Origin of the sequence: Xenorhabdus griffiniae (assembly GCF_037265215.1) — a bacterium.
GTDB lineage: Bacteria > Pseudomonadota > Gammaproteobacteria > Enterobacterales > Enterobacteriaceae > Xenorhabdus > Xenorhabdus griffiniae.
On the sequence record NZ_CP147737.1, the window covers coordinates 2841911 to 2899581 of the forward strand.

Below are 57671 nucleotides of genomic sequence, written 5' to 3' on the forward strand. Positions count from 1 at the left end.
CTGCCAGGGCAGGCGCCAGAATGCCATTAAAAAAGTAGATGATCCCAAAACCAACCAATAAAATAATTGATAATGCAACAACTTGCGGATCTGCGAAACGACGACGATACCATTGCATGATCATATCCAACATAATTACAACTCCTTTGCGATAATACTTAATGAGCATTTTTCACTAAAATTTATTATGATTAATCGTTTTAAGGTACTCTTTTATCATAAAAGTATTCATGAAATTGATAGCTAAAATGGAGCACACTATTTTATGAGAATCGCTTTATGAGAAAAACACCCAGAAAATCTTTGATAACTATCTTTATCAGCCTATTGTTATTAGGAGGTCCTCCTGTATTCTCTGCACCCGCTGAAGATTCACTCCCTGATATCGGCACTACAGCGGGAGCGACTCTTAGCATCAATCAGGAAATGGCTATGGGTGATTTATATATGCGCTCGATAAGAGCCCAGGCTCCTCTGATTTATGATCCACTACTAACTCAATACATTAATCAGTTAGGCCAAAAATTAGTCACCCATGCCGATTCAGTCAAAACGCCTTTTCATTTCTATCTGGTAGACAACCCCAATATTAATGCCCTTGCATTTTTCGGTGGTAATGTCGTTCTTCATTCGGGCCTGTTTCGCTATAGCAATAATGAAAGTGAACTAGCCTCTGTCATGGCTCATGAGATTTCCCATGTTACCCAACGACATTTAGCACGATGGATAGAAGAACAAAAACGTACCAGCCCACTGGCATGGACCAGTACACTCGGCTCTATTTTGCTTATGATAGCCAATCCACAAGCTGGCATGGCCGCCCTCAGCGGCACACTGGCAGGCGTCCAACAAGGCATGATCAGTTTTACCCAATCCAATGAGCAAGAAGCTGATCGAATTGGAATGCAAACGCTCAGTCGTGCGGGATTTGATCCACACGGTATGCCTGATTTTATGCAAGTGCTGGTAGATCAATCGCGCTATAGCTCCAAGCTACCGGAAATGCTATATACTCACCCATTACCTGCCAGCCGTCTGGCTGACGCCCGTAATCGGGCCAATCAATATTCCACTAAAGCCGTTCCAGAATCCCAGGATTTTCTGTTCGCCCGTGTCCGTATTCTCACCATGTATTCAACTGATCAACGTCCCTACATTGATCAATGGCTAAAAAAATATAGCCAGGGTACCGCCAAAGAGCAGCTGGCTGCTGCCTATGGACGCGCTCTTTTGCTTTCTGGTGATAAGAAGTATACCGAAGCCAAAGCAATACTCTCTCCATTGCTAGATAAGCAACCGGATAACATTTGGTTTATTGATACAATGACGGATATTGATATCGGGCAAAAACAGTCTGCCAACGCCATCGCTCGCTTGCAGGATGCACTCAAGAGACTGAAAAATAATCCAATATTACAGATTAACCTCGCAAATGCCTATTTTATGGATAAAAAGTATTCTCAGGCATCACAACTTTTGTTTCGTTATACTTTCAATCATCCTGACGATCTTAATGGCTGGATACTATTAAGAAAAACTGCCGGAGCGCAAGGGAAACACAATGATGAACTAGCCGCCTATGCGGAAATCATGGCATTGCAAGGTGATTTCTCCTCCGCTATAGAACAACTTAGCAAAGCCAGTGGGTTGGCTAAATTGGGTAGTTATGAACAAGAGCGATATGATGCCCGTATTGATCAATTACGCCAACTGCAACAAAGTTATGACCAATATAAAAAATGAGGGATTTTTACATGCAAAATCTTGACTCACGAAAAGTGACTTTTTACCACAATCCCCGCTGCTCAAAGAGCCGTGAAACCCTTATGCTAATTGAAGAACTCGGTATTACACCGGAAATCATTCACTATCTTGATACTCCACCCACAGCAAAACAGTTGGCTGTACTATTACAACAGCTCGGTTTCAAAGATGCCCGTCAATTAATGCGTACTAAAGAAGATCTCTACAAGGCATTGAACCTGGACGATGCCACATTATCCCAAGATGCATTGCTCCAGGCGATGGCTGAAAATCCCAAATTGATAGAACGTCCAATTGTTGTTGTCGGTGATAAGGCCCGTTTGGGACGTCCTCCTGAGCAGGTTAAAGAAATTCTGCTGTAACAATGTCTTAATAAAAACGTTTTTTAATAAAAAAGTGATAGGAATATACGCATCTTGACGTTAGATAGGTATATATTCTCTATCACTTTTTTATTCTAATCTCATTTTCTTACTGTTTTATTCACTCAAAGCTCAAGGATATCCTTAACAAACGGGATCGTTAGTTTGCGTTGTGCCACAATGGAAGCCCGATCAAGCTCATCCAATGTCCTGAACAATGTTTGCATTTCCCTGTCAAGCCGCTTTAACACAAAACGCCCCACATCCTCAGGTAATTCAAAACCCCGTAATTTTGCCCGCAGTTGCAATGCCTGAATTTTCTCATCATCCGACAGAGGCTGTAATTTGTAAATTTGCCCCCAATCCAAACGAGATGCCAAATCCGGCAGTGTCAGGTTAATTTGCCGTGGAGGACGATCACCTGTGATTAAAAGACAGGTTCGGCCAATTTCTACAATGCGGTTGTAAAGATTGAAAATCGCCATCTCCCATTCCTGATCACCAGCAATACATTCAATATTATCGATGCATACTAATGATAAATGTTCCATACCATCAAGCACTTCAGGGACAAAATAGGCGCGCTTATCCAGTGGTACATACCCTACAGCTTCTCCCTGTTGGGACAATTCGGCACAGGCTGCGTGAAGCAAATGGCTCTTACCCCCGCCATCGCGGGACCAGAAATAGATATAACTGCCGTGTGACTGACTTATAGCCAATTTTATTGCAGCTAATAAGGAGGTATTCTCACCTGCAAAGAAACTGGCAAAAGTTTCATCATCGGGCAAATATAATGGTAGTGAAAGCTGCGACGGTGTATTCAGAAGCACCTCAAACAGAATGGATAACGAACAGTGCTAAGTCTACCACAAAAAGCCGCTATAAATGAAACGAATGCTTTGTTTAAAACAAGAGATTATCATCAAAGCATATTTCCCCATAAAATGGACAGTTTACGACCAGTAACAAAACCATTTCTTTCGCAAGCCAGAAATAACCGAGAGTAAAAATTCTTATATTTGACAATTCCATACTATTAATAGCCCAATATTGCCAATAATAAAAATTGCTGTATTGCTAAAGATGTTAACTTATCCCTCGCAACTTATTTTCAATAAAGTTTAATGACAGAGATTATTTGTAAAGGAAAAAATTATCATTATATACCGTTCCAACTTCAAGTTACGGCTTGTAAATCAATGTGATTGTTTATATCTCCCCGCTTCGCGGGGAGATATAAGAAGCATCTTGAAAGGCAATTGGTATATACGCATTTAAACTTTAAGTTGCAATTTACAACACGATATGAAACCTGATTTTTCCTCACTTCGTGAGGAGAAATCACACGCATCTTATTAAGGTTGGATGGGTATAAATGATAGGGAAAATAATTTTTAACATAGAAAGGGCTTTAGAAAAAACCCTTTCCAATAAATTTCATTAATGTCTTTTATTCTGCCACTTCACTCTTTTTATCATTTCTGATTGATTCCACAGAAGCGTTAATATACGGTTCTTCTGGCCGGATAAAGCTGATAAGTTTAAAAAACAGGCTTAAGCCAATCCCCACAACAGTTGCAAGCGCCATTCCTTTCAATTCTGCAGCACCAATCTGAATTTTTGCTCCGCTGACACCAATAATCAAAATAATGGAAGTCAGGATCAAGTTCTGTGCCTTACTGTAATCCACTTTCGAATCAATCAAAACTCGAATACCTGATGCACCAATCACACCATACAGTAACAGGGAAACACCGCCCATCACTGGAATTGGGATCATTTGGATTGCTGCCGCCAATTTACCAACGCAGGAAAGCAAGATTGCCATTACCGCAGCGCCACCAATCACCCATGTGCTGTACACACGCGTAAGCGCCATAACACCAATATTTTCGCCATAAGTCGTGTTAGGTGTTGCACCAAAGAAACCCGAAATCATCGTTGAAAAACCATTGGCAAACATTGAACGATGCAGCCCTGGATTTTTTAATAAATCTTTCTGCACGATATTTGCTGTTACCACTAAGTGCCCAACATGCTCTGCAATCACCACCAGCGCCGCAGGTAAAATTGTTATAATGGCAAACCATTCAAAACGCGGAGTATAGAACGTCGGCAATGCAAACCACGGCGCTTCGCGTACTGGGGTTAAATCTACAATACCCATAAAAAATGACAGCGCATATCCAGCCAAGACACCAATCAGAATCGGAATAATCGCCATAAAGCCACGGAATATCACCGATCCCAAGATAGTCACACCCAGCGTAACCATGGATATGGTCAGGTTAGTCATATTAATTTCAGTACCTGCCGCTGGACGCAACCCCGCCATATCAGCAGCAACACCTGCCAGCTCCAGGCCGATCACGGCAACAATCGCGCCCATCGCTGCCGGAGGAAACATCACATTAATCCATCCCCTTCCTGCAACTTTGACAAGCAAGGCCACCAAACAAAACAACAAACCACAGACAATAAATCCGCCTAATGCCAATTCATATCCCAAAGGCAGTAACAACAATACAGGCGAAATAAAAGCAAAGCTGGAGCCTAAATAAGCGGGGATCTTTCCTTTACAAATGAATAAATACAGTAATGTACCAATGCCATTGAACAACAAAATTGTCGCCGGATTAACTTTAAATAAAATGGGAACCAAAACGGTTGCACCAAACATGGCAAATAGATGTTGCAAACTTAAAGGAATAGTTTGTGCCAAAGGAGGTCTTTCTTCTACTCCAATAGTTCGACGAGTCATTATTGATATCCTCTTATATCATCTTGCTAGAAACCAAAAAAAACCGGCTTTTCAGCCGGCTATCAATGTTATTTAGTGCCAAATATTTTATCACCGGCATCCCCTAAACCAGGGACGATATACCCATGCTCATTGAGATAGTTATCAATCGAAGCGGTGTACAGTTCAACATCAGGGTGAGCTTTCTCCAGTGCAGCAATCCCTTCTGGCGCAGCAACCAAAACTAATACCTTAATGACAGGGCATCCCGCTTTTTTCAATAAGTCAATGGTCGCGATCATAGAGCCGCCGGTTGCCAACATTGGATCGACAACCAATGCCATGCGTTCATTAATATCGGAGACTAATTTCTGAAAATAAGGCACTGGCTCAAGTGTTTCTTCATCACGATAGACGCCAACAACACTGATTCGTGCACTAGGAATATTTTCCAATACACCATCCATCATGCCTAAGCCCGCACGCAGGATCGGTACTACTGTAATCTTTTTCCCTTTAATCTGATCTATCTCTACCGGACCACACCATCCGTCAATGGTGACTTTCTCGACTTCCAAATCAGCAGTTGCTTCATATGTCAGAAGACTCCCCACCTCTGAAGCCAGTTCGCGGAAGCGTTTGGTGCTTATATCATGATCTCGCATCAGGCCAAGTTTATGTTTAACTAGCGGGTGTTTAACCTCAACGATTTTCATGGGTTTCTCCTAATAGCCTGCGATAAAAAAATCGCGGGATTATAACTCCTTTTCCGTATCAAACCACTACCAATCTATTAATTTTTATCACGAACGCATGATTTTCTTCGATCCCGATCTCACAGGAAACCGATATAAAGCTATCGCAAACGTTTGCTTAGGCTGTTAGAATTGTCGCCGTTCTGTTTTATTTATAAAAATGCAACCGCCTGGGAGCTACGCAGTGACCAACAAAACCTCTCTTAGCTATAAAGATGCTGGTGTCGATATTGATGCCGGTAATGCCTTAGTCAATCGTATCAAAGGTGTCGTAAAACAGACCCGTCGCCCCGAAGTGATGGGAGGATTAGGTGGTTTCGGTGCTTTATGTGCCCTGCCACAGAAATATCGTGAACCGGTACTGGTTTCCGGTACAGATGGCGTTGGAACCAAACTGCGTCTGGCCATGGACTTAAAGCGCCATGACACTATCGGCATTGATTTGGTTGCTATGTGTGTCAATGATCTGGTTGTACAAGGCGCCGAACCTCTTTTCTTCCTTGATTACTATGCTACCGGCAAACTGGATGTCGACACCGCCGCCAGTGTTATCACCGGTATAGCAGAAGGCTGCAAACAAGCAGGCTGTGCATTGGTTGGTGGTGAAACGGCAGAAATGCCCGGCATGTATCACGGTGAAGATTATGATGTCGCGGGTTTTTGCGTCGGTGTTGTTGAAAAATCGGAAATTATTGACGGCAGTCAGGTTCAGACCGGTGATGCCCTGATTGCACTTGCATCCAGCGGACCACATTCCAATGGTTATTCTTTGATCCGTAAAATTCTTGAGGTCAGTCAGGCAGATCCTGAGACTACCGAACTTGAGGGAAAACCACTCGCCGATCACTTACTTGCCCCAACCCAAATTTACGTCAAATCCATTCTGGAGCTGATTGAGAAAGTTGATGTTCATGCGATTGCACATCTGACTGGCGGCGGCTTCTGGGAAAATATTCCGCGTGTTCTGCCAGAAAACATGCAGGCCAGAATCAATGCTAACAGTTGGCAATGGCCGGCGATTTTTACCTGGTTACAGCAAGCCGGCAATGTCAGCGAGCATGAAATGTACCGCACATTTAACTGTGGAGTCGGTATGATAATTGCCCTTCCTCAGTCTCAGGCAGAACAAGCCATTGCGTATCTGACCGCCTCAGGCGAAAATGCATGGCAAATCGGTACAATTACTGAACTAAATGCCGATGAGCAACCTGTCGTTATTACAAAATAAACATTTTGTCTGATTGCTTTCAAGCTACAGCCCATAAAGCTGTAGCTTGAAAAATGAAGCACAGATTAATCAATGAATTTCTTCAGTGAAAACCCTTTATGAAAAAAATTGTCGTTTTAATCTCCGGCAATGGCAGCAACCTTCAATCCATCATAGATGCCTGCCAGCAACACCGAATTAATGGATATATTGCTGCGGTTTTCAGTAATAATGCCGATGCCTATGGCCTGCAACGTGCTGAACAAGCAGATATTCCGGCCCATTTTATCAATCCAAAAGCTTATGCAGATCGTACAAGTTATGATATCGCCCTACTCAAAGCCATTGACCAATATGAACCCGATTTAGTGGTCTTAGCGGGTTACATGAGGATCTTATCGCCCGAATTTGTCCAACATTATTATGGGCGACTGCTCAATATTCATCCTTCCCTCTTGCCTAAATACCCAGGCCTGCATACCCATCGGAAAGCCATTGAAAATGGTGATAACGAACATGGCACTTCCGTCCATTTTGTTACTGAAGAATTAGATGGTGGCCCGATTATTTTACAGGCCAAGGTGCCAATTTTTGCGGGAGATAAAGAAGAAGACGTTATCGGGCGTGTACAAACTCAGGAACACCATATTTATCCTTTGGTTATCAGCTGGTTTTTGGATCAACGTCTGATTATGGAAGGTAATAACGCAATGATGGATGGCAAGATTCTGCCGCCACAAGGTTACGCATCAGAATAAGTTCACCCGCTGACTTCAACTTACAGCTCTGTGTTAACAGATTTTGTTATAATCTTTTTTAACTGCTATATTCCAATAACACTTTGCTGTAAGTTGCTATTTTAGATTGATTTATCTTGCAATTATTATTTATTCGAACATTATTCAATATCAAATATATTTATACGCATTAAACTTCAAGTTGCAATTTACAACACGCTATGAAACATGATTTCTCCCCCGCTTCGCGGGGATAAATCACACGCATCTTGAAGTTAAACCCTATCGATTTCACTACAAAACACTGAGGTATCCAATGTCCAGTGGTTCGGAAAATCCATCGGTAAATTTACGTCCTCTTGAACGGGAAGATCTTCCTTTTGTTCATCAAATCGATAATAACGCCAGTGTCATGCGCTACTGGTTTGAAGAGCCTTATGAGGCCTTTGTCGAATTATGCGACCTCTACGACAAGCATATTCATGACCAAAGCGAGCGCCGTTTTATTATCGAAAGCCTGAACTCCAAAGTCGGTTTGGTGGAACTGGTCGAGATTGATTATGTCCACCGGCGCGCAGAATTCCAGATTATCATCGCTCCCGCTTATCAAGGACAAGGTTACGCGGCAGTAGCCGTCAAACTTGTGATGGAATACGCTTTTGCTGTCTTAAATCTTTACAAGCTGTATCTGATTGTTGATAAAGAGAATGTGAAAGCAATTCATATATACAATAAATTGGGATTCTATACTGAAGGGGAATTAATCGATGAATTTTTCGTCAACGGCTCTTATCATACCGCTATCAGGATGTGTACTTTCCAGCACCACTATTTCGCCAGGAAAACCCATGAAGCCCAAATCAGCACATCGACTCGTTAAACGCCAACCATTAAACTAAATGGGAAAACCCAATGGAGTAGAAAGGAGTAGTAATGTCCCACGATCGTCTTTATAACGAGAAAGAACTCAGTTGGCTCTCTTTCAACGAACGTGTACTTCAGGAAGCGGCTGATAAAAGTAACCCGCTGATTGAAAGAATGAGGTTTTTAGGGATCTACTCCAACAACTTAGATGAGTTTTATAAAGTGCGCTTTGCTGATGTAAAGCGGCGTATTCTTATCAGTGAAGAGCGAGGTTCAGCCACTGCTGCCCGCCAATTGTTGAAAAAGATCCAGACTAAGGTTGCCAAAATCGATCAAGAGTTCGATGCTCTCTATAACGATTTGCTGCTGGAAATGGCACGTAACCAGATTTTCTTGATCAATGAACGCCAGATATCCCCGAATCAACAGATCTGGTTACGGCAATATTTTCGCCAACATTTGCGGCCACACATCACGCCAATCGTCATCAATCCAGAAACTAATTTAGTTGAGTTTCTCAAAGATGATTACACCTATCTGGCTGTTGAAATTATCCACGGGCAAGAAACACAATATGCTTTGTTGGAAATTCCATCAGACAAAGTTCCGCGTTTCGTCAACCTGCCTCCAGAGATGCCAAAAAAACGCAAGTCAATGATATTACTTGATAATATTTTGCGTTACACACTGGATGAAATTTTCAAAGGGTTCTTCGATTACGATACCTTAAACGTCTATTCGATGAAAATGACCCGTGATTCCGAATATGATCTGGCAACAGAGATGGAATCTAGCTTGCTGGAACTCATGTCTTCCACGCTGAAACAGCGACTGACGGCGGAACCTGTACGGTTTGTTTATCAGCGTGATATGCCTGATGAAATGGTGGAACTACTGCGGAGCAAGCTGGGATTATCCAATGATGACTCAGTGATTGCCGGTGGCCGTTATCATAACTTTAAAGATTTCATCAAATTTCCCAATGAAGGCAATCGGAATCTGCAAAATAAGCCTATGCCGCGGCTGCGCCATACCTGGTTCGACCATTTCCGCAACGGGTTCGACGCGATCCGTGAAAGAGATGTGCTGCTTTATTACCCTTATCACACATTCGAACATGTGCTGGAATTGCTACGTCAGGCTTCTTTCGATCCCAGTGTGCTTTCGATTAAGATTAATATCTACCGTGTCGCAAAAGACTCACGCATTATTGATGCCATGATCCACGCCGCCTACAACGGCAAGAAAGTCACTGTCGTAGTAGAATTACAGGCACGTTTTGACGAAGCAGCTAATATTCACTGGGCAAAACGTCTCACTGAAGCCGGTGTACACGTTATTTTCTCCGCACCTGGCCTGAAAATTCACGCAAAACTCTTCATCATTTCGCGTCTGGAAGGGGAAGAAATTATCCGTTATGCCCATATTGGTACGGGAAATTTCAACGAAAAAACAGCGCGGCTCTATACCGATTATTCTCTGCTGACCGCCAAACCTGAAGTCACCAATGAAGTTCGCCGCGTGTTTAACTTTATTGAAAACCCTTATCGCCCCGTCACATTTGATAATTTAATGGTATCGCCCCAAAATTCGCGGGCGATGCTCAATCAATTGATTACCCAAGAAATCGAAAATGCACAGGCCGGTGAACTGGCAGGCATCACGCTGAAAATCAATAACCTGGTGGATAAGGAGTTAGTGAACCGTCTGTATGATGCCTCTGAAGCGGGCGTCAAGATCCGCATTCTGGTTCGAGGTATGTGCTCTTTGGTTCCTAATCAACCTAGATTTAGTGAAAACATTCAAGTCACCAGCATTGTGGATCGTTTTCTGGAACATGATCGTGTTTATGTTTTCACCAACAAAGGCAACGAAAAAATTTTCCTTTCTTCAGCCGATTGGATGACACGTAACATTGACTATCGCATTGAGGTGGCGGTTTGTCTGCTCGACCCCAGGCTAAAACAACAAGTTATGGATATCCTTGAACTGCAATTCAGTGATACCGTCAAAGCACGATATATTGATAAGGAATTGAGCAATCGCTATGTTCCGCGAGGAAATAAGCGTAAAATCCGCGCTCAGCTTGCTGTTTATGATTATTTGAAAAACCTTGAACAACCGGAACCAAGAGCCTGATCTATGCCATTGAAACACGATACCCCAATGCCCAAACCGCAAGAAATTGCCACGATTGATTTGGGTTCCAATAGCTTTCACATGGTCATCGCCCGTATTGTAAACGGTGCATTGCAGGTTATCGGGCGTTTAAAGAAACGGGTTTATCTTGCCGATGGTTTAAACAGTAAAAATGAGTTAAGCGAAGAAGCCATCAACCGTGGCCTGAAATGTCTGGCTCTGTTTGCTGAACGGTTGCAAGGTTTTTCCGCAGGTAATGTCTGTTTGGTGGGAACACATAGTTTACGTGAAGCAACCAACGTACAAGAATTTCTGCAACAAGCAAAAGAAGTGATCCCCTATCCCATTGAAATTATTTCTGGTCACGAAGAAGCTCGCCTGATTTTCATGGGAGTTGAGCATACACAGCCGGAAAAAGGTCGGAAACTGGTGATTGATATTGGTGGCGGCTCGACGGAATTGGTCATTGGTGAAGATTTTGAACCCCTGTTGATTGAAAGTCGCCGTATGGGGTGTGTCAGTTTTTCCCGCCAGTTCTTTCCCAACGGTATCATTAATGAGCATAATTTTCGCAAAGCACGACTCCAGGCAGCGCAAAAATTGGAAAACCTCGTCTGGCAATTTCGGACAACAGGCTGGGATTTTGCTTTAGGTGCGTCAGGGACGATCAAGGCAATACATGAACTGTTGGTTGAACTGGGTGAGAAAGATGGCCTGATTACCCCAGAGCGCCTAAACATGCTGGTGAAACGTGTCCTGAAATACAAAAATTTCAATGCGCTGGAATTGCCGGGATTATCCAATGACCGTAAACAAACGTTTGTGCCTGGGTTGTCAATCTTGTGCGGTATTTTTGATGCTTTGCATATTCAGGAATTACGCTTGTCTCATGGCGCATTGCGGGAAGGTGTACTGTATGAAATGGAAGATCGTTTCCGCCATCAAGATATTCGCCAACGCACAGCCAAAAGCCTTGCCGAACACTATAATATCGATCGAGAACAAGCAACCCGCGTTTGGAGCACCGCCAAAAATCTTTATGACCAATGGTCAGAACAAAATCCCAAACGCGTCCATCCTCAACTGGAATCTATTCTACTGTGGGCAGCCATGCTGCATGAAGTCGGTTTAAGCATCAATCTGAGTGGATTGCAACGGCATTCAGCTTATATTCTGCAAAATACCGATCTACCCGGATTTACTCAAGAGCAGCAATTGTTGCTGGCAACACTGGTACGCTACCACCGTAAAGCGGTTAAAATACATGAACACCCTCGCTTCTATCTGTTTAAGAAAAAACAGTATCTTCCTATGCTTAAGATATTGCGCTTGGCAACCTTGTTGAATAACCAACGCCAGGCTACCACGACACCGGAGACACTTAGGCTGAAAACGGATCATAGCCATTGGATGCTCTACTTACCCAAAAACTATCTAAAACAAAATGCGCTTGTGTTGCTCGATTTGGAGCAAGAGCAAAGTTACTGGAATGACGTAGCTGGCTGGCACTTACACATTGAAGAGGAATCGACTTAACGATATCGCGTTATGAAAAAGAAAAAGAAAACTGTTCAAATTATAAAATTGGTACTGTTTATCAGCTTCTTTATTTTCTTTGGACGCTTTATCTATTCATTTATGGCAGCATTGGCGCATCATCAGCAAACCCAGCAGCAATTGGTGACGCCCCTACATGGTTCGAAAACAGAATATAATAACCAATAGCTGTCAAATTTATGGCGATATTATTGCAATCGCCGATTGTTAGCCCTATTTTCTGCCTTAAAGGTTTACTATGTCACAACCGACCTTTACACCTGATAATTCAACTATTGCCAGCCAGTATTCCCAAAAACTGGCACATATTCGTCAACGCCTGCTTTCTCTGTTTAACCACGATAAGCTATTTGTTGATACATTATTAGATCAGGCTGATGAACATTCAGCAATCAGTGACGAACAATTATTGGAGAAAATAGAGGAAGTCAGTGCGCTGCTGACCAGACTGCATACCGCTGATATTGCCGACATTCTGGAAGCTTTACCTTATGATGAACGTCTCGCGTTATGGCGCTTGATCGACAATAGCCAGCGCGGTGAGGTTTTGGTAGAAGCCTCTATTCCTGTTTGGGATAACCTGATCAAGGATATGACCGACGTTGAGCTGTTACGTGCTATCGGTAAACTGCACGTAGATGAACAAGCCTATATCGCAGAACATCTTCCCCGTGATACCACTCGACGTTTATTGACCTATTTAGAGCCGGGCCAACGCAATCGTATCCGAGAAGTATTGCAGTATCACAAAGACAGCATCGGCCAGATGATGGATTTCGAGTTCGTGACAGTGCGAAGCAACGTTACACTTGGCACCGTTCAGCGCTTTTTACGTTCCCGAGACACCATTCCTGAAACAACAGATAAGATCTTTGTTATTGACCGCAAAAATCGCCTACAGGGAGAGTTGCCTCTCACCACTTTGCTGACCAACGTACCGGATAAATTAGTTTCAGAAGTTATGAATACAGATACCGTGACTTTCTCACCGGAGCAAAAAGGTGAAGATGCCGCCAGTGCATTTGAACGTTATGACCTGATTTCTGCCGCTGTAGTCGACAATAACGGACGTTTAATGGGACGTCTGACTGTTGAAGATATTGTTGATACCTTGAGTGAAGAAACGGATACCAATATTCGCCGCATGGGGGGCTTAAGCCGCGAAGAAGATGTTTTTGCGCCGGTTGGTCAGGCCGTCAAAACCCGCTGGACATGGCTTGCCATCAATTTGTGCACCGCATTTGTGGCATCACGCGTTATTGGGCTCTTTGAGCATACTATTTCTCAGCTTGTTGCTCTTGCAACCTTAATGCCTATCGTCGCAGGCATTGGCGGCAATACCGGTAACCAGACCATCACCATGATCGTCCGTGCACTCGCGCTGCATCAAATCCAGACGGGGAGTTTTTCTTATCTGCTATTAAGGGAACTTGGTGTTGCCTTTATAAACGGCATTATCTGGGGAGGGATCATGGGCGTCATCACTTATCTGCTCTATGGTGACCTTGCTATGGGGGGGGTCATGACAATGGCGATGATATTGAATCTACTGATGGCCGCACTGATGGGCGTCTTGATTCCGTTTATTATGATGAAATTGGGAAGAGATCCCGCCATCGGCTCCAGTGTCATGATCACTGCCATTACTGATACAGGCGGTTTCTTTATCTTTTTGGGACTGGCAACGCTATTTTTGGTTTAATTAAGTTTACATAAACGCCGATCATTGCATCGGCGTTTTTTTAATTATTAATACATCCTGTCGTCCCAAACACTATATACCAATCTTGCATTCAGATAATAAATGCGACATCACCCAATAGGCAGGGAGGGCGCTACTCTGTCAATGTTCAACCCACTGTTAGGATATTTTTCTTCCCTGTACTTTATTGGACACCCCATCACAAATACCATGAAAAATCACTACCAGAAACATTATCTTTTTGACATAACCTCCACATTTTCTTCATTATTGACGAATTCCGGTTGGTTACACTAATAATATACTCTTGCATCTAACTTCGCATAAGATGTTGCATGATTGGTTATCGCCATAACACTAAGAGAATGTCGAGCAAATGAATAATAAAAGCCGTTCCTACTTTTTCCGACTCGCTGCGGTACTCGCCGTGATCATCGGGGCCGTTTTCTTTGCGTGGAAATACTTCAACGTATCTTCATCAACAAGTGATTCTCAGAATGCAGAATCAAAACCTAATCCCTTTCAACCACCAGTACAAGTAGCGACGGCCGAAATCAAATCGATACCTCATTACCTAGGAGGATTAGGAACGGTCCTGGCGGCCAATACCGTTACTGTCACCAGCCAGGTAGAAGGTCAGTTAATCGCCCTGCATTTTAATGAAGGTCAATACGTCAAAAAAGGGGATTTGCTGGCAGAAATCGATCCTCGCACCTTCCAAGTCAAACTGGCAAGAGCGCAGGGGCAATATGCCAAAGATCAAGCAACATTAGCTAACACTAAACAAGATTTGCTCCGTTTTCAGCAATTGGCGAAAAGTAAACTGATCTCTCAGCAAGAGCTGGATAAACAAATCTCTTTGGTTCGTCAGAGTGAAGCCAGCTTACAGGCCGACCAAGCAGATATCGACGAAGCCAAACTGCAATTGGCATATAGCCGTATTACCGCCCCGATTTCCGGTCGCGTCGGATTAAAACGCATTGATATCGGCAATCACGTATCTGGTGGAGGAGCAACGCCAATCGTCGTTATTACGCAAGTCGATCCTATTGATGTCGTGTTTTCCCTGCCTGAAAACGATATTGGTGCTGTGTTAAAGGCGCAAAAAAATCACAAAAATGTGGTTGTCATTGCATGGGATCGCAATAATCAGCAGCAATTGGCACAAGGAAAACTTATCAGTATCGATAATCAAATTGATGTTACGACTGGCACGATCAAGATGAAGGCCCAATTCAATAATCAAGATAATGTGTTGTTTCCTAATCAATTCGTCAATATTCAGATGAAAGTCAATACCCTGGACGATGTCGTTGTGATCCCTACGGCTGGTTTACAGATGGGAAATAGCGGTAATTTCGTCTGGAAAGTGGATAAAGAGAACAAAGTCAGTAAGCATAAAGTCATTGCTGGCCTGCAAGATAATCAATTGGTGGTCATCAACAGTGGGCTGTCAGCAGGTGAGCGTGTCGTCACTGATGGTATTGATAACTTGACCGAAGGCGCCAAAGTTGAAATTGTCAAACCTTTGACAATCGAAGCCCTTAATGCGGATCAAAATAAGAAAAAATCAGAGCAATCAAACGGTAAGATGGAGAATTCCTAATGCAATCTGATTCTCCAATGACCGGCGGAGGGCCATCCCGCCTGTTTATCCTGCGCCCTGTTGCCACAACACTGTTTATGATTGCTATCTTGCTGACCGGGATAATGGGTTACCGGATGCTACCAGTCTCTGCATTGCCACAAGTGGATTATCCCACTATTCAGGTGGTAACACTGTATCCTGGTGCCAATCCAGATGTGATGACATCCGCTGTCACTGCACCACTGGAACGCCAGTTTGGTCAAATGTCCGGCTTAAAACAAATGTCATCCAGAAGTTCCGGCGGAGCTTCTGTTATCACGTTGGTATTTCAGCTCTCACTACCCTTAGACGTGGCAGAGCAAGATGTACAGGCGGCGATCAATTCAGCCAGTAATCTATTGCCCGATGATCTGCCCTATCCCCCCATTTACAGCAAAGTCAATCCGGCTGATCCGCCTATATTGACGCTGGCCGTAACCTCTGATGCCCTGCCGATGAGTCAGGTACAAGATATGGTGGAAACGCGCATATCCCAGCGTATTTCTCAGGTCAGTGGTGTCGGTTTGGTGACGTTGGCGGGCGGGCAACGCCCCGCTGTGCGCGTGAAATTGAACGCACAAGCTTTGGCGGCACAAGGATTAGACAGCGATGTTATCCGTTCTGCTATCATGAAAGCCAATGTGAATTCGGCAAAAGGCAGTTTTGACGGCCCCACTCGCTCTATTACCATATCCTCCAATGACCAGATGAAATCTATCGATGATTATCGCAATTTAATCGTGGCCTATAAAAATGATGCGCCGATCCGCTTGCGTGATGTCGCCACCATTGAACAGGGCGTGGAAAATAGCAAATTGGGCGCATGGGCGAATGAAAAACCCGCCATCGTCATCAATGTCCAGCGCCAGCCTGGGGCTAATGTTATTGAAACTACGGATAATATCCGCATCATGTTGCCAGAATTGATCAACAGCCTGCCCAAATCTGTCAATGTGGAAATGCTGACAGATCGTACGGTTTCGATCCGTCATTCCGTCAAAGATGTGCAATTTGAATTGTTGCTGGCTATTGCGCTGGTCGTCATGGTGATCTACCTGTTTTTGCGCAATGTAACGGCAACCTTGATCCCAAGTATTGCCGTACCGCTTTCGCTGGTGGGTACATTTGCTGTGATGTATTTTTGCGGCTTTTCCGTCAATAACCTCACCTTAATGGCATTAACTATCGCAACCGGCTTTGTGGTGGATGATGCTATTGTGGTGATAGAAAATATTTCCCGTTACATTGAACGGGGAGAAAAACCGCTGGCGGCAGCGCTAAAAGGCGCGGGTGAAATTGGTTTTACGATTATTTCCCTGACTTTCTCATTAATCGCCGTTTTGATCCCTCTGCTATTTATGGGGGATATCGTCGGTCGGCTATTCAGGGAATTCGCCATTACCCTCGCCGTCGCGATTTTAATTTCTGCCGTTGTCTCACTGACGCTAACGCCGATGATGTGTGCAAGGATGCTGAAACCCGAAGCTGATATTAAACACAATCGCTTCGAGCAAGCGTGCGAACGCTTCTTTGAACGCATAATTGCCGTGTATGCTGTCCTCCTGAAACGGGTGTTGAATCATCCCTGGATAACACTTGGTGTTGCATTCGGTACGTTAGCCCTGACTGCCCTACTTTATATCATGATCCCTAAAGGGTTCTTTCCCTTGCAAGACAATGGCCTGATCCAAGGCACACTGGAAGCACCACAATCCATTTCGTTCAATGCAATGGCAGATAAACAGCGGCAAGTTACGGCTCTGCTATTAAAAGATCCTGCTGTAGACAATGTCACCACCTTTATTGGTATCGATGGTAGCAATCCAACATTGAATAATGCACGTCTTCAAATCACGTTGAAACCACTCAAGGAGCGTGACGACCGGATTGACGAGGTGATCCCACGCCTGCAAGCGCGAATTGCTAAAGTTCCCGACGTCAAGTTATACCTGCAACCCACTCAGGATTTGACCATTGATACCCAGCTATCGCGCACGCAATACCAATTTACGTTGCAAGCCACTTCGCTTGATGAACTCGCAGTCTGGGTTCCAAAATTGCAACATGCCCTAAAACAACGTTCAGAATTGGTGGATATCGGTAACAATTGGCAAAATCAGGGGTTAGTAGCCTACCTCAATGTGAATAGGGATATGGCCAGCCGTTTTGGGATCTCTATGGCCGCCGTCGACAATGCTTTGTATAACGCTTTTGGCCAACGCCTGATTTCAACTATTTACACTCAGTCAAATCAATATCGCGTTATCCTTGAGCAAGATACGAAGAATTCATCGGGGCTGGAAGCAATAAACAATCTTTATCTGACCGGTAATGATGGCAAAATGGTACCTCTCAATACCATTGCCACAGTTGAACAACGGTTAGGGAATTTGTCTATTGACCATCTGCAACAATTTCCTGCGGCCACTTTTTCATTCAACGTAGCGAAAGATTCATCCCTTGAACAAGCGGTCAATGCCGTCAAAGAGGCAGAACAAGCAATCCAAATGCCAAAAGATATCATTACGCAATTTCAGGGAGCGACACTGGCGTTCCAGGATGCACTCAGTAATACCCTTTGGCTGATTTTAGCGGCTGTCGTCGCCATGTATATCGTGCTCGGTATTTTGTACGAAAGCTTTATTCACCCTGTCACTATCTTGTCAACCTTACCTACTGCGGGGGTTGGCGCATTGTTAGCTTTAATGGCTGGCGGGTACGAACTGGATATTATTGCCATCATTGGCATCATTCTCTTAATTGGCATTGTGAAGAAAAACGCCATCATGATGATCGATTTTGCTCTGGCCGCAGAGCGGGAGAAAGGGATGACTCCTTATGAAGCTATTTATCAGGCCTGTCTGTTACGTTTCAGGCCAATTTTGATGACAACAATGGCAGCACTGCTGGGCGCATTGCCATTGATGTTGAGCACCGGTATTGGTGCAGAGCTGCGCCGTCCGTTAGGCGTCAGTATGGTGGGAGGTCTGATTATGAGCCAAATCCTAACCTTATTCACAACGCCTGTTATTTATCTGTTGTTTGATCAGTTAGCACACTACCGTCGCAATAAAAACAATAAGAAAGATAAACAAATAAGGCTAGATAAATCCTCAGTTAATCATCAGGAGCCGCTGTGAAATTCTTCGCCCTATTTATCCAGCGACCAGTTGCCACCACATTACTGAGTTTAGCCATCACTCTATGTGGGGCACTCAGTTTTATCCTGCTGCCTATATCGCCGTTGCCACAAGTTGATTTTCCCGTGATAACAGTTCAGGCTTTCATGCCCGGCGCGTCACCAGAAACGATGGCGTCCTCCGTAACGACGCCTCTGGAAGGCGCATTAGGCCGGATAGCGGGGGTAAAAGAGATGTCTTCTGCCAGCTCGTTGGGAAGTTCTTCTATTTACCTGGAATTTGATCTCAATCGGGATATCAATGGCGCAGCACGGGATGTCCAGGCCGCGATCAATGCCGCTCAAAGCTTGTTACCTTCCGGTATGCCAGACAAGCCAAGGTATCATAAAGCTAATCTATCAGACGCCCCAATCATGATCTTAACTCTCACCTCAGATAATTATAGTGAGGGGCAACTGTATGATCTTGCGTCTACCCGATTGGCGCAAAAGCTTTCTCAAATAGAAGGTGTCAGCAAAGTCAGTGTCGGTGGTAGTTCATTACCGGCTATACGTGTTGAGCTAAACCCTAATGCGCTCTTCAACCAAGGTATTTCTCTCAACGATGTCAGTAATGCCATCAATAATGCTAATGTTCGGCTGCCGACAGGCCATGTTGATACCAATAACCAGATCTGGCAGCTACGCACCAATGATGAATTGAAAACACCTGACAGTTACCGTTCGATTATTGTCCATTATAATAATGGAGCACCTGTCAGGTTGCAGGATGTTGCAAATGTTAAGCGCTCTGTCGAGGATATCCGCGCCGCAGGCATGTCTGGGAATAAGTCTGCAATTGTGCTTATTATCCGCCGCGAAGCGAGTGCAAATATCATCTCAACCGTGCAACGCATTCGTGATCAGCTCCCTGCCCTGCAAGCCTCCTTGCCTGCTAATATTCAGCTCAACGTTGCTCAGGATCGTTCACCAACTATTCAGGCTTCCCTGCACGAAGTAAAACGCGCATTAGCCATTGCCGTCGCTTTAGTGATTCTGGTCGTATTCCTGTTTTTACGTTCCGGCCGAGCTACGCTGATCCCGGCAATTGCCGTTCCGGTATCGCTCATTGGTACTTTTACCGCCATGTATTTATGTGGTTTCAGCCTCAACAATCTTTCGTTGATGGCATTAACTATTGCCACCGGATTTGTTGTCGATGATGCCATTGTGGTATTGGAGAATATTTCCCGTCATTTAAATGCGGGCTTAACCCCCATGCAGGCGGCTCTCAAGGGAAGCAGAGAAGTTGGGTTTACTGTGCTGGCTATGAGCCTGTCACTGATTGCGGTATTTATTCCCCTTGTATTGATCGATGAATTACTTGGCAGGCTATTCCGGGATTTTGCTGTTACCCTGGCAACTGCCATTGGGATTTCTTTGTTCGTTTCACTGACCTTAACCCCGATGATGTGTGCCCATCTGCTCAAATCCACACCTAAAAATGCTCAGAAGCAAACACGGGGATTCGGTAAGGTTTTGTTGAGCATTCAACAAGGCTATGCCCGCTCATTAAAATGGATACTCAACCATACTCGCTGGGTATTGTTGACATTGGTTGGCATTATCGCGCTGAATATCTGGCTCTATATCAGTATTCCGAAAACGTTTTTCCCGCAACAAGATACCGGAAAAATGTTGGGGTTTGTGGTTGCTGACCAAAGCATTTCATTTCAGGCCATGCGGGAAAAAATGAAACGCTTTATGCAAGTTGTCGATGATGATCCAACCGTGGATAATGTCGTAGGTTTTACCGGTGGTGACAGCATCAATATGGGCTTTATGTTTGTTTCACTGAAGCCATTGAAAGAGCGTAGTGAAAGCATCCAACAAGTTATTACCCGCTTAAGAAGTAAACTGACCAATGAAGCGGGAGCACGTCTCTATTTAGTTCCTGTTCAGGACCTGAGAAGCGGAGGACGAGGCGGTAAATCGACTTACCAGTTTAATTTACTGTCAGATGATTTTGACGCATTGCGCAAATGGAGTCCTATCGTCAAGAAAGCATTGGAAAAATTGCCTCAATTGGTGGATGTCAACGGCGATGAAGACGAAGAAGCTAAAGGCGCTGAAATAGCGATTACTTATGATCGTGATGTGATGGCTCGTTTAGGCATCAATGTTGCTGAGGCAAATAATTTACTCAACAATGCTTTTGGTCAGAGACAGGTTTCCACGATTTACGCCCCTTTGAATCAATATAAAGTGGTCATGGAAGTGGCACCGCAATATAACCAAGATCCCAGTGCATTGGAGAAGATGTTTGTCATTAATAGCAAAGGAGAACGCATTCCCCTTTCCTACTTTGCTCAATGGCGCCCTGCCAATGCACCATTGGATGTTTATCACCAGGAACTTTCGGCTTCTTCTACCATTGCCTTTGATGTAGCGCCAGGCTATACGCTGTCTGATGCAATCAGTGCAATAGAAAAAACAATAACAGAACTGGGTGTTCCTTCAGCAGTACGTAGCTCTTTTGCCGGCACAGCACAGGATTTTCAAGAGAGTGAACGTTCGCAATTATTGGTGATCCTGGCGGCTATAGTCGCTGTTTATCTGGTGCTTGGTGTACTCTATGAGAATTATATTCATCCTCTGACAATCCTTTCTACCCTGCCTTCTGCGGGTATAGGTGCTTTGCTGGCTCTGGAACTGTTCAATACCCCCTTTAGCCTAATCGCCATGATTGGGATTATGCTGTTGGTGGGTATTGTTAAGAAAAATGCCATTATCATGGTGGATTTTGCCCTTGAAGCTCAACGAAACAGCAAGCTCAGTGCTCAGGAAGCGATTTTTCAGGCCAGTTTATTGCGATTCCGTCCGATTATGATGACGACGCTTTCTGCCCTGTTTGGTGCTTTACCTTTGGTATTGAGCAATGGGGATGGTGCAGAATTACGTTTCCCACTGGGGATCACGATTGTAGGTGGTCTGGTGGTAAGCCAGCTTCTCACGTTGTATACCACTCCGGTTGTATATCTGTTTTTTGACCGATTACGTGAAAAATGGCGCCTTCGCAAAACAATACCCTCTCAGAGAGTTGACGCCAACTAGTTGAGCTAGAATGAAATTCAGGATAAGAATAGGTATCAGCAGTAAACTTTTTCTGGCCATTTTTGCCACTTGTATGCTGGTATTGATCACAATGCACTGGGGCATTTACCTCAGCTTTCAGCACGGTTTTATGGGCTATATTAAACAAAATAGCCAAAATCGGGCGAATACGCTGGCACAAGCATTGACAGAACAATACCAGCAATATGGCAATTGGCATTTTCTGACTGAAAATGATCGCGCGATATTTCAAATTATCCGCACGATTGAACAGAATGACAACCCGCATCAGAAAACCAAACCTCACGGGTGGCGTCCCCAATTTTGGGTTGTGGATACTCACATGCATCGTTTAGTCGGGCATTCTAATGATATTCCGGTAGAAAGTTATCGCGAGCCGATCACCTATAAAAACAATATTGTCGGTTGGGTAATTGTCAGTGCCTCAGATAAAATTACCCGTCAGGCTGATATTAGCTTCGCTCACCAGCAGCAACTTACCAGTTGGGCTATTGTCGGTTTTTCCACCTTACTGGCATTAATCGCCACTTTTCTTCTCTCACGTGGCCTTTTAAGACCAGTTAAGCGGTTAGTGGAAGGGACACATAAACTCGCGGCAGGCGATTTCAGTATTCGTGTCGTTCCATCCAGTGAAGATGAAATCGGTAAACTGGCAATGGATTTTAACCAACTTGCCAGCACGCTGGAAAAAAATGAACAGATGCGCCGTGATTACATGGCTGATATTTCCCATGAACTGCGTACTCCACTTTCTGTTCTGCGCGGTGAACTGGAAGCTTTACAAGATGGTGTACGGAAACTAACGCCGGAAACTATCTGTTCCTTGCTTGCTGAAGTCACTACCCTGACAAAACTGGTAGACGATCTGCATTTATTATCCCTTTCTAATCGCGGTTCGCTGGCGTATAGAAAAGAATCTGTTAATGTCAGTGAATTACTGCAAATCTCCGTAGCGAATTATCATGGCCGTTTTGCGGATAAGCAAATCACGTTGGCATTGAATGTAAAGGAAAATATAACCCTGCTTGCTGATCCAAATCGGCTAACACAGTTATTTCATAATTTGCTGGAAAATAGCCTGCGTTACACCAATGAGCATGGAAAGGTCATTATTTGCGGATATTCCAACCAGCAAAAATGGATATTGGATATACAAGACAGTGCACCTGGATTGACTGTCGAACAATGCCAGCAGGTTTTTGAACGTTTTTATCGTTGTGAATCTTCCCGTAACCGCGCAAGCGGAGGTTCAGGGCTTGGGCTGGCAATTTGCTATAACATTGTTGAAGCCCATACTGGGATAATACGTGCGGAAAGCTCACCTTTAGGTGGTGTTAAAATTCACGTAGAATTACCATTGATTAAATCGTCTGAACTTGAAACACAATGAGTACACAACTGACACAATATACTGTTCTCATCGTTGAAGATGAACCAAAGTTAGGGCAACTGCTGGTTGATTATCTGCAATCCGCAGATTACCAAACCCAATGGCTCAAGCGTGGTGATGAAGTCATCGCTCATGTGCAAAAATACCATCCTCATATTATCTTGCTTGATCTTATGTTGCCCGGTCTTGATGGATTATCGATCTGTCGGGAATTACGTAAATTTTCAGATATCCCGATTGTCATGATGACTGCCAAAACGGAAGAAATTGACCGACTGCTCGGTTTAGAAATTGGGGCTGACGATTATATTTGTAAACCTTATAGCCCGCGGGAAATGGTAGCCAGGGTCAAGACAATCTTACGCCGTTGTTACCGTCCGAAGGAGATCATCAGTGAGCAAGGCGCACTGACTATTGATGAAAAACACTTTCAGGCGCGTTATCTTGAACAGGCGCTTGAATTAACACCGGTTGAATTCCGTCTGCTCAAAATTATGTCCGGCCAACCAGGGCGGGTTTTTTCCCGTGATCAACTATTGAATAACCTTTATGACGATCATCGCATTGTGAATGACCGTACGATTGATAGCCACATTAAAAACTTGCGCAGAAAACTGGAGCAACTGGATGGGGATAAATCTTTTATCCGTTCCATTTATGGATTGGGTTATCGTTGGGAAGCTGAAATCTGTCGTTTGATATGAGATACAGTAACCGCTCAATTAAGCCGTGCAGTTTACATGTGTTGCTGATGTTCACATTCCACGGTAACAGATCGTGCAGGGGGATCACCTGATTGACGTTTGGGGCGTTCCGTAAAAAGGTAGAAATGATTATCAAATCGATTAGTGGAACGAGTGCGCCAGACTTATAGAAAACAGTATTATTATTACAGTTAGCACTACTGTCTGCATTAATAGAAAAATATCAGAAAGCCGTCAACCAAATCGCCTGTTTCTCTCCTGTAGCCTAGCGCCATATCCAATTATCAGGAAACTATTTTTTTGGAAATCAAGGCGGTTTATTGAATCTATATCGTATGCTGGAACATGTTGAGCCACTGGTCAATTCTGAAGCTGAAGAAGTTGGGGGAGTGAACTTTTCTAGGGAATCTGCGTCCCCCCAATTACCCTTACGTTGAGAGTCTTATCGAATTAACATCTTGTAGTATTGAGTATAAACTTTTACGCAGCCATTCTAGGGCGTGTTGACGTTTACCGTTTATCATTTACTCAACCCACATGGGTAGCCATATCATGACAAATGCCAGCGCCAACATGCTGGCATAATTTCGGGCTAATTTATCGTATCTTGTCGCAATAGCTCGAAAATGTTTTATTCTGGCAAACGCATTTTCGACCAAATGCCGATAACGGTATAAAACATCATCAATATTCTTATCTGATTTTCGGCTGTTTTTTCGATAAGGAATCACTGTTTTCGAACCTCGTTTTTCAACGAATCTTCTGAACACGTTACTCTCGTAATCGGATGTGGGTGAATGTGCAACTAAACTTTCCGCATGGACAATGTCATGTGTTTTGCCCCCTGACAGCTCAAAATGCACGGGCAGCCCGTAACTGTCTACAGCCAAATGAATTTTTGTAGAACGCCCACCCCGACTCTTGCCAATGGCTTCATCTTCCGGTGATACGGCTCCTGAACTGTGTTGATGAGCACGCACAATACTGCCATTAATGAATAACCACTCGGTATCCGTATTCTCAGATAACAATTTGAATAATAGCGCAAAAACCCCTTTTTTTGACCAGGCATTGAAACGCTTAAAAAGGGTATTCCATTTTCCGAATTCCTCGGGTAAATCCCGCCACGGACATCCCGTTCTCATTCGATAAAGTATCCCTTCGAAAGTTAGGTAATGTTCTTCTTTGTAGTAAATGCATCCATGTTGTTGCATCAATACAGCTAGCGTATTCCATAAAGATTTTGATAACATTGTTCTTGGCATGATGAGCTGGAGTAATGGTTTTTTCGCGAAGACAATGATACCAGATCATCATGCTGTTCAAATTCCCCTTTCAAAACGTCAACACGCCCTAGTATTAATTTGTAAATTAGGAAAACTAGACTGACATCGCCGCAAGCGGCGGGGAATCAGACCCGGAGAGATTGAAATCGTCTGAAAACAGGTCAAATACCACGGGCGGAGTTTTATCACCTAGACTCAGGATACAATGGAGAATGAGCTAAATGTTTTATTTGAAGGCTATGGCGAACAATTTGCAATTAATTTTTCTTGATCTCTTAATTGTGATTTTAAATATTATTTAATTATTTACAAATGTGATGTTTTTCTAGATAAAATATTTAGAACATGGTTGGTTTAATAATGCTTTTATATAATGACATTTAATTATATATAAGTGTGATTCTTTTACAGGGCAAATATTAATGATTCGGTTGATGTGATTATTATTTTATATTATTCATACTTGATTTTATTTGTTTGAACACACTCTAACTTTCAAATATAATTGAAATTATCCATTCAGGAATTGCGGTATTTTATTTATTATAAAGTAAATCATAAATATAAACCCTGTCATTCCTGTGATATTTCGATAAAGAGTCAAAACCTTCTATTGACCATCACTATAGAATATGGTTTTCAGTAAAAAATAAATTTTATACTTTGAAAGGGTAATATAATGGCTAACATGACAACAGTTCCTGCTGATGGTAAAAATATTATCAAAGGGCAACCCTTCAGTGTGATTGTTTCAATAAATGGTGAAGCTAATATTCAAAATACTGTGGAGGTCAGTGCTGTTCTCCCACCCGGAGTGAAATTACTCAAGACATTCCCCGGCAAAGTTGATAAAAAAAGATATTCTCAACAACTGATATTTCAGGCCGACGAAAGCAGCGACGCTCACAAAATCAGTTTTACCTCAAACTCACCGAGCAAAGTACATACGGATGTAACCTATCATCCTGTCGATAATCCAGACTTGAATCCCGATACTTGTGTACTGAGAGGAGCTGCGGCTTATTTGTATGACTCTAAGCCTGTTGGATTAACGGGTTCTGGCCCAGGGAAGGACAACCCATTCATTTCAGCATCAATCAATCCAATGTTAAATCAGGGAGGGGGAGCAATTTCAAACTATGATATTCCGCTTCGTACAACAGCTCCGCTGCGAATATACACAGAGGACATGGATGAAATTTTCCCTTATGATATTGACTGGGATAATAAGTTTTATTACTACCTGATTCAAAAAACATCAAGCGCAGCGGTGAACCTAAAAATATATGCTACTCAGAATGTACATAAGTTCGTTACGCTTGATACGATATTCAATGATGAGAAATACAGTCAAAGGCAAATCATATTTATTACGACTGTTTCGACTGATGTATCCGACAGCCTGGAGCCACCAAACATTGAAGAAACATATTTTTCTTCTACTTTAACAAGGCCGGAGCAACAAGTGGATGAGTTTACGTTCATGGTTCCGAGCTACGAGGGAGCTCAAATCGGCGATTTTATCATTGGGTTTGTAACGGACGATAAAAAAGACACTTTTAAGAAGGTGCTCTTCGTTGGGCAGCTAACAACTGAAGAAAGCGGATCTTATAGGTTGAAAGCCGATTACAACGACCTGTATTCGGGTGATAATCATATCAGCTATGTTACGCTTAACCAAACAGGTATGCCAGTAAGATCCAAGCTTAATTACATATATTATGATAATGGCGGTATTAACGGTCCAAGTTCCTTTGATGGACACCGGACTCTGGTTGCCCCAGAAGTATATGACCAGTACGGTCAATATATTGGCAGATTCGACCCAATTAATATCTACAGTATCGGTACAAAAGGGCTTGAGGTTTGGTTGCTATCCGATCCCACTAATCCAGATCATACCATCGCCGTAGGTGATCAGATCACGATTACAGCCTATATCTCACACTGCGTTGATACTTTCTCACCAGCACGTCCCTTACCGATTGTCGTGGTTGAAAATCACCCTGTGAAATCGACAGAAATAACAAATGGTTATTATAAGGTTCCCATCACACCCGATAAACTGATGGGGTATGACAGAGCCGATGGTTATGACGTAGGAGTGCTCATGATAGACTACAGCCGTCTTGCTCAGAAGCAGAAATCGAAAATTTTCACTAGGAGTTTTGGTACAGTCGAACCTCACTAACCTGAATGTGTGACAACTAATAGTGACTGTTATTGGCTGTTACCTTACAGAGTTAATATCCGTTATTGAACACACCTAGAGAATGTGATTTCAAATTAAGAATAAACATAATATTTTGAAAGGATAATATAATGGCTAACATGACAACAGTTCCTGCTGATGGTAAAAATATTATCAAAGGGCAACCCTTCAGTGTGGTTGTTTCAATAAATGGTGAAAATAATATTCAGAGTACGGTGGAGATCAGTGCTGTTCTCCCACCCGGAGTGACATTACTCAAGACATTCCCCGGCAAAGTTGATGGACAAATATTTTCTCAACAACTGATATTTCAAGCCGACGAAAGCAGTGATACTCACAAAATCAGTTTTACCTCAAATTCACCAAACGGAGCACATACGGATGTAACCTATCATCCTGTTGATAATCCAGACCTGAACCCCGATACTTGTGTACTGAGAGGAACTGCGGCTTATTTGTATGACTCTAAACCTGTTGGATTAACGGGTCCCGCCCCAGGGAAGGACAACCCATTCGTTTCAGCATCAATCAATCCGATATTAAAGAAGGGGGGGCAAATCTCAAACTATGATATTCCCCTTCGTACAACAGCTCCGCTGCGAATATTCACAGAGGACATGGATGAAATTTATCCTTATGATATTGACCGGGATAATAAGTTTTATTACTACCTGATTCAGAAAACATCAAGTGCAGCGGTGAACCTAAAAATATATGCTACTCAGAATGTACATAAGTTCGTTACGCTTGATACGATATTCAATGATGAGGAATACAATCAAAAACAAACCATATTTATTACGACCGTTCCGACTGATGTATCCAGCAGCCTGGAGCCACCGAGCATTGAAGAAACACTCTTGTCTTCTACTTTAACAAGGCCGGATCAAGCGGATGAGTTTACGGTCATGGTTCCGAGCTATAAGACAGCCCAAATTGGTGATTTTATCATCGGGTTTGTGACGGACGATAAAAAAGACATTTTTAAGACAGAACTTTTCGCTGGGCAGATAACAAGTGAAGAAAACGGATATTATAAATTTAAGGCTGCTTACAGCGACCTGTATTCGGGTGATAATCATCTTTGCTATGTTGCGCTTGACCAAACAGGTATGCCAGTAAGATCCAAGTTTAATTACATCAATTATGATAACGGTGGTATTAATGGCCCGAGTTCTAATGATAAACACAGAACTTTGGTTGAACCAAAGGTGTACGATCAAGACAACCAATTTATTGGTCTATATGATCCAATTAATATCGATAGCATCGGTCAGAAAGGCCTTGAAATCAGATTGCCATCTGACCCTAACGATTACGAGCATACTATCGCCGCCGGTGATAAGATAACAATTACCACCTATATTTCACATTGCATTGATACTCTACCGGAGAAAAATCGTCCGATGCCGATTTCTGTTCTTAAAAATTATATTGTTCAAAAGAGTGAAATATCCAATGGCTATTTTAAGTTTCAGCTAACTGCCGACAAGTTAATTGGGTATGCTGTTGCAGATGATTACGATGTAGGGTTAATCACAATTGTCTATAGCCGCCTTGCTCCGGCCCAAAAATCGAAACTTTACACTAGAAGTTTTGGTACTGTTGCACTTTAACCAGAATAATGGAAAGTTATAATATGTCAGTAAATAATATAATAATGGATGAAGTGCTCATCCCTCCAAGTTTACCACAAAGCCGTAATAATACTATTGACGAATCAGAACTAGATCAAAATATACTAGTGGTTATAGTAAATAGACATAAAAAATTTCGTGTTGGATATAAAATCATTGTTTATTTGACTTCAGATATATTCTCAAAACCATATTTCATCACAGATGAAAATATCGATGATTTAACATATCAGATAACTATTCCTTTTTCTAAGATCCCTCTCGGAAATTATAATGTTTTCTACACTATTACTGATTTATTAAATATGCAGCTGAAATCTGGTAGCACCCCTGTCTCAATTAAGGACTCGGCTTCTCCGCAGACATCTCTTGAAGCTATTCTAATGATAACTGGATATGAACCAGTCGGTTATGAATATGAAATTCTAACAATTCAGGTTTACGATAAACAAAAGAATGAATTAATTAAAAATACTGATTTTCAGTATAAACTAATTCAACCCGTTAATATCATTGACGTTCCTGAAATTGGTTCAAATCCTGATACTAGATACTCAATGACTACAAACGAATATGGAGAATTTAAAATAAATCTAAAAGGTCAAAAATTTGGGCATTGTATTATACAGGTGACAATTAATAATCTTGTTGGTAACATAAATCATACTATGGGAGAGCTTTAACTATGGCAATGCAGACACTTTTATTTCCAGCGGTAGGTAATGGTACACGTGTGTCGATTTTCTTTCAAAGAGTATCTCAATATTATTATTTCGTACAGTTAAAAGAGAGTTCTACTGGAAGGCCTTTTTTCACTTGGAATTATCAGTCTCCTGACTATGGAATTGCTAGTTCATTTGCTTATGATGGAGCACCTGGAGATCTAATATGTACAGTAGATTGCCCACAAAGTCCCCGTCTTGATAATACATGGGCTGAAAACATAATAACACCTAATCCGGAAAGTCCAACTTATGGAACAGTCTATAATGTTGCCTTTAATGATTATAGTGGTCCAACTCAATTCTCTAACTTTTTCATTTCTCTGGCAAGCTGGCTGCCAGTCTCGCCTATAGTTCCCGTCCCACCTATACCTATCTGATAGTGATTACCGTGGAATAATTTTCCACGGTTTCATTCTTATTGCATATTTTTATATTACCACGTCATCCTTAGCCCAATTTTCGCACTCAGTTCATAGCTGTCAAAATTATTCAGGCTGGTGTTGACGGAAGTCTGACCATAGATGAAAGAATTTCCATCATTCCAATTGTAGGAACCCCCGATACCTGTCTCAGCCCAAGTGCGGTCATTCCCCCCGTGAAAGGCAACATTTGCAACATCAACCGCATCATTACGCCCCAGCAGCTCTTGGCGAAGATTGAACAGGCCGTAAAGATTAGCGGCTTTTTCAGCCTTGCCCTGATCTTCGCTCCACTTTTGGCTGTAGTCTATCGTCGCACCTATGCGCAATTTCACGTTCCTACTTTGATCAAAGCGGACTTTGGCTCCAAATGTATCATAGAAGTCATTCATATTGATGGCAGAATACACAAGCTGTACTTGCGGAGTCAGCGACCATTTTGGGGTCAAATCAAACCGTTGCCCTGCTTCCAGACCCAATGCATAGCCCAGAGCGGACTTATTATTCCCCAGTTGCCGACTGGCCGTCTTTGAATCCAAGTCATTTTCAAAGTAGGTAAGCTGCGTTAAGCCATCCAGATAAAACCCATTATTGCCATACCATGTACCTGTCACACCTATCGTGTAACCATTCGCACGGATTTTACCTTCACCATGCACGGAGTCCACGTTTGCATTAATATTCGAATATTGCAGGAAACCACCACCAACCACTGAGCCGTGGTCATTTTCATACAAGCGGCCGTCTATGCCGATTTGAGCACGAGCCATGTTATAGGTGATATCGCCAGCTCCAGATGTGGTGATACGGGGTGATAATCTGCCGTAAGAAGCTGCCATCCGTCCCCATGTGCCACTGGGCAATGATGGGTTTGTGCTATCATCTGCGCTATCCTCGTCAGCAGTGGTTCTGAAGCTATTCACACCCCGCAGTTTGTCCTCACGCCCGCCAACTCGTCCATGCAAAGACTCAGGCATATTCAGGGTCTGTAAAACTCGTCCATAAGCCTCGTAAACGCTAACGCCAGCATGATAGAGTTGTTGTGGCTTTGGTAGAGGATCTGGGTTGGGTTTTTGACTGGTCAGCGACGAGCGCAGATACCAATTTCCATCCAAATTATCAATACCATTCTTATGAAGCCGGTAAGCATAGGCACCGATCACAACGGCTTGCTCTCCCTTATAACTATAATCACCAACCAAACTGAAAATGCCATCCGACGTGCCTTTCACATCAACAACCTTGATGCCTTCAGTCGTCGGTGCCCCCGCGCCGCCGACATTTTTGATAACGAGATGAGTTGTGCCAGATGTATTACCGTTCACCACCAGTCTGTCAGTCTTTGAGTTATCTCCTTCCAACACGGTCGATAAACTCACTATACCGTTATTACCGCTATAGTTACCTGCGATCACCAGTGTACGCCCTACGGCTTTGTCATCTCCACCAGCCAAGACTGTGCCACTGTTATTCAAAGCGAAAATAGTCGTATTAAATCCGCCCATATCAAGCTTACCATGTTGCCCGATTGTATAAGACGAATCTGCACTGAAAGCCCTTTCCGATCCTTGGCGAAGCGTCCCTTTCTGTACTTCCGTCGTGCCTGTATAGTTGTTAATGCCGGTCAGAAGGGTTGTACCGTTACCCGCCTGCACCATTTGCCCTTGCCCTTTTAGGGAACCGGAAAATGCCATTTGATCAGCACGGTTGAAAACCAGTTTCGTACCGACCCCACTTTCGACCAATCCGGTAAGGGTTCCGCTGCTATGTCCATCACCGATTTGCAAAATGCCATGACGAATTACTGTACCACCAGAATGGATATTCGTGCCGGTAAGCGCCAGCGTCCCTTTACCCTTTTGAATAAGTTTGCCTTCGCCGGTGATATTGCCGCCAAATGTCACAGCATCTGCGCGGTCAAAAGCCAGCGTCCCTTTACTGCCTGTGACCACATCACCGGAAATACTGCCCTGGGTGCCGCCATCACCTATCTGGAGGACACCCTGCGTCACTGTCGTGCCGCCTGAATGAGCATTCGTGCCGGTAAGCGCCAGCGTCCCTTTACCGTTTTGAATAAGTTTGCCTTCGCCAGTAATATTGCCGCCAAATGTCACAGCATCTGCGCGGTCAAAAGCCAGCGTCCCTTTACTGCCTGTGACCACATCACCGGAAATACTGCCCTGGGTACCACCGTCCCCTATCTGGAGGACACCCCGCGTCACTGTCGTGCCGCCGGTATACTTATTCTCACCTTTCAAAACCAACGTCCCGTCATCCGTTGTCTCAAGTGTAGCCGACCCTGTCAGGGTTGATTCAATCGTGGCAACCCTACCAGCAGTTGACTTATTACCCGTTCCAACACGAATTTTGGCGCTGCCTGTTTTATCATTCTCTAAGATCAGAGAACCGCCAGTGATTTTATAGCCATCGGCGCTAAACTGCATACCATTTACAGTGACATTGCCGCCGCTATTATCTACCTGCACAGTCCCTGCGGTCCCTGAGAAAATGGCAAACTGGTCAGTGCCTTTCCAACTGGCATTGGAATTGCCTGTTTTTGACGTCCAGTTATCATTTCCACCTATCTGCCAAATACCATCACCACCATCAATGGCATTATTGTTGTGTTTACTGATGTCACCACCATCCCAATAGTTCAGGATCATGCCGCCAGTATTGATGAGATGGACTTCATGGTTTCTATTTGTACCGAGAGAGAATGAGTCCGGTTTTCCGCCAGTGAACGTCATTCCGTTATCGATTAAGGTGCCGCCATAGTGAAATATATCGTATTCACCTGCTGCTAATCCGCCAAGATCCGTGACATTAAGTGTTCCTGCCAATGTCAGATCACCATGAACATCAAATAATGCCGGCGCGGAGACATCCTTTGCCCCAAGCGAAATATCCACATTTGCGCCGCTATTGAGAATAAGATCTTTGCTAAATGTCAGAGTATCACCTTGTTTGCCTGTAAGGTGACCGCCGCTTTCAATCGTTGTTTTACCCCCAACTATGCCTGTGCCATTAACAGTCCCTCCATTTTTAACATTGAAAGTCGAAGTTGTTGTGCCTAGCTGTCCATCAACGATAAGAGTTCCCTTTTCAACATGCGTTGATCCTGTAAAAGCCGAGGAATCTGAACTGAGCCTCGTTACGCCAGCGCCAATTTTATCAATATGACCACTTCCAGAAATAACACCCTCAAAGTTGCTTGTTCCACTCAGATTGAGTGCCAGAGTGCCTTTGTTTAAGATATCGCTTTTGGTCAGGTTTCCGGTCGTTCCACCATGACCGAGCTGTAACGTTGCGCCATTGCCAATGCTAGTCTGGCCCGAGTAGTTGCTGTCACTGGTTATGATAGCTTTGCCGCCGGCGATCTCCAAAGTGCCTGTCCCGCTTATCTCACCATCGAGTGTCACCACACTGTTCTTCGTACCGGCAACGACAACCGCGCCTTTGTTGTCGATTCCGGCGAGCGAGAGTTTGCCTATAGTGTTGTCATCACCAAACCGCAGTTTGCCTGATGTCACTGTGATTGGTTTACCCGTAGTCACATTACCGGTCAAAGTCAAATCACCGGTGCCCTGTTGGTGAAGGAAACCGGCGCCTTCAATATCAGCGGCAAAGAGGATGGGATTTGTTCGATCGAAGGCCAGTACACCGCTCTGCCCGATTGTCACTTTGGAAGTATTATCAAGGCTTCCCGCTGTTCCTTTATCACCAAGTTGCAAAGTACCCGATTCGATTTTTGTCTCACCGGTATAAGTATTCGTCTCTGTCAAAATAGTTGTGCCACTACCCACTTGGTGAACTGAACCTGCTCCACTAATAATGTGGTTATAGGTCACTTTATTGTTTCGGTTGAAATAAAGGCTTCCTGCATTATCCACGTTACTGGTGATGCTTCCCGTGTTATGTCCGTCACCCAAACGTAACGTGCTGCCGGATAATATATTGACCGTACCAATATTCATGTCATGGGTATAGGTAAGATCCAGATTTCCTGTTGTAGCACCTTTTGCCCCGATGGTGACCACTGAATTTTTCGCCCCGGACACATTGCCCTTTAGGGTTACATTTGGACCAGACATATAAAGGCGGGCACTGCCAAGCTCGACATTGCCATCAATTGCGCCTGAATTATGAATATCGTTAGTAATAGTGCCATTATTCTTTATAGAGAATTGGTCTCCCTTTATTACACCTCCGTCCAAATTCGTGATGGTATCAACAACGCCTTTATCGTCGATATGAATTCCATTCTTCTTTCCGTATAACAAGGAAGCATTGGTAATTTGTTTAATTTTAGACGGCCTGATCTGGGGATTAACATCCAATTCAGCCCTGCCCTGCCCAGTGACCTGAATTGCGTCCTGGTCAGCCGTGATCCCTTTACTCCCGGAGTTATTATTCAGATTTTCTAGGTATCCCCCACCTCGAATCAGAACGCCGTGATAGAGGCCAGTTACTGTCCCATCATTATTGAAAGTGCCAACATTACTGCCATCATTGATATCAAACGTTGCGAGATTAGATAGAATGTTATTTTTCTGAGATTTCAGTATCCCATAATTATCAAGTGTCTTAAGTGTTGCAGTATAAACAGATATTCCATCAATAGATGGCGTACAATGCGACATTCCTTTACATAATGATCCTTTCTCCCGATTTTTGATGGTATCTATGAATCCATATTTACCATCATCAGATGGGCCAGTCGCAGATTGTATTTGTATTGCATTCAATGAGCTAGAGTCATTGCTGGCATTAATTGAACCATCATTATCTAACGTGTTTATTTGACCAGAAACCCAAACGGCTCCGGACTCGTCTCCACTTATTGTTCCGTGATTGAGTAGCTTTTCAACAGAACCAGTGTAAGTTACTGTGACTCCACTAGATCCCTGCAAAGTTCCATTATTCTCAATGTAATCAACTAAAGTTTTTGATGCCAGATTACTGTTATCGCCGACATTAACTGCACTGTATTTTAGACCGTAAGGATCAGATTCATTTACTGGCCCTTTAGGGGCATTAATCGATGCACCTTTATTGATAATAAGATTATCACCACTTGACAGATTACAGGGTTCTGTCTCAGCATCGGAAATTGAAGGACCACATGATGATGCAACCGCTATTGCATTAACGTTCATTCCAGAAATAAATAAAACCACTCTAAGGGCTATTCGGAATACAATGCGTTCGTATATCTTCATAAGAGGGACACCTAAATAATCTAATTTTCATTTAAGTAAGAGTGCTAAATTGTCTGAGGTACTAATCAAAGTGTTTGTTAGCGAAAACAAAATAGTGAAGCTCTTTTGAATACTAATACTTTAGAATAACTTTACTATTTCGTCGATTACTCCTGTCAAGAATTGAAATATTTCTATATGGGGTTCTAAGCTGGAATCGCCGAAAATTCCGTCAGCCGAAATTTAGCGTTGCTATGAGCGCATCAAGGTCAATAATTTTCCCTTCGTTCTGGAAGGTATAATACCCATTCAGCAAAATGTGTTGCCAGGCAACAGGGAACAGCTGGGTTATTAATGCCCGCGTCTTGATGCTGTCTGATACCTCCGGTTTATTCAGTAATCGGGATAAAATCGCAGAGTTATAGTAGATGATTGCGTTAGCAATCAATCACCCACACTGATTACTGATTTCCGTTTCGATGTCGGTTCGTCCGGTAAGTTCCTTTTTGCCACCGACCTGTGCGATGGCTGAACGGAGTTGGAGTTGATGATAAGACTCAACCTGGTTCTGTGAGCGGTGTACGTTCCGTTCTAACTGAGGATCAGCAGGTAGGCAATTGAGAATAGAGTTTCAAGAATGGATTTTGAGAATCACGATGCCTTGATGATGGGTTATACGAAAAAACCTCTTTATGATTCTTAAAAACCCTTTTGACCAAGCATTGAAACGCTTGTAGAGTAGGCCTCAAGTTTGATGTCATCTCCCCAGCGGCCCCTCGTCAAACCGTGCGTGCGGTTTTCCCGCACACGGCTTTCCGACTGTCTTCTTCCTGCTGCATTACGACGTTACAAGGCGAGCATACCGACTGACTTCGTTTCCGTTTATCGACAGACTATACAACTTAAATAACCCGTGATACTTGTAGAACCAGCTCGGCGGATGGTCCCTCCATCCTTTAGTTCGCTTCTTGTGCTTCTTCCTCAACATAATACAGAGTGTCCATATCGTGTAATTTGCGATGCTTTTGAAATGCATCCGGGAGTTGCACGTCTTGAAATAATTACCCCACCCTCTAAGGATTGGGTTTATTTCTGTTCTGATTAGCTCCGGAAGATCCCGATGCTGACCTTTTCGTGTCACTTCACGAATCTTTCGCTTTACTCTTTTCATCGCTTCTGGTGAGGGGTAGTAATAGGTTCTCAATTTTCCATCCCTTTTGGACGGCTGCACTGCAAACCTGTGCCCCAGAAAGTCAAACGGTGACTTTATTGCATGAACGACTTTCGTCTTTTCGGTATTTAGCGTCAATCCAAGCCGATCAAGTACCTTACAGGCTTGAGCCAGATAAAACCTCGGTGCTTTCTTACACAAAATGACAAAGTCATCGGCATAACGAACAAGATGAGCGTCATGCTCACGCTGATTGAATCCCTCTTTTTCCCAGATATGATCCAGCCAGTGCAGGTAAAGATTAGCCAGTAGTGGAGATATCACGCCTCCTTGTGGAGTTCCTGCTATCCCCGCTTTCAGGTTTCCCTCTTCCATTACTCCAGCTTTCAGCCACATTTCAATCAGTTTCACAACTGAGCGATCTATGACTCTGGTTCTCACCGATAACAACAATTTATCATGGGGGATAGTGTCAAAATAAGACTTCAAATCAGCATCTACCACCCAGTAACATTTAAAATTTAGCCACTTATAGATTTCTCTCAGCGCCTGCTGCGCATTTCTGCGAGGCCGAAAGCCATATGAAAAATCTTTAAAACTCGCTTCGAAAAGCGGTTCTATGACTATCTTTACTGCTGCCTGAACTACACGATCTTCAATAACAGGTATGCCCAGTGGTCTTTCCTTTCCATCCGGTTTAGGAATGTAAACCCTACGCACCGGTTGAGGAGAGTACTTCTTTTGAACTAGCTTCTTCTGGATGTCTTGCAGAAAGTTACCTACACCAATTTCAGTTTCAATCTTATCGATTGTTAACCTGTCAATTCCTGAAGAACCTTTATTGGCTTTAACCTGCGTCCATGCCATAACAAGCACACGACCACTACATACCTTGTCATACAGAACACCAAATTTACGTTTTGGATCCGCCTTGGCTGCCAGGTATAGCTTGCGTTGCAGTACTCGTACCTTTTCAAATGCCGTGTTTAGAGCTTTCGCAATCACGTAGTACCTCCTGTAACAACAGGCATGACAGAAGTAGAGGTCCTTCCCTACGGTCAGGTTATGTTGTCCCTACCATCAACAGTACTATGACCTCCTCCGACTCCTCTATCCTGCATCTCTCAGAATTTCAGCGGTTACCTTATATCTTTGATTACGCAGTGGGTTAGACTACGACAGGGAGAGGTCTCGTTCGTTCCACTCAGTGCTATACATGCATCCCATCCTCAATACCCCGGATCCCTGTCATGACTTCATATGGTTGTTAATCCATCATGATTCACTGGCCTTCGCCCCCATTCTAAAGGCTCGGCAGGATCACCCTACACCACACTCTCCCAGCATAACGGTATGGCTGAAATTTACGAGGCTTGTTCAGGTTCACTTGCGTTACGGGCTGCATACTTGCGCGCACCCACAGTCTGGGTCAGGGGTCACGTTTATCCGGCGTTGCTCCCGTGTTTCAGTCACCATCCACACGTACGCCATAGCTACGCAGTCAAATCAACCAACTACTGCGGCAGGACTTTCACCTGCAAGACACTGAGCAGCTTAGCGAACCGCTCAAAAAGGTATTCCATTTTCCGAATTCCTCGGGTAAATCCCGCCACGGACATCCCGTTCTCATTCGATAAAGTATTCCTTCGAAAGTTAGGTAAACCTGAACTTCGCTTAAGAAAGGAAAGACAAAAGGGAACTCAGTGCCTGAGGCACGATCAAAGTTTTTGCTTAGAAAACAAAATCGTGGGGATCCTCAGGCTATGACTACTTTAGAAGAACTTTTCTGTTGCGTCGATGACTTTTGCCAAAAATTTATTCCCCTTTGGGAACAATAGCTCATTGAGAATAATCAGCTCAAGCGTCATCGCGCCACTTCCCTGTCTCTCAGCGAAATAATGACTCTCCTCATTTTATTTCACATGAGCCATTATCGTCATTTTAAAGCGTTTTATACTGAGTATGTGCAGCAATACCTCAAAGCAGATTTCCCCAGTCTGGTGAGCTACAATCGAATAATAACATTGAAGAAAAGAGCCCTTATTCCGTTATGCGCTTTCCTTTCTTCACGCCAACAAAAATCACACGGCATTGCCTTTATCGATCCCACTAAAATCGCGGTTTGCCATAACCTACGTATTTCTCGTCATAAAGTTTTTGAGGGTGTCGCGCAGCGAGGAAAAACCAGCACAGGGTGGTTCTATGGCTTTAAACTCCCTCTGATTATTGATGATTGCGGTGAGATTTTATCCGTTAAATTAACACCGGGAAATGTTGACGATCGTCAGCCGGTAAAGGAATGAGTCAAAGGTTTAACCGGGCATCTCTATGGTGACAAAGGCTATTTATCCCAAGTGTTATGCGATGAACTGAAAGAGGAAGGGCTTACGTTAATCACGAATGTTCGCCGTAATATGAAAGCCAAATTTTTATCGCTTTGGGACAAGGTCATGTTAAGAAAACGGTTTTTGATAGAAACGGTGAATGACCAATTGAAAAATATTTCTCAGATAGAACATTCAAGGCACCGAAGCATAGTCGGCTTTTTACTGGAAATAGTATCAGGACTGATTGCTTATACATTCCAGTCGAAAAAGCCGAGCTTAGGTTTACGTGACCATGAAATGGTGATGCTTAAACAAAGTTGAGGTTAATTAAGAAGATCTGGAATAAATAGTGATTTAATCCAAGAAAGCTATCGGGTTTTCGCAACCAAGAACAATTTACCATTACTGAGTAAAAATCCGCTTCTATGAAGGCGGATTTTTACTTAGAGAGTCTATGAATCAATTCCATTCCTTCCTTGGATTTACATCATCAGAACAAAGGCAAAAAGGCCCCCAGTGCCTGACAGTCTTTTTTTGGATTCACCGGCAGGCGGTAGTTCCACAATCTTGTGCAGGCTATCAACTAGGAAAAGTCGTCAGTTAGTGATTCCTAGTCAAACAAAGGCTTTCGTAAGTCGGCTGCTCTCGATGTTCGTAAGCGTTCAATTAAGCCATACAGTTTACATGATGTCGCTGGTGTTCACATTCCACGGTTCAAATGTAGCCAGATTAATCTCATGGTGCTGGCAAAATGCAGTCACCGTCAGCCGCTCTGCTTCTGGGAGTCAATGATGGCCACCCAGTGTTGCTGTTTTTCAGTGAATGTCATGGTGGTTTGTCTCCTTAATAAAAAAACACTAAAAATCTTAATCCGTCGAGTATGTGGGGTTAATTGGGCGGTTACTGTTGCAACTATCGTCACACACTTATGATTGGTTTTTTTCAACATTCAAAGTTCTTTTACCATCAAGCAAACCTGAAATGACAGCGAATAACAATGCCAGAGCGGCTAATAACCCCCCTGCCAGATTAAGGGAAGTATAGCCATAATGAGAGGCGATAATTACACCCCCCAACCATGCCCCAACTGCATTACCCAGATTAAAGAATCCAATATTGACAGAGGAGACAAGATTAGGTGCACCAGCCTCCTGAGCTTTATCCATCACCAAACGCTGGATTGGCGATACGGTGGCAAAGCCCAATGCTGCCATTAAAAATAGGCTCAAACACGCAATAAACTGATTGTCACCATAAAGCCAGAAAATAAATAGAGTTAAGGATTGTAGTCCTAATGTCCAATACAACAATGGCATCATCGCTTTATCTGCAAGTTTTCCGCCGACAATATTGCCAAAGAAAAACCCTAGCCCCAATACCAGCAGGAGCCATGTTATTGCGCTTTCAGAGAATCCTGCAATATTGATCATTAATGGTGCAATATAGGTAATCGTTGTAAAAAATGCAGCGGGGCCTAAGACAGTGATCCCCATGGCTAAAAGAACATGGATATTGGTGAACGCCTGCAATTCTTTTTTAATACTGGCAGGCGCTTTTTGATCGAACTTAGGTAATAACTTCAAAATTCCAACTAATGCGATCATGCCAATAACGGTAATGATTGCAAAAGTGACGCGCCAGGAAATCGCTTTTCCTATCCATGTTCCAAGCGGTATTCCAACTAAATTCGCCAGTGTCATTCCACTAAACATAAAGGCGATCGCGGTGGTTTTTTTATTTTCTGGCACGAGTTCAGCAGCAATAATCGCCCCTATTCCCATAAAAGCGCCATGTGTTAAGGAGGCCACAATCCGGCCAATAATTGCCAGAGAAAATGTCGGAGAAAAGGCAGTCAGTGCATTTCCGATAATAAATAAGATCATTAACAGGGAAAGCATCTTTTTCCTTTCTATACTTCCCCCCAATATGATTAACACAGGCGCGCCAACAAATACACCAAGCGCATAACTGGTTACCATATACCCCGCAGTTGGTATTGAAAGACTAAATTCGGTTGCGATTTCAGGCAGTAAACCAGCGACAATGAATTCGGTTGTAGCGATCCCAAATGTCGCTATGGCTAGAGCCAAAATAGCTACAGGCATGGAGAACTCCTAATAATAGGCTGTGTTAATCGAGTTATATTGCAACGGTGTATCGTTATCTCTGAGAGTGTGTAATATATTCGTGCAACAGCCAATTGGGAAGCAATTGAAACAAGACAAAATAGTCATCACGTTCTGTAAAAAATAGCGGGACAGAGCATAAATTTTTCTTATCAACCCCCTTGACTGTACAAAATTCAGGCTAAACTTAAGCTGATAATTACCCAATCAGGAGAATGTCTTATGGCTACTGGGCATTATGATCTTAAGAAAGCAAAGAACGGGCAATTTTATTTCAATCTGGTGGCGGCAAACGGTGAGATTATTCTGAGCAGTGAAATGTATACCACCAAAGCTGCTGCCAATAAAGGCATTCACTCTGTGCAAGTTAATTCTCCCGATAAAACTCGCCATGAAGTGAAAAAAAACAAATCGGGCAAACCTTACTTTGTCCTGAAAGCCCGGAATCATCAAATTATTGCTATCAGTGAAATTCATACCAATGAAGCAAACATGAAGAAATGTATACAATCTGTCATGAAAATCGGTCCAACAGAAAGTATTCGTGACCTGACCAAACAGAATTAACCGATACAATTAATGACTCGCGCCGTATCCGCGGCGCGTTTTCTCTCTTTTCCATAATATGTTTCGTAAAGAAATTGCAAATTTTGAATTTTTTGTTTATTTACAAATAGATATTAGTTTACAATCTACGTTCATCCTTGATATGTAATACACAATAATTTTATGAGCGATTTTATAACATGAAGTCAGTATGCTAAACGTTCTGAGTTTGTGAAGATGTTGCGATTGTTGCGGAGCCTTTCGTCAAAAGCTATTCCGGTGACAATGACAAACATTACTGCTAGTAAGAAAATACCTTTTTTAGGATCATTTTCTCAATGATTCACAAGTCTGGAGATTGGCCTTTTTATGATTTATTTTTTACGTAACACATATTTATCTTTACAAGCACCAAGATAAGGTTTATATATTATCCTTCCTGATTCTGAATCACAGTCTTGAACATATATTCCATCATTACCAGCATATTTGATCTGGCTTTCTAAAAGATAATTCCATTGATTTATTAGAGAATTCCACTTTTTTGATATTAACTCAATGATTTCTTTATGAGCTACATCATTAATTAATTTTAAAGCATTTTCATAATGCCCATCAAAAAACATTTCAAGGATACTTATAACAGAATTAAAATCTTTTATAATAGAGAGAGATTCCGAAAAGTGTAAAATATATTTATTTAATTCTCTGGTTATTGTTATTTTATCTTTATGACCTCCTTTTCTTCTATCCGATGCCCCGATGTAGAAAGAACTATATCTAGATTTTGTTATATTCCCTAAATAGTTCCCCCTAAATAACTTTTGTCCATCGTTGCCTTCAATCTCTCCAACAAAACCATAATTATATTTATCTCCATCAGAAACAAAAATAAATAAATCAGAATACACAAATGCATCAGAAAGTTTTCCTATATCATAAGTAAACCCTCTAGGCTTCATTTTTCTGAATAAGTAAATTCAACATGATTACCAGATGGCACCCACACTTTGACATCTATTTCTTGAAATGTTGAGTGTATCTCATGCAAGTTTGAATCACTTCCCATTTTAAATATATTGAAATATTTATATTCAAAATCACTAATATTATATTCTTTTAGTAGAAGATTAAGTAATTCTTCAAAAACATTTTTACCTATTGAGATTTTTAAATAATCCAGCATTAAATACTCGAATCCATGATTCTTTATGTTTCCTTTCATCTTATTAAAGAAATTTGAAGGATGTTTTAATGCTCCTTTGTAATCACTAAGAGAACAATTAGAACATACTGTATATTTAATGTTTTTTTGTAAGGTGATTGTTTTAATAATTGCAACATAAAACATAGCCCAGTATGATTTTGCATCATCAATTACACTAGATGCAACAATGATTGTATTTTCTTTCATTTTATACTTCATGACAATTACCCATTATCATTGATAAGTTTAATTTATATGGAATAAGATGTTTTGTTAAATCAATTTATTATCATATTGATGACGTAACAAAAACCACATATTTAGGATTTTTAATAATTTTAATATAATCATAGAGAGCTTCTTAATTCCTGCATTTTATTATATTAAATATAGGCTCTAGAGGCTCCCGATAAATATTATTTTTACGAACATTTCACTGGCATTAAGTAGGGACTTTACGAGCTATACGCTCAATTAGTTGACCATTTATATCAAAATATCGACTAGGCCAAATTTCAGAGGGATGTATACCGAGATAATAGTGACGCAGTTCGTCATTGCTGAGTGTTTTACTGGTCGGCTGGTTTTTGGCCTGATTGCGTTCTTCATCCGATAAAGCTTCATATACGGGCAATTTCCGTATTGAGTGCCTCGGACTGAGTGCGCAGCTCGTCGAACTGTTTGGCTTCATCGGTATTGAGTGATCGCTTTTCGTCTTCGGCTTGGGTGAGCAGTGAGCGCATTTGGGTCGTTAAATCGGCTTTCTGTTGGCGTAATTCGAATAGTTTTTTCATGGTGTTTTTCAGAATGGTTATTTTCTTCAAAACACTATTTAACACTGTTAAAAATAATTAAAAAGCCTCTAAAATTTAGAGGCTAAACAAGGGAAAACATAAAAACAAAATATTTACAAAAACTTTAATTTTAAATGATCAATTCAATTACCATTCCGTTGTATTTATTTTTCATTTACTTTTATGGTATATTTTTTTTGAAATTTCCCAGAACCAGTTAGCATTGTTCCATACACGCGACCAACTACTGTTACATATATTTCACCTGATTTTAATGGCTTACCACTTATTACTAAATGATTATAATCTTCCCAACTTTCTTCTTTTCCAGAATACACCAAACTCTTTTTATGGGGCTTCCATTCCATTCCAGAATCGGCTGGCTCTATGATGACAAAATTAGTAAATTTTTTTTCATTACTAACAATTACTGGCCCTCCTACTATAGAAATAGAAGCATTATAACTTTTACCTACAATAGCATCAGGCAGATAATTTCCTTTAGGCTGAACAGATACCGAAATCGTACTACATGATGAGGTTAATATAATAAAAATTAACAATATTATTTTTTTCATTTTATTTAAGTGGCTTGAAGACCAATCCTCCAAATGTGTGGTTAGTAAAATATTCATGCGTAGAATTCGCTTTTACCCAAGGTTTCACTCTCCCCCATGAAAATGCTTTAACGTTAGTACCTTTCTCACTTTCTTCTACTTTACCCGCCCAAACAATCCAATGGTTTTTCCCTGATGTTTCCTGCATATTCTGCAACATACCAGCAGAAATTAAAGAGACCACATGGCAACCTTGTTCTATATAATTGTTCAAAATTTCGATATCTTCTTTACTACTATGCTTCAATCCAACATTACTAAATACTTTTTCATAACCAGCTTTTTCAAACCAATCTGATACTGTCCACCAAGCAGTAATACCCGCTACCTGATCGGACACTTCATCGTAGTCCATAATCGTATTTTCTGAGTCTCTCAAACTGGCTAATGTCAACCAATCTAATCCTGAGATTCTTTCACCATCCTCGTCATAAAAAGTTCCTTTAGGGTGACGGCAACCGTCACCCGGATTAATATCTAATTGACCAATTTTGGTTTTCCCATATTCCCATAACTCACGGGCAGCTTGCTCATAAATATCAGGTCTGTCCATTTGTAAGCAATAAAACAAAGCTGCTGGGCCACACAAACTAGCTCCATTTTGATCAGGATAAGTTCTTTTCGATAACCTATCCTGAATTTGTGATTCAACTTTATTCTTCTCAAATGGATCATCAGGATGACCAATTGGATATTCTTCCGCAATAAATACTCTTTCAGGAACAGTAAGTTTTAATTCAACGGTATTATCTCCGTCGCTAACAGGTTTTGTTTCAATTGTGCTTTCAAAATAACAAGCATTCTCTCGTTTTTTATCTGAACAGGCTTTACCTTCTACGAATTCCCCCAGTGTATACATTTTTTTAAAAGGGGCTTGCAATGCCTGAATCGTATTTGAACCATGTTTACGGTAAAGCATAATTTGCATAATATACGTTACGGAAAGTTCATCATCTGTTTCTTCAGTGACGTGCTGCTGAGTTTCATAATTGCTCTGTAATTGTGCCTGAAAAATATCAAGTAATATGTGATGGTTTCCTTTTGCATCCTTACGATAAATAATTAAATCATACAGCAAGTGCTCAGCAGGTACATTCGATTCTATTTTGGTGTAAACGGTATAGGTCGGCATGGTATTAATCCTTTAAAATATGAAAGCTCAAGTTCTTTTTGTCATCCGTGAGATGCCATTGGGTATAACCTTGTTTATCCGTCTTGCCTTCTTTTATCTGACCATCCGGCAGGCAAACCCGATACTTACGTTCGGTTAAAAGATTGCCGTCATCATCCACACAACGATAGCGGGCATGATGTTTAGCGGGTTTTACCGGAGTTTCTTCAATCAGCGGCTTCTTAAGTGGCTTCACATTCGGTAACCCGGATAAAAGCGGCCTACCTTCTTCACGCCCTGCTAATTGTGTAATGCTGTAGCCCGAAGTCCCCGCAGCAATGTGGTTACATGCGATAGATTTGTAATCGAGCATCACCACTTCATGGGGGATTGCACCGTTATCATTGATGGAATGGGGATAATTGTAGGACAGATCGACAATCGTTGCGCCTGTCAGTTTAATTTCGTAAAAGAGTTCCAGTTGTCCCATCGGGCTTGTCCGGTAATGCATAAAGCGCGCTTCCAGCAATTCGTTTCCGTCAATTGCCATTGCTAACAAAGGTGAGGATTTATCAATGGGTTTGGTAAAGCTAACAGGGTGATGATGTGCACTCTGATCGCGGTTTACTGAATGATTGACACTCAGTACCTGTATTTCGTCTTCCCGCCCTATTTGATAGCGATTTCCAATTGATTCGGGTGTTGAGCATCCGGCTGAAATTAAACCTTGTTTCTTGCCTTTGAGTGACAAGTAAATAATATGTGACATCTTGTCTCCAATGATCTGACTTCCGATAAATTCCAAATGAAGCAGAATACAACAGGAATATTTATCTGTTCCAGCTTGAATGAAAGTGCAACATTGAATTTGTGATTAATCTCTATGCTTAAATTAGGTCGTGACTCCAATAGTTAGATAGCCCTATAAAGAATAGTATTCACGTTCGATGAAAGTCCCTATCACCTTATCGTGCATCTCCTCTGATTTGGAATAACCTATCGTCCTTCGATTCAGTCTTTTTAAACGTGTACGTAATGTCAGATTGGTTCTTTCTATACGTTGGGTATAATGTTTTCCAACAATATGTTTTTCTTCAGGAAGTCGGTTGTAAGGTGCATAATCATCCGTACAGTAAAACCTGACATTAAATGGGAATAATAACTCAAGATGTTTGCGTAAAGTCGCCGTACTGCGATCACCAAAAACATGTGCCACGACTCGCTTGAGGCGAGGCTCCCAAGCATACCAGAGCCAACGTTGATTCTTTTTACTTCTCACAAATGACCATTGCTCATCAACTTCACAGATAAGCTGGACTTCATTTCCCTTAAGAGGAAAGTTGGTCACATTTTTCGGGGAGAGTTTTTTAACGTGCGAATGACGGTGTTAATCCCTATCTTCAGTACACAAGCGGTATCACGAACACCGGAGTTATTCACTGCCATATCAATAAGTTGCTCTTTCACGCCGGGATAACAGGCTTGATAGGCATAGTTCAGTTGAAAGGTTTTACGGCAGGCATAGCAGTGATAGCGGGGATGACCAGTACGTCCTTTTCCATGCCCTTTAACCTCTTCTGTTTTATGGCAGTAACGACAAACCATATCAACTTTAGCCATCTCTCACTCCATAATAAAAAGCAGGGAGTTTATCACAATATCTAATCATTGAGAGCATGACCAAGCTGATTGTTCCCTGTTTACTTAATCGGATTGATAGCCCGTTTCCGTCTGCTATGGTTTGTTGTTTTTCAATCGATTTACCGTACAAGGACTTGAGCTTTTTATCACTGAGTTTGTTTACCGCCATTTACTAAACCTTTTCATTTTGCAATACACATTGCAATACGCAGGAAGGTGCAACAACCCGCAAACACCAAAACGGATGAAAACACCAAATAGAGATTTATTTTTGTTTTTCATGAAATTACAAAAAACATGAATACACGTAACCCCATGTCATTAACAGAGTTTATATGCTTGTGCTAATGATTAAATAGGCGTTAAAATCCCCCCTCTTTTAAACCTTACCCTTAGTAATGATAATGAAGACCGGGTAAGGGCTGACTTGAACTCAGACCGAGAACGTTAAAAAATATGTTTACTCCAGAATTACTTTCTCCTGCCGGCTCCTTGAAAAACATGCGGTATGCATTCGCTTATGGTGCAGATGCCATTTATGCCGGTCAGCCTCGCTATAGCTTGCGAGTCCGTAATAATGAATTTAACCATGAGACATTGGCACAAGGCATTAAGGAGGCACATGAATTAGGTAAGCGTTTTTATGTCGTTGTCAATATCGCACCCCATAACGCAAAGCTGAAAACGTTTATTCGTGATTTAAAACCCGTCGTAGAAATGGGGCCTGATGCTTTGATCATGTCTGATCCGGGCTTAATTATGATGGTACGCGAGACATTTCCTGAAATAGATATTCATCTCTCAGTTCAAGCCAATGCGGTTAACTGGGCTACAGTCAAATTCTGGAAACAGATGGGATTGACGCGAGTCATTCTTTCCCGTGAACTCTCGCTGGAAGAAATTGCTGAAATCCGTCAGCAAGTACCTGATATGGAACTTGAGGTTTTTGTGCATGGTGCACTTTGTATGGCTTATTCTGGCCGTTGCCTGTTATCGGGTTATATTAACAAACGCGATCCTAATCAGGGAACCTGCACCAACGCCTGTCGCTGGGAATACAATGTGCAGGAAGGCAAGGAAGATAGCGTTGGCAATATTGTCCATATGCATGATCCTATTCCGGTTAAAAACATTGAACCAACATTAGGCCAAGGTGCACCAACAGATAAAGTCTTCATGATAGAAGAAGCCAAGCGTCCTGGCGAATATATGTCAGCGTTTGAAGATGAACATGGTACTTATATCATGAACTCCAAAGACTTACGTGCTCTTGAACATGTGGAAAGATTAACCCAAATGGGAGTTCATTCACTGAAAATCGAAGGTCGTACCAAATCTTTCTATTATTGTGCCCGCACCGCCCAAGTATATCGTCGCGCCATAGATGACGCCGTTGCAGGAAAACCCTTCGATCCAACATTGATGACCACATTAGAAGGTTTAGCGCACCGTGGTTATACAGAAGGTTTTCTGCGCCGTCATACCCATGATGCTTACCAAACTTACGAATACGGCTATTCCGTATCAGACACTCAACAATTCGTTGGTGAATTTACTGGCAATCGAGTCAATGGCCTGGCAGAAGTTGCCGTGAAGAATAAATTTCTTGTCGGGGATCATCTGGAACTCATGACACCATCGGGCAATATTAACTTCACGTTAGAATCCATGACAAATAAAAAAGGCCAGGCCGTGGCAATTGCGCCGGGTGATGGGCATATCGTTTATCTTCCTATTCCTGAAGAAATTAAGCTGGATTATGCTTTACTTGTACGAAACTTAAAAGGTGGCAATACCAGAGCACCTCATCCACATGAATGACAAGTGAAATAATTCGAAATAGGATTTTAAAGAAATTAATCTATTTTTTTAGAAATAGATCACATCAATGCTAATTTATTTCTCGTATTATCAGTTTCGAAAAATAAAGAACTAAAAAAAGTTTTATTGTAAGACTAGGAACCACCTCCTTGGCTAGCTCAATCTCCCTTGGGCTGGCCTTTTCTTTTACACAAACAAATAAAAAAAATAATAAATTCAAATAATTAAGAAAAACACCCATGATTAAAAATCATTAAATTAATTAATACTTCCAAATCCTGACTGGATATTTGTTAATCTTTTATTAGTAACCGCACTTATAATAATCAAAAAAACCATCTTTTTGATAAATAATGTCAGGATTTATTCAGTTTAATGAAGGAAATTTTGAGAAAAGTAAACCAAATTATTCAGTTTATGAATAACTTCAATATTTATACCAATCTAACTTCAAGATGCGTGTGATGTCTCCCCGCTCTGCGGAGAGACATCAAGTTTCATATTGCAACTTGAAGTTTAATGAGTATGTCACCATATCAGATAAATATTATTTCACTCTATCTTGATAAATAGCATTTCAAAATGATAGGAGTTACTTACCCCGCGCACCGCACGGGGTAAGTAACTCCAACATCTGATACTCTCAGTATTATGAAAACCTATTTATAATATGGTTAATTTTTAGCAATATTTGTATTAACTGAAGCGATCCACTGCTGCTTCCCTCTCCACTTGCCTTGTGATCAACTCAAATATAAACAACAATCAGTAGCGCCTTTTGCAAACTGGAGTTAATCATGACTGATATCATTAAGTTGTTAGGAAAAGACGCAGAGAGTTTATTGGAACATCAATGTAATACCATTCCACGTGAAAATCTCTATCTTCCAGGCACAGATTTCGTTGATAGAGTTATGCTCGAAAATAACCGCCCCAATACTGTTCTTCGCTCCATGCAAACCTTATTGGATCATGGACGTCTGGCCGGTACAGGTTATCTCTCAATTTTGCCAGTAGATCAGGGAGTTGAGCATTCCGCCAGCGCTTCTTTCGCGGCCAACCCTCTCTATTTTGATCCCAAAAATATCGTTGAACTGGCGATTGAGGCAGGCTGTAATTGTGTTGCTTCAACTTACGGTGTTTTGGCGTCTGTTTCTCGCCGCTATGCTCATAAAATCCCGTTTCTGGTTAAGCTTAATCACAATGAAACGTTGACCTATCCCGCCCAATATGATCAAACTTTATATGCCAGTGTCGAACAAGCATTTAATATGGGAGCCGTTGCGGTTGGCGCAACAATCTATTATGGCTCTCCCGAATCACGCCGCCAAATAGAAGAAATTTCAGCCGCCTTTGAGCGCGCTCATGAACTTGGCATGGTCACTGTGTTGTGGGCTTATCTGCGTAATTCCGCTTTCAAGAAAGATGGCGTTGATTACCACACCAGCGCCGATTTAACCGGCCAGGCGAATCACCTGGCTGCAACAATCGGTGCCGATATCGTTAAACAAAAAATGGCTGAAACTAATGGTGGTTATACTGCTATTGGGTTCGGGCATACGGATAAACGCGTCTATAGCAATTTGACCACTGAACATCCGATTGATCTCGTTCGTTATCAAATTGCTAACTGCTATATGGGACGCGCTGGATTAATCAATTCAGGTGGGGCTTCTGGAAACAATGACTTAAGTGATTCTGTGCGCACAGCCGTTATCAATAAACGTGCCGGAGGGATGGGATTGATCCTTGGCCGCAAGGCGTTCAAAAAATCGATGAAAGAGGGCGTTGAGTTAATCCACTCCGTACAGGATGTTTATCTCGATCAGAAAATTACTATCGCCTAATCAATTAGTTTCAGTATGTTCAAAATGGGGATCTCTGCATCCCCATTATTTACCCCAAAATTCACCACCATTGATGAAAATGGTGAACTGGCCCAATGCCATGACCAACTTGTAAACTATCCGCCTGTATCAGCGCATTTTGTAAATATGTTTTAGCAACCGGCAACGTACTTTGCCAGTCTGAATGGCGTGGACGCAATGCAGCAAGTGCTGCGGATAAAGTACACCCCGTTCCATGAGTATGCCGTGTATTTATTCTGGGTGCAGTAAAACGCCACTCCCCTTGCGGGGTAAAAAGCCAATCCGGGCTTTCCTCATTATTCAAATGTCCGCCTTTCAATAAAACCGCCTGACATCCCATTGAACGTAATGCTCTGCCCTGCTGTAACATTTCATCTTCCGTATCAGCAAGATCACAGTTCAATATGGCTGCCGCTTCCGGCAAATTAGGGGTGATCAGAGAAACAAGTGGCAGCAATTGCTCTACCATTGCGGTAATGGCCTCCGGTGATAGCAAGGGATCACCGCTTTTCGCCACCATAACTGTATCCAATACAATGCAGGGAATAGCATAACGATGCAGCGACTCCGCTATCACAGCGATATTAGCTGCATTCGATAACATCCCAATTTTGGCGCTGTCTATCCTGACATCTGAAAGCACTGATTCTAACTGAGCAGCAACAAAAAGGGGATCAAGATCATACACAGATTGTACGCCCAGTGTATTTTGTGCAACCAACGCAGTAACAACTGTCGTACCGTAAGCCCCAAGCGCGGAAAAGGTTTTTAAATCGGCCTGAATGCCGGCACCACCGCTAGGATCGGTTCCTGCGATAGTCAGTGAGTTAATTCTCATTATAGTGATTCCTACCACCAGCTAAAGAAAAGCGGTATCGGAATAAGAGATACCATGACTTCCCTACGCTGGTATTATCCAGATCAGGTAATACGGGTACTTCTCAGTTCAATAAAGAACGCCCCGAGTCAAAATAAAAATCACCCTATTAGTACTCTAATAGAGTGATATTTGCAATAGGTTATCGTCAGATACTAAAACCAAACTAACGATAAATAGATTTAGCCAGTAATTAGATACCCGCCAAATTAAATTTGTTACTATAAAGTTGTGACGTTTGCAGCAGCAGGACCTTTAGGGCCATCCTGAATTTCAAACTCAACTTGTTGGCCTTCAGATAATGTTTTAAATCCATCTTTCATAATTGCAGAAAAATGTACAAATACATCTTTGCTACCATCAGCTGGAGTAATAAAACCAAAACCTTTAGACTCGTTGAACCACTTCACAGTACCAGTGATTTTTGCCATTTCAAAAATTTCCTTTGAATCACTTTATTAGCCTATTGGCATAAAAATAAACAAACCAGTATTAGTTGCTGTTATTTATTAACAGAACCGTACTTCGTTTACCCATGTGTTTTATCACACACTCTTTATATAATCGCAAGCCATTTTTTTCAGGCGCTGGAGCCAACGCACATATTTAAAGTTCTTAATATCTATTCCAATTTGAAATCACTGAATAATTTTTAATTCACATAACATCATGAATTAACACAAAAAGAAAAGTTCACCCTAAGAAATAGCTTTAATAAGACTAATACATAATACTGTTTTCCATATCTATTATGGTGTAGACCAGAGAATTATCGTTATGCAAAATTCATTTTAGATAACGATAAAAATTATATACCAGTCTAACTTCAAGATGCGTGTGATTTCTCCCCCGCTACGCGAGGAGAAATCACGTTTCATAGCGTGTTATAAATTGCAACTTGAAGTTTAATGCGTATAGCTAATTTCACTTATTATTTTTGAACATACAATATAGTTGTTTTATACCCAATGAATTTCAAGTTGCAGCTTGCAAAGCTATGTGATTGTTTATATCTCCCTACGTAGCGAGGAGATAATAAGACGCATCTTGAAAAACGATTGGTATACATATAACCAGCTTACTTTTTGTTTATCATTTATTAAATATTATTCAATTATAATATTTGTAGGATGATTTTTACTATTCGTCTATACGATCATTGATTTCATCAAGTGCATTTTTGCCGGCATTGCTTCAGTTTAAAATGAAACCATATTGTCCAAAAAAGAGTATATACCAATCTAACTTCAAGATGATTGGTATAGTTACACAAAATAACGGTTATGTATTATTTAGTGCTGATAATAACAATCAACCGGGCATAATACCCGGCTGAAAAATGACATGGGTTGGCAACTAATCTACTTATCTTTTAGCTTTCTTCGAGCGAACAATCAAATAACCAATCCATAAGATACCAATCCAAAACGGCATCAAGATAACTGAAATACGAATTGGGGGCATCATTAATATAATAACGAGAATGAATGCCAGGAAGACTAAACACAGGTAATTTCCAAATGGATACCACAGTGCCTGAAATTTCGTTTTGACACCTTCTTTATCTTTAGCTGAACGGAATTTCAAATGAGCAAAACAAATCATAATCCAGTTAATGACCAGAGTTGTTACCACTAATGCCATTAACAACTCAAATGCCTTACCGGGCATAACATAGTTAATCAATACACCAATTGATGTTGCCAGCGCTGATAAACCAATAGACAAAACAGGTACATTGCGTTTGTTGACTTTGGTGAGTGCATAAGGCGCATTACCTTGTTTAGCCAAACCATACAACATCCGACTATTACAATACACACCACTGTTATAAACAGATAACGCCGCTGTTACTACCACCACATTCAGCACATTCGCTACCCAGAAGTTATCCAGATCATGGAAAATCAAAACAAATGGGCTACCGCCTTCTACTACTTTCTCCCACGGATACAACGATAGCAAGATGGCCAATGAACCGATATAGAACAGCAAGATGCGATAAACAACCTGATTAGTGGCTTTTGGGATATTTTTCTCAGGATTTTCTGCTTCTGCTGCGGTAATGCCTACCATTTCCAGGCCACCAAATGAAAACATGATCACAGCCAACGCCATAATCAAGCCAGAAAGCCCATTTGGCATAAAGCCGCCCTGCTGCCACAAGTTGGTGATACTTGCCTGTGGGCCACCCTTACCGCTAATCAGCAAGTAACCCCCAAAGATAATCATCCCAACGATGGCACTGACTTTAATGATAGAGAACCAAAATTCGGTTTCACCGTATAAGCGAACATTAATGAGATTGACGAGATTAATCAGTACAAAAAATATTGCGGCAGAAACCCATGTTGGAATTTCTGGCCACCAATATTGGATATACATACCAACAGCCGTTAATTCTGCCATGCCAACCAAAATAAACATTGCCCAGTAATTCCAGCCTGATAGAAAACCGGCAAAATTTCCCCAATATTTATAAGCAAAGTGGCTAAATGACCCCGCGACTGGCTCTTCAACAACCATTTCACCCAGTTGGCGCATAATCAAAAATGCGATAAACCCGCCGAGTGCATACCCAAGGAGCACTGAAGGCCCTGCCATTTTAATGGTTTGGGCAATACCTAAAAATAACCCCGTTCCTACTGCACCGCCGAGAGCAATAAGCTGAATATGCCTGTTCTTTAAACCACGCTTAAGCGTAGATTGTTGTTCTTGTTGTTCTGCCATCTAATCCTCTTTTTACGATGCTTAGAACCCGTCTCATTAGAAGTTGTTTTATTTGTTGTTTTGAACCTTTGTACTTGAATAGAGTCAGAAACACCCTGCTCTCCTCAAATCGCGCACAATCTGCTGAGTTCAAATTTCCTCAACATAATTCCTTCAACATATTATATGTGATTGAGTTATGTACTAATTTAACGCAATATTGAGTTTGTTAATTCGTATCAAGTGGGTATTAAAACACCATTTTACAAAGAATGAATACTGCAAATGCATATTAACACACATACAGGCAGAATAATGGGTGATTGAATGTCAAAAAGGTAAGTATCGGGTGATGGAACAAACCCCCAATTCGAACACATCATTACCTTGCTCACAATGTACGTCTAACGCTAGCAAATACAAAAACAAACATATCAATATCAAGCACAGAGCTAAAAGGATTTTTTTAGTATTCAATGAGGTCACCTTGGGATTATTTCATTGTAGTTAATTTTATATTAAAATATTATAGAGACTTATCATATGATAGAGTGATAATAGTGTATTAAAGTTTTTTATCTAATCACTGCCCCCTATTCATGATGGGTTTTGTCATCTTGAAAAGAAGTTGTGTATACTTCCCCAACCTTCAACCAAATTAAAATTGTAATGGCACAAGATAACCACTTAGCACTTGTATGCGCACTGAGTAAATGGATAGAAAACCATCTTGGCCGTGTCATTCATCTTGAAGAGCTTGCTGCTTATTCTGGCTATTCACTTTGGCACATGCAGAAAATATTCAAGGAAGTTACCGGCATATCTCTTGGGAAGTACATCCGTCAACGACGCCTGGCTGGCGCTGTTTATCTGTTAAAAAATAGTTCCTTGCCTATTTTTGATATTGCCCTGGATTTCGGGTTTGGTTCCCAATCCCATTTCACCTACATGTTCCGTAAAGAGTATGGCATTACACCTTATGATTTTCGCCAAAGTACAGATATTGAACTTGAAGTTAAACTTCCACTACATTTAACTTACAACTGCGAATCATAAAACCTAGTATCGTTAGCGGCCATTTATCATGGCCGCCATGTCTCCACCTATTTATACTTTCCCAAAAGCATTATTCTGTTTCTATATACCAATCCAACTTCAAGATGCGTGTTATATTTCCCCGCTGCACGGGGAAATATAAGGTCTCGCCTCGTCTTGCGGATTGCAACTTGAAGTTTATCGAGGATATATTAAGCATAAATCGTTATTGGTATTTTTCGACCAATGCCAAAGCTATTGCTTCCGTTTCTGCATCGGGAATGCCGCTAATGTCTGACGGGCGAAAATGCATCTGAAATGCTTGAATAGTTTTATAAGTGGCACTATCCAAAACTCCCGTTTGAGGAATACTATAACCATAAAGGGCCAGTGCTTTCTGAACTGATACTACTGACACCGGCATATTCGGTGCCCTACCCGCTAAATATTTCTTCACCGTTACGTGATCAGGCCAGGCACCAATTCCCTGTTCATAAAGCTCGCGCCACGGAAAAACAGGCCCAGGATCTTCTTTTCTCAGTGGTGCAATATCACTATGGCCCACAACATTCACCGCCTGGATCTTATGCCTGCGTATAATATCTTTTGCCAATCTGATAACTGCGTCAATTTGTGACGGGTGATATGAACACCATTCTTTTTTAATAAACTCTTGTTTGAATCCGCAATTAACAATTTCAATACCAATAGAGTGACGGTTTAAACTTTGGTATCCATTCCACTCACTCTTTCCCGCATGCCATGCCCTTTCTTTTTCGGAAACTACTTGAAAAATAATCGGCTCTTTATCCTTATAGCTGGGTTGCGAAGGAATAAGGTAATGAATACTAACCCGCCCCCCCGTTAATTCCCGTAAAGAGTTTTTATCATCTAACGCAGTATAGTGAAGGACAAGAAATCTAATTGAGTCAATGTCTTGCCTGGTCGAATAGGGATAGGAATAGTCAACGATATAACCATTTCTACTTTCTCGCTTAGGGGAATAAGAACAACCAATCAACAACGTGATAAAGATGCCTATTATTAATCGTTTTATCATGATCGGTCAGCTATTCTACAAAAATAGATAATATGATGATGATTATATACCAATCTAACTTCAAAATGTGTCTTATATCTCCCTGCGACGCGGGGAGATATCAAGTTTCATATCGTGTTGTCAATTGCAACTTGAAGTTTAATGCGTATATATTAGATTGAAACAAAAAAGATGTGGCGTTCTTATCCGCATGTTTTTAAGAACAAATAAAAGCCAGCTATTCGTGGAACGAACGAATAGCTGGCTAATAAAGTTACTTGTTACGAGCTATCTTTTGTTACTGATATCCTATGGACATTTCAGTATCAGCAATTACTCTTCTCGCTGTTATGCGGTGCATCATTATCCCAGATACCTTTTTCAACTTGCTGTTGGATCTCTGGGTAGTTATTGATATTAAATGTCGGTAATTTGCCTGACTTTCTCTGCTGGTTATAATCTTTCGCCAGTTTCATCGCAATGCCTGACAACATCAATATGGCAATCAAGTTAACAATAGCCATACACGCCATTGATAGGTTAGCCATATTCCAAACCAGAGGTACTTCTGCCAATGTACCAAACATCACCATACCCAATGCAGCCAACCGCAGAATAAACAAGCCAGCAGTATGGTTACGCTCCAGGAATATCATGTTGCTTTCAGCATAAGCGTAATTGGCAATAATCGACGTAAAGGCAAAGAAGAAAATAGCAATCGCAACGAACATCGTTCCCCAATGTCCAACTGCGGATGATAATGCTCGCTGAGTTAATTCAATCCCACTGATCGCAGTAACGTTCTCGTTAAGAACACCAGAAGAGAGGATGATCATGGCCGTTGCACTACAGATAACGATGGTATCCATAAATACCCCCAACATCTGCACATAACCCTGAGAGGCTGGATGAGGTGGATATGGAGACGCCGATGCTGCCGCATTTGGCGCAGAACCCATTCCCGCTTCATTCGAGAATAATCCTCGTTGAACCCCCTGAAGCATTGCCTGGGAGATGCCATAGCCTAATGTTCCCGCTATTGCTTCCTGAATGCCAAAGGCACTCTTGATAACCAGTGCAAATACCGCTGGGATACGCTCAATATTGTGACCAACAACCCAAATTGCCAGGATAAAATAAGCGATCGCCATAAATGGAACAACGATTTCCGCTACCCGAGCGATAGAACGCAACCCGCCGAAGATAATGATGCCACTGATAATGACTAATAGGATACCGACATAAACTGGCTTGATATTAAAGGCAAAGGCAGCCGCTTCCGCAATTGAGTTTGCCTGAACGGCATTAAATACAAGACCAAACGCGATAATAAGGAAGAATGAAAACAGAATTCCCATCCATCGCTTCTTCAGCCCTTTTTCCATGTAGTAAGCCGGGCCACCGCGATAATTTCCTTGATCGTCTTTCGTCTTGTACAACTGGGCAAGCGTGCTTTCCACAAAGGCAGTCGCCATACCAATAAATGCCACTACCCACA

The 57671-nt window shown here is 42.0% G+C and carries 44 protein-coding genes, 4 pseudogenes and 1 riboswitch (2 of these 49 running past the window's edge); of the genes and pseudogenes, 23 read left to right on the forward strand and 25 right to left on the reverse strand.

Annotated features, from left to right (window positions below; genetic code table 11):
• Positions 1 to 133 carry the 5' end (the start) of an AI-2E family transporter gene (locus WDV75_RS12365; protein ID WP_273558009.1) on the reverse strand. Its footprint begins 920 nt before the window's first position, so the window shows 133 of its 1053 coding nt (coding positions 1–133); it begins with the start codon at positions 131 to 133; the stop codon falls past the left edge of the window.
• Between the two features lie 146 nt (positions 134 to 279).
• Here WDV75_RS12365 and WDV75_RS12370 point away from each other — a divergent pair, with 146 nt between their 5' ends.
• Together WDV75_RS12370 and arsC are read left to right on the forward strand one after the other, a co-directional pair.
• On the forward strand, positions 280 to 1743 hold the full coding sequence (locus WDV75_RS12370; protein ID WP_273558010.1) for a tetratricopeptide repeat protein: 1464 nt from the start codon (positions 280 to 282) through the stop codon (positions 1741 to 1743).
• Positions 1744 to 1754: 11 nt separating this feature from the next.
• On the forward strand, positions 1755 to 2126 hold the full coding sequence (gene arsC / locus WDV75_RS12375; RefSeq protein ID WP_273558011.1) for an arsenate reductase (glutaredoxin): 372 nt from the start codon (positions 1755 to 1757) through the stop codon (positions 2124 to 2126).
• Positions 2127 to 2251: 125 nt separating this feature from the next.
• On the opposite strand, the gene hda is transcribed toward arsC, so the two are convergent.
• From hda to upp, 3 genes are all read right to left on the reverse strand, one after another.
• On the reverse strand, positions 2252 to 2959 hold the full coding sequence (gene hda / locus WDV75_RS12380; protein WP_074019532.1) for a DnaA inactivator Hda: 708 nt from the start codon (positions 2957 to 2959) through the stop codon (positions 2252 to 2254).
• Between the two features lie 620 nt (positions 2960 to 3579).
• On the reverse strand, positions 3580 to 4890 hold the full coding sequence (gene uraA, locus WDV75_RS12385; RefSeq protein WP_273558013.1) for a uracil permease: 1311 nt from the start codon (positions 4888 to 4890) through the stop codon (positions 3580 to 3582).
• Positions 4891 to 4958: 68 nt separating this feature from the next.
• A complete protein-coding gene (gene upp, locus WDV75_RS12390; RefSeq protein WP_273558015.1) occupies positions 4959 to 5585 on the reverse strand; it encodes a uracil phosphoribosyltransferase in 627 nt (208 codons plus the stop codon).
• Between the two features lie 223 nt (positions 5586 to 5808).
• Between upp and purM the strand changes: the two genes are divergently transcribed.
• The 12 genes from purM (at position 5809) to baeR (ending at position 23804) form a co-directional block, all read left to right on the forward strand.
• A complete protein-coding gene (gene purM, locus WDV75_RS12395; protein ID WP_273558017.1) occupies positions 5809 to 6852 on the forward strand; it encodes a phosphoribosylformylglycinamidine cyclo-ligase in 1044 nt (347 codons plus the stop codon).
• Between the two features lie 98 nt (positions 6853 to 6950).
• Positions 6951 to 7589 carry a phosphoribosylglycinamide formyltransferase gene (purN, locus tag WDV75_RS12400; protein WP_273558019.1) on the forward strand — a complete coding sequence of 213 codons (639 nt, stop codon included), beginning with the start codon at positions 6951 to 6953 and terminating at the stop codon, positions 7587 to 7589.
• A 295-nt stretch (positions 7590 to 7884) separates the two neighbouring features.
• Positions 7885 to 8448: a spermidine N1-acetyltransferase gene (speG, locus tag WDV75_RS12405; protein ID WP_273558020.1), complete on the forward strand. Its 564-nt coding sequence runs from the start codon at positions 7885 to 7887 to the stop codon at positions 8446 to 8448.
• Between the two features lie 53 nt (positions 8449 to 8501).
• Entirely contained in the window at positions 8502 to 10571 is a 2070-nt protein-coding gene (gene ppk1, locus WDV75_RS12410; protein ID WP_273558021.1) for a polyphosphate kinase 1, read from the forward strand.
• Positions 10572 to 10574: 3 nt separating this feature from the next.
• Entirely contained in the window at positions 10575 to 12107 is a 1533-nt protein-coding gene (gene ppx, locus WDV75_RS12415) for an exopolyphosphatase (protein WP_273558022.1), read from the forward strand.
• A gap of 12 nt (positions 12108 to 12119) precedes the next feature.
• Positions 12120 to 12296, forward strand: coding sequence for a YfgG family protein (locus WDV75_RS12420; RefSeq protein ID WP_273558023.1), 177 nt, complete (start codon positions 12120 to 12122; stop codon positions 12294 to 12296).
• Between the two features lie 70 nt (positions 12297 to 12366).
• Positions 12367 to 13830 (forward strand): magnesium transporter, encoded by a 1464-nt coding sequence (gene mgtE, locus WDV75_RS12425; RefSeq protein ID WP_273558024.1) that lies wholly within the window; start codon positions 12367 to 12369, stop codon positions 13828 to 13830.
• A gap of 376 nt (positions 13831 to 14206) precedes the next feature.
• Complete coding sequence (locus WDV75_RS12430; protein WP_273558025.1) at positions 14207 to 15436, forward strand: MdtA/MuxA family multidrug efflux RND transporter periplasmic adaptor subunit; 1230 nt, start codon at positions 14207 to 14209, stop codon at positions 15434 to 15436.
• Positions 15436 to 18597 (forward strand): MdtB/MuxB family multidrug efflux RND transporter permease subunit, encoded by a 3162-nt coding sequence (locus WDV75_RS12435; RefSeq protein WP_273558026.1) that lies wholly within the window; start codon positions 15436 to 15438, stop codon positions 18595 to 18597. The genes WDV75_RS12430 and WDV75_RS12435 overlap by 1 nt, the downstream gene beginning before the upstream one ends.
• Positions 18594 to 21689, forward strand: a complete 3096-nt coding sequence (gene mdtC / locus WDV75_RS12440) for a multidrug efflux RND transporter permease subunit MdtC (protein WP_273558027.1) — start codon at positions 18594 to 18596, stop codon at positions 21687 to 21689. Before WDV75_RS12435 ends, mdtC begins: the two co-directional genes overlap by 4 nt.
• Positions 21690 to 21711: 22 nt before the next feature.
• A complete protein-coding gene (gene baeS, locus WDV75_RS12445; RefSeq protein ID WP_273558039.1) occupies positions 21712 to 23100 on the forward strand; it encodes a two-component system sensor histidine kinase BaeS in 1389 nt (462 codons plus the stop codon).
• The gene (gene baeR, locus WDV75_RS12450; RefSeq protein WP_273558028.1) at positions 23097 to 23804 is read left to right on the forward strand and encodes a two-component system response regulator BaeR; all 708 of its coding nucleotides are present in this window, start codon (positions 23097 to 23099) and stop codon (positions 23802 to 23804) included. Before baeS ends, baeR begins: the two co-directional genes overlap by 4 nt.
• Positions 23805 to 24328: 524 nt before the next feature.
• Here baeR and WDV75_RS12455 read toward each other — a convergent pair.
• Positions 24329 to 25069, reverse strand: a complete 741-nt coding sequence (locus WDV75_RS12455; RefSeq protein WP_273558029.1) for an IS5 family transposase — start codon at positions 25067 to 25069, stop codon at positions 24329 to 24331.
• 700 nt (positions 25070 to 25769) lie between these two features.
• Here WDV75_RS12455 and WDV75_RS12460 point away from each other — a divergent pair.
• The 4 genes from WDV75_RS12460 (at position 25770) to WDV75_RS12475 (ending at position 30041) form a co-directional block, all read left to right on the forward strand.
• Positions 25770 to 27281, forward strand: coding sequence for a hypothetical protein (locus tag WDV75_RS12460; RefSeq protein WP_273558030.1), 1512 nt, complete (start codon positions 25770 to 25772; stop codon positions 27279 to 27281).
• Positions 27282 to 27412: 131 nt separating this feature from the next.
• Positions 27413 to 28918: a hypothetical protein gene (locus tag WDV75_RS12465; protein ID WP_273558031.1), complete on the forward strand. Its 1506-nt coding sequence runs from the start codon at positions 27413 to 27415 to the stop codon at positions 28916 to 28918.
• A 23-nt stretch (positions 28919 to 28941) separates the two neighbouring features.
• Positions 28942 to 29622, forward strand: coding sequence for a hypothetical protein (locus WDV75_RS12470; protein ID WP_273558032.1), 681 nt, complete (start codon positions 28942 to 28944; stop codon positions 29620 to 29622).
• 2 nt (positions 29623 to 29624) lie between these two features.
• A complete protein-coding gene (locus WDV75_RS12475) occupies positions 29625 to 30041 on the forward strand; it encodes a hypothetical protein (RefSeq protein WP_273558033.1) in 417 nt (138 codons plus the stop codon).
• A 56-nt stretch (positions 30042 to 30097) separates the two neighbouring features.
• Here WDV75_RS12475 and WDV75_RS12480 read toward each other — a convergent pair whose 3' ends face one another.
• The 4 genes and pseudogenes from WDV75_RS12480 to WDV75_RS12495 form a co-directional block, all read right to left on the reverse strand.
• Positions 30098 to 35305, reverse strand: a complete 5208-nt coding sequence (locus WDV75_RS12480; RefSeq protein ID WP_338859909.1) for an autotransporter outer membrane beta-barrel domain-containing protein — start codon at positions 35303 to 35305, stop codon at positions 30098 to 30100.
• Positions 35306 to 35516: 211 nt separating this feature from the next.
• Positions 35517 to 35888, reverse strand: a pseudogene (locus WDV75_RS12485) (Tn3 family transposase); the annotation flags it as partial.
• A 234-nt stretch (positions 35889 to 36122) separates the two neighbouring features.
• Positions 36123 to 37460: a group II intron reverse transcriptase/maturase gene (gene ltrA, locus WDV75_RS12490; protein WP_338803455.1), complete on the reverse strand. Its 1338-nt coding sequence runs from the start codon at positions 37458 to 37460 to the stop codon at positions 36123 to 36125.
• Between the two features lie 568 nt (positions 37461 to 38028).
• Positions 38029 to 38109 (reverse strand): annotated as a pseudogene (locus WDV75_RS12495) (transposase); the annotation flags it as partial.
• Positions 38110 to 38218: 109 nt separating this feature from the next.
• Here WDV75_RS12495 and WDV75_RS12500 point away from each other — a divergent pair.
• A pseudogene (locus WDV75_RS12500) lies at positions 38219 to 39103 on the forward strand (IS982 family transposase).
• 605 nt (positions 39104 to 39708) lie between these two features.
• Here WDV75_RS12500 and WDV75_RS12505 read toward each other — a convergent pair.
• Positions 39709 to 40887, reverse strand: a complete 1179-nt coding sequence (locus tag WDV75_RS12505) for an MFS transporter (RefSeq protein WP_273571665.1) — start codon at positions 40885 to 40887, stop codon at positions 39709 to 39711.
• A gap of 243 nt (positions 40888 to 41130) precedes the next feature.
• Here WDV75_RS12505 and WDV75_RS12510 point away from each other — a divergent pair, with 243 nt between their 5' ends.
• Positions 41131 to 41475: a YegP family protein gene (locus WDV75_RS12510; protein ID WP_189760574.1), complete on the forward strand. Its 345-nt coding sequence runs from the start codon at positions 41131 to 41133 to the stop codon at positions 41473 to 41475.
• A gap of 353 nt (positions 41476 to 41828) precedes the next feature.
• On the opposite strand, the gene WDV75_RS12515 is transcribed toward WDV75_RS12510, so the two are convergent.
• The 9 genes and pseudogenes from WDV75_RS12515 to WDV75_RS12555 all read right to left on the reverse strand — a co-directional run bounded on the left by WDV75_RS12515 (position 41829) and on the right by WDV75_RS12555 (position 46993).
• A complete protein-coding gene (locus tag WDV75_RS12515) occupies positions 41829 to 42416 on the reverse strand; it encodes a hypothetical protein (RefSeq protein WP_273571666.1) in 588 nt (195 codons plus the stop codon).
• Positions 42413 to 42868, reverse strand: a complete 456-nt coding sequence (locus WDV75_RS12520) for a hypothetical protein (protein WP_273571667.1) — start codon at positions 42866 to 42868, stop codon at positions 42413 to 42415. Before WDV75_RS12520 ends, WDV75_RS12515 begins: the two co-directional genes overlap by 4 nt.
• A 235-nt stretch (positions 42869 to 43103) precedes the next feature.
• Positions 43104 to 43199, reverse strand: a pseudogene (locus tag WDV75_RS12525) (helix-turn-helix domain-containing protein); the annotation flags it as partial.
• 82 nt (positions 43200 to 43281) lie between these two features.
• Positions 43282 to 43455, reverse strand: coding sequence for a hypothetical protein (locus WDV75_RS12530; protein ID WP_273571668.1), 174 nt, complete (start codon positions 43453 to 43455; stop codon positions 43282 to 43284).
• A 164-nt stretch (positions 43456 to 43619) separates the two neighbouring features.
• Positions 43620 to 44090, reverse strand: a complete 471-nt coding sequence (locus WDV75_RS12535) for a hypothetical protein (RefSeq protein ID WP_273571679.1) — start codon at positions 44088 to 44090, stop codon at positions 43620 to 43622.
• A complete protein-coding gene (locus tag WDV75_RS12540; RefSeq protein WP_273571669.1) occupies positions 44035 to 45204 on the reverse strand; it encodes a hypothetical protein in 1170 nt (389 codons plus the stop codon). The genes WDV75_RS12535 and WDV75_RS12540 overlap by 56 nt, the downstream gene beginning before the upstream one ends.
• A gap of 4 nt (positions 45205 to 45208) precedes the next feature.
• Positions 45209 to 45952, reverse strand: coding sequence for an Hcp family type VI secretion system effector (tssD, locus tag WDV75_RS12545; RefSeq protein WP_273571670.1), 744 nt, complete (start codon positions 45950 to 45952; stop codon positions 45209 to 45211).
• A gap of 153 nt (positions 45953 to 46105) precedes the next feature.
• A protein-coding gene (locus tag WDV75_RS12550; protein WP_273571671.1) for an IS1 family transposase occupies positions 46106 to 46803 on the reverse strand; the annotation gives its coding sequence in 2 pieces (ribosomal slippage) (positions 46106 to 46554 and positions 46554 to 46803; 699 coding nt in all).
• Complete coding sequence (locus tag WDV75_RS12555; protein WP_273571672.1) at positions 46796 to 46993, reverse strand: hypothetical protein; 198 nt, start codon at positions 46991 to 46993, stop codon at positions 46796 to 46798. Before WDV75_RS12555 ends, WDV75_RS12550 begins: the two co-directional genes overlap by 8 nt.
• A 287-nt stretch (positions 46994 to 47280) precedes the next feature.
• Here WDV75_RS12555 and yegQ point away from each other — a divergent pair, with 287 nt between their 5' ends.
• Positions 47281 to 48645, forward strand: a complete 1365-nt coding sequence (gene yegQ, locus WDV75_RS12560; protein ID WP_189760575.1) for a tRNA 5-hydroxyuridine modification protein YegQ — start codon at positions 47281 to 47283, stop codon at positions 48643 to 48645.
• Between the two features lie 797 nt (positions 48646 to 49442).
• On the forward strand, positions 49443 to 50492 hold the full coding sequence (gene fbaB, locus WDV75_RS12565; protein ID WP_273571673.1) for a class I fructose-bisphosphate aldolase: 1050 nt from the start codon (positions 49443 to 49445) through the stop codon (positions 50490 to 50492).
• A gap of 61 nt (positions 50493 to 50553) precedes the next feature.
• Here the strand turns inward: fbaB and thiD are convergent, their stop codons facing one another.
• The 4 genes from thiD to WDV75_RS12585 form a co-directional block, all read right to left on the reverse strand.
• Positions 50554 to 51354, reverse strand: coding sequence for a bifunctional hydroxymethylpyrimidine kinase/phosphomethylpyrimidine kinase (gene thiD / locus WDV75_RS12570; RefSeq protein WP_273571678.1), 801 nt, complete (start codon positions 51352 to 51354; stop codon positions 50554 to 50556).
• A 40-nt stretch (positions 51355 to 51394) separates the two neighbouring features.
• Positions 51395 to 51487: riboswitch (TPP riboswitch) on the reverse strand.
• A 124-nt stretch (positions 51488 to 51611) separates the two neighbouring features.
• Positions 51612 to 51821 (reverse strand): transcription antiterminator/RNA stability regulator CspE, encoded by a 210-nt coding sequence (cspE, locus tag WDV75_RS12575; RefSeq protein ID WP_038269841.1) that lies wholly within the window; start codon positions 51819 to 51821, stop codon positions 51612 to 51614.
• 934 nt (positions 51822 to 52755) lie between these two features.
• A complete protein-coding gene (locus tag WDV75_RS12580) occupies positions 52756 to 54120 on the reverse strand; it encodes an amino acid permease (protein ID WP_273571674.1) in 1365 nt (454 codons plus the stop codon).
• Positions 54121 to 54429: 309 nt separating this feature from the next.
• A complete protein-coding gene (locus WDV75_RS12585; protein ID WP_099131379.1) occupies positions 54430 to 54585 on the reverse strand; it encodes a PhoP/PhoQ regulator MgrB in 156 nt (51 codons plus the stop codon).
• A 183-nt stretch (positions 54586 to 54768) separates the two neighbouring features.
• Here WDV75_RS12585 and WDV75_RS12590 point away from each other — a divergent pair, with 183 nt between their 5' ends.
• Positions 54769 to 55155, forward strand: coding sequence for a helix-turn-helix domain-containing protein (locus WDV75_RS12590; protein WP_099118784.1), 387 nt, complete (start codon positions 54769 to 54771; stop codon positions 55153 to 55155).
• A 205-nt stretch (positions 55156 to 55360) separates the two neighbouring features.
• Here the strand turns inward: WDV75_RS12590 and WDV75_RS12595 are convergent, their stop codons facing one another.
• Both WDV75_RS12595 and WDV75_RS12600 read right to left on the reverse strand, forming a co-directional pair.
• Complete coding sequence (locus tag WDV75_RS12595; RefSeq protein WP_420497553.1) at positions 55361 to 56191, reverse strand: N-acetylmuramoyl-L-alanine amidase; 831 nt, start codon at positions 56189 to 56191, stop codon at positions 55361 to 55363.
• A 308-nt stretch (positions 56192 to 56499) separates the two neighbouring features.
• Positions 56500 to 57671, reverse strand: the 3' portion of a protein-coding gene (locus WDV75_RS12600; RefSeq protein ID WP_273571676.1) for an alanine/glycine:cation symporter family protein. It continues 283 nt past the right edge of the window; 1172 of the gene's 1455 nt are visible here — the last part of the coding sequence; its start codon lies beyond the right edge, outside the window; the stop codon is at positions 56500 to 56502.

What these genes read in the sequence shown, in the direction of transcription:
- WDV75_RS12580 (WP_273571674.1), bottom strand. Translation starts at nt 54,120, where the DNA reads ATGGCAGAACAACAAGAACAACAATCTACGCTTAAGCGTGGTTTAAAG.
- WDV75_RS12555 (WP_273571672.1), bottom strand. Translation starts at nt 46,993, where the DNA reads ATGGCGGTAAACAAACTCAGTGATAAAAAGCTCAAGTCCTTGTACGGT.
- WDV75_RS12470 (WP_273558032.1), top strand. Translation starts at nt 28,942, where the DNA reads ATGTCAGTAAATAATATAATAATGGATGAAGTGCTCATCCCTCCAAGT.
- WDV75_RS12455 (WP_273558029.1), bottom strand. Translation starts at nt 25,069, where the DNA reads ATGCCAAGAACAATGTTATCAAAATCTTTATGGAATACGCTAGCTGTA.
- ppk1 (WP_273558021.1), top strand. Translation starts at nt 8,502, where the DNA reads ATGTCCCACGATCGTCTTTATAACGAGAAAGAACTCAGTTGGCTCTCT.
- WDV75_RS12480 (WP_338859909.1), bottom strand. Translation starts at nt 35,305, where the DNA reads ATGAAGATATACGAACGCATTGTATTCCGAATAGCCCTTAGAGTGGTT.
- WDV75_RS12510 (WP_189760574.1), top strand. Translation starts at nt 41,131, where the DNA reads ATGGCTACTGGGCATTATGATCTTAAGAAAGCAAAGAACGGGCAATTT.
- WDV75_RS12430 (WP_273558025.1), top strand. Translation starts at nt 14,207, where the DNA reads ATGAATAATAAAAGCCGTTCCTACTTTTTCCGACTCGCTGCGGTACTC.
- WDV75_RS12465 (WP_273558031.1), top strand. Translation starts at nt 27,413, where the DNA reads ATGGCTAACATGACAACAGTTCCTGCTGATGGTAAAAATATTATCAAA.
- arsC (WP_273558011.1), top strand. Translation starts at nt 1,755, where the DNA reads ATGCAAAATCTTGACTCACGAAAAGTGACTTTTTACCACAATCCCCGC.
- tssD (WP_273571670.1), bottom strand. Translation starts at nt 45,952, where the DNA reads ATGTCACATATTATTTACTTGTCACTCAAAGGCAAGAAACAAGGTTTA.
- yegQ (WP_189760575.1), top strand. Translation starts at nt 47,281, where the DNA reads ATGTTTACTCCAGAATTACTTTCTCCTGCCGGCTCCTTGAAAAACATG.
- WDV75_RS12435 (WP_273558026.1), top strand. Translation starts at nt 15,436, where the DNA reads ATGCAATCTGATTCTCCAATGACCGGCGGAGGGCCATCCCGCCTGTTT.
- mgtE (WP_273558024.1), top strand. Translation starts at nt 12,367, where the DNA reads ATGTCACAACCGACCTTTACACCTGATAATTCAACTATTGCCAGCCAG.
- WDV75_RS12520 (WP_273571667.1), bottom strand. Translation starts at nt 42,868, where the DNA reads ATGAAAGAAAATACAATCATTGTTGCATCTAGTGTAATTGATGATGCA.
- WDV75_RS12530 (WP_273571668.1), bottom strand. Translation starts at nt 43,455, where the DNA reads ATGAAAAAACTATTCGAATTACGCCAACAGAAAGCCGATTTAACGACC.
- fbaB (WP_273571673.1), top strand. Translation starts at nt 49,443, where the DNA reads ATGACTGATATCATTAAGTTGTTAGGAAAAGACGCAGAGAGTTTATTG.
- WDV75_RS12535 (WP_273571679.1), bottom strand. Translation starts at nt 44,090, where the DNA reads ATGAATATTTTACTAACCACACATTTGGAGGATTGGTCTTCAAGCCAC.
- WDV75_RS12590 (WP_099118784.1), top strand. Translation starts at nt 54,769, where the DNA reads ATGGCACAAGATAACCACTTAGCACTTGTATGCGCACTGAGTAAATGG.
- purN (WP_273558019.1), top strand. Translation starts at nt 6,951, where the DNA reads ATGAAAAAAATTGTCGTTTTAATCTCCGGCAATGGCAGCAACCTTCAA.
- ppx (WP_273558022.1), top strand. Translation starts at nt 10,575, where the DNA reads ATGCCATTGAAACACGATACCCCAATGCCCAAACCGCAAGAAATTGCC.
- WDV75_RS12540 (WP_273571669.1), bottom strand. Translation starts at nt 45,204, where the DNA reads ATGCCGACCTATACCGTTTACACCAAAATAGAATCGAATGTACCTGCT.
- upp (WP_273558015.1), bottom strand. Translation starts at nt 5,585, where the DNA reads ATGAAAATCGTTGAGGTTAAACACCCGCTAGTTAAACATAAACTTGGC.
- WDV75_RS12420 (WP_273558023.1), top strand. Translation starts at nt 12,120, where the DNA reads ATGAAAAAGAAAAAGAAAACTGTTCAAATTATAAAATTGGTACTGTTT.
- WDV75_RS12370 (WP_273558010.1), top strand. Translation starts at nt 280, where the DNA reads ATGAGAAAAACACCCAGAAAATCTTTGATAACTATCTTTATCAGCCTA.
- WDV75_RS12475 (WP_273558033.1), top strand. Translation starts at nt 29,625, where the DNA reads ATGGCAATGCAGACACTTTTATTTCCAGCGGTAGGTAATGGTACACGT.
- WDV75_RS12460 (WP_273558030.1), top strand. Translation starts at nt 25,770, where the DNA reads ATGGCTAACATGACAACAGTTCCTGCTGATGGTAAAAATATTATCAAA.
- uraA (WP_273558013.1), bottom strand. Translation starts at nt 4,890, where the DNA reads ATGACTCGTCGAACTATTGGAGTAGAAGAAAGACCTCCTTTGGCACAA.
- speG (WP_273558020.1), top strand. Translation starts at nt 7,885, where the DNA reads ATGTCCAGTGGTTCGGAAAATCCATCGGTAAATTTACGTCCTCTTGAA.
- cspE (WP_038269841.1), bottom strand. Translation starts at nt 51,821, where the DNA reads ATGGCAAAAATCACTGGTACTGTGAAGTGGTTCAACGAGTCTAAAGGT.
- WDV75_RS12505 (WP_273571665.1), bottom strand. Translation starts at nt 40,887, where the DNA reads ATGCCTGTAGCTATTTTGGCTCTAGCCATAGCGACATTTGGGATCGCT.
- WDV75_RS12515 (WP_273571666.1), bottom strand. Translation starts at nt 42,416, where the DNA reads ATGAAGCCTAGAGGGTTTACTTATGATATAGGAAAACTTTCTGATGCA.
- baeR (WP_273558028.1), top strand. Translation starts at nt 23,097, where the DNA reads ATGAGTACACAACTGACACAATATACTGTTCTCATCGTTGAAGATGAA.